General features: G+C 36.4%; 56 protein-coding genes and 1 riboswitch. Of the genes, 14 read left to right on the top strand and 42 right to left on the bottom strand.

The genetic code is table 11. The features are described 5' to 3' along the window. Window positions 1-75: 75 nt before the first annotated feature. On the top strand, window positions 76-378 hold the full coding sequence (locus O1A01_RS03970; RefSeq protein WP_066415026.1) for a DUF5634 family protein: 303 nt from the start codon (window positions 76-78) through the stop codon (window positions 376-378). A 467-nt stretch (window positions 379-845) separates the two neighbouring features. On the opposite strand, the gene O1A01_RS03965 is transcribed toward O1A01_RS03970, so the two are convergent. The 8 genes from O1A01_RS03965 to O1A01_RS03930 all read right to left on the bottom strand — a co-directional run bounded on the left by O1A01_RS03965 (window position 846) and on the right by O1A01_RS03930 (window position 7,801). After that, entirely contained in the window at window positions 846-1,130 is a 285-nt protein-coding gene (locus tag O1A01_RS03965; RefSeq protein WP_270065616.1) for a hypothetical protein, read from the bottom strand. A 90-nt stretch (window positions 1,131-1,220) separates the two neighbouring features. Then, window positions 1,221-2,279 (bottom strand): M42 family metallopeptidase, encoded by a 1,059-nt coding sequence (locus tag O1A01_RS03960; protein ID WP_270065615.1) that lies wholly within the window; start codon window positions 2,277-2,279, stop codon window positions 1,221-1,223. Between the two features lie 167 nt (window positions 2,280-2,446). Next, window positions 2,447-3,097 carry a TetR/AcrR family transcriptional regulator gene (locus O1A01_RS03955; protein WP_270065614.1) on the bottom strand — a complete coding sequence of 217 codons (651 nt, stop codon included), beginning with the start codon at window positions 3,095-3,097 and terminating at the stop codon, window positions 2,447-2,449. A gap of 74 nt (window positions 3,098-3,171) precedes the next feature. Further along, window positions 3,172-4,203 carry an ABC transporter permease gene (locus O1A01_RS03950; RefSeq protein ID WP_270065613.1) on the bottom strand — a complete coding sequence of 344 codons (1,032 nt, stop codon included), beginning with the start codon at window positions 4,201-4,203 and terminating at the stop codon, window positions 3,172-3,174. After that, entirely contained in the window at window positions 4,200-4,931 is a 732-nt protein-coding gene (locus O1A01_RS03945) for an ABC transporter ATP-binding protein (protein WP_270065612.1), read from the bottom strand. The genes O1A01_RS03950 and O1A01_RS03945 overlap by 4 nt, the downstream gene beginning before the upstream one ends. A 149-nt stretch (window positions 4,932-5,080) precedes the next feature. Continuing rightward, window positions 5,081-5,905, bottom strand: a complete 825-nt coding sequence (locus O1A01_RS03940) for an aldo/keto reductase (protein WP_270065611.1) — start codon at window positions 5,903-5,905, stop codon at window positions 5,081-5,083. Between the two features lie 161 nt (window positions 5,906-6,066). Further along, window positions 6,067-6,840, bottom strand: a complete 774-nt coding sequence (locus O1A01_RS03935; RefSeq protein ID WP_270065610.1) for an ABC transporter permease — start codon at window positions 6,838-6,840, stop codon at window positions 6,067-6,069. Continuing rightward, the gene (locus O1A01_RS03930; RefSeq protein ID WP_066415044.1) at window positions 6,827-7,801 is read right to left on the bottom strand and encodes an ABC transporter ATP-binding protein; all 975 of its coding nucleotides are present in this window, start codon (window positions 7,799-7,801) and stop codon (window positions 6,827-6,829) included. The genes O1A01_RS03935 and O1A01_RS03930 overlap by 14 nt, the downstream gene beginning before the upstream one ends. A 206-nt stretch (window positions 7,802-8,007) precedes the next feature. After that, window positions 8,008-8,151: riboswitch (cyclic di-AMP (ydaO/yuaA leader) on the top strand. Between the two features lie 75 nt (window positions 8,152-8,226). Between O1A01_RS03930 and O1A01_RS03925 the strand changes: the two genes are divergently transcribed. Next, window positions 8,227-8,883: a potassium channel family protein gene (locus O1A01_RS03925; protein ID WP_270065609.1), complete on the top strand. Its 657-nt coding sequence runs from the start codon at window positions 8,227-8,229 to the stop codon at window positions 8,881-8,883. 278 nt (window positions 8,884-9,161) lie between these two features. Here O1A01_RS03925 and O1A01_RS03920 read toward each other — a convergent pair whose 3' ends face one another. Further along, complete coding sequence (locus O1A01_RS03920) at window positions 9,162-10,454, bottom strand: voltage-gated chloride channel family protein (RefSeq protein ID WP_270065608.1); 1,293 nt, start codon at window positions 10,452-10,454, stop codon at window positions 9,162-9,164. 9 nt (window positions 10,455-10,463) lie between these two features. Then, window positions 10,464-11,051 (bottom strand): DUF421 domain-containing protein, encoded by a 588-nt coding sequence (locus tag O1A01_RS03915; RefSeq protein ID WP_270065607.1) that lies wholly within the window; start codon window positions 11,049-11,051, stop codon window positions 10,464-10,466. A gap of 166 nt (window positions 11,052-11,217) precedes the next feature. Here O1A01_RS03915 and O1A01_RS03910 point away from each other — a divergent pair, with 166 nt between their 5' ends. After that, a complete protein-coding gene (locus O1A01_RS03910) occupies window positions 11,218-11,508 on the top strand; it encodes a hypothetical protein (protein WP_270065606.1) in 291 nt (96 codons plus the stop codon). Between the two features lie 16 nt (window positions 11,509-11,524). On the opposite strand, the gene O1A01_RS03905 is transcribed toward O1A01_RS03910, so the two are convergent. Further along, window positions 11,525-12,616, bottom strand: coding sequence for a diguanylate cyclase (locus O1A01_RS03905; protein WP_270065605.1), 1,092 nt, complete (start codon window positions 12,614-12,616; stop codon window positions 11,525-11,527). A gap of 250 nt (window positions 12,617-12,866) precedes the next feature. On the opposite strand from O1A01_RS03905, the gene O1A01_RS03900 reads away from it, so the two are divergent. The 3 genes from O1A01_RS03900 to O1A01_RS03890 all read left to right on the top strand — a co-directional run bounded on the left by O1A01_RS03900 (window position 12,867) and on the right by O1A01_RS03890 (window position 14,969). Next, window positions 12,867-13,286, top strand: a complete 420-nt coding sequence (locus O1A01_RS03900) for an SRPBCC family protein (protein WP_270065604.1) — start codon at window positions 12,867-12,869, stop codon at window positions 13,284-13,286. Further along, window positions 13,287-13,646: an ArsR/SmtB family transcription factor gene (locus O1A01_RS03895; RefSeq protein WP_066415065.1), complete on the top strand. Its 360-nt coding sequence runs from the start codon at window positions 13,287-13,289 to the stop codon at window positions 13,644-13,646. Between the two features lie 309 nt (window positions 13,647-13,955). Beyond that, window positions 13,956-14,969 (top strand): DUF3231 family protein, encoded by a 1,014-nt coding sequence (locus O1A01_RS03890; RefSeq protein WP_270065603.1) that lies wholly within the window; start codon window positions 13,956-13,958, stop codon window positions 14,967-14,969. Between the two features lie 404 nt (window positions 14,970-15,373). On the opposite strand, the gene O1A01_RS03885 is transcribed toward O1A01_RS03890, so the two are convergent. Next, window positions 15,374-16,090 carry a DsbA family oxidoreductase gene (locus O1A01_RS03885; RefSeq protein WP_270065602.1) on the bottom strand — a complete coding sequence of 239 codons (717 nt, stop codon included), beginning with the start codon at window positions 16,088-16,090 and terminating at the stop codon, window positions 15,374-15,376. Window positions 16,091-16,227: 137 nt separating this feature from the next. Continuing rightward, on the bottom strand, window positions 16,228-17,988 hold the full coding sequence (ggt, locus tag O1A01_RS03880; RefSeq protein WP_270065601.1) for a gamma-glutamyltransferase: 1,761 nt from the start codon (window positions 17,986-17,988) through the stop codon (window positions 16,228-16,230). Between the two features lie 316 nt (window positions 17,989-18,304). Between ggt and O1A01_RS03875 the strand changes: the two genes are divergently transcribed. The 4 genes from O1A01_RS03875 (at window position 18,305) to O1A01_RS03860 (ending at window position 22,916) form a co-directional block, all read left to right on the top strand. After that, a complete protein-coding gene (locus tag O1A01_RS03875) occupies window positions 18,305-19,972 on the top strand; it encodes a ribonuclease J (RefSeq protein ID WP_066416382.1) in 1,668 nt (555 codons plus the stop codon). Between the two features lie 166 nt (window positions 19,973-20,138). Next, window positions 20,139-21,143 carry a TRAP transporter substrate-binding protein gene (locus O1A01_RS03870; protein WP_066416375.1) on the top strand — a complete coding sequence of 335 codons (1,005 nt, stop codon included), beginning with the start codon at window positions 20,139-20,141 and terminating at the stop codon, window positions 21,141-21,143. Next, a complete protein-coding gene (locus tag O1A01_RS03865; RefSeq protein WP_270065600.1) occupies window positions 21,136-21,621 on the top strand; it encodes a TRAP transporter small permease in 486 nt (161 codons plus the stop codon). Before O1A01_RS03870 ends, O1A01_RS03865 begins: the two co-directional genes overlap by 8 nt. Continuing rightward, entirely contained in the window at window positions 21,621-22,916 is a 1,296-nt protein-coding gene (locus O1A01_RS03860; RefSeq protein WP_066416372.1) for a TRAP transporter large permease, read from the top strand. Before O1A01_RS03865 ends, O1A01_RS03860 begins: the two co-directional genes overlap by 1 nt. A gap of 40 nt (window positions 22,917-22,956) precedes the next feature. Here O1A01_RS03860 and O1A01_RS03855 read toward each other — a convergent pair whose 3' ends face one another. From O1A01_RS03855 to O1A01_RS03830, 6 genes are all read right to left on the bottom strand, one after another. Then, a complete protein-coding gene (locus O1A01_RS03855) occupies window positions 22,957-24,072 on the bottom strand; it encodes a Ger(x)C family spore germination protein (RefSeq protein WP_270065599.1) in 1,116 nt (371 codons plus the stop codon). Beyond that, window positions 24,069-25,160 (bottom strand): GerAB/ArcD/ProY family transporter, encoded by a 1,092-nt coding sequence (locus tag O1A01_RS03850; protein WP_270065598.1) that lies wholly within the window; start codon window positions 25,158-25,160, stop codon window positions 24,069-24,071. Before O1A01_RS03850 ends, O1A01_RS03855 begins: the two co-directional genes overlap by 4 nt. Next, window positions 25,157-26,698, bottom strand: coding sequence for a spore germination protein (locus O1A01_RS03845; protein WP_066416361.1), 1,542 nt, complete (start codon window positions 26,696-26,698; stop codon window positions 25,157-25,159). Before O1A01_RS03845 ends, O1A01_RS03850 begins: the two co-directional genes overlap by 4 nt. A gap of 326 nt (window positions 26,699-27,024) precedes the next feature. After that, window positions 27,025-29,268, bottom strand: a complete 2,244-nt coding sequence (locus tag O1A01_RS03840) for an EAL domain-containing protein (RefSeq protein WP_270065597.1) — start codon at window positions 29,266-29,268, stop codon at window positions 27,025-27,027. 462 nt (window positions 29,269-29,730) lie between these two features. After that, entirely contained in the window at window positions 29,731-30,555 is an 825-nt protein-coding gene (locus O1A01_RS03835; RefSeq protein WP_066416360.1) for an EcsC family protein, read from the bottom strand. Window positions 30,556-30,598: 43 nt separating this feature from the next. Then, complete coding sequence (locus O1A01_RS03830) at window positions 30,599-31,654, bottom strand: flavin-containing monooxygenase (protein WP_270065596.1); 1,056 nt, start codon at window positions 31,652-31,654, stop codon at window positions 30,599-30,601. A gap of 210 nt (window positions 31,655-31,864) precedes the next feature. Here O1A01_RS03830 and O1A01_RS03825 point away from each other — a divergent pair, with 210 nt between their 5' ends. Beyond that, entirely contained in the window at window positions 31,865-31,981 is a 117-nt protein-coding gene (locus tag O1A01_RS03825) for a type II toxin-antitoxin system Phd/YefM family antitoxin (RefSeq protein WP_270065595.1), read from the top strand. Between the two features lie 369 nt (window positions 31,982-32,350). On the opposite strand, the gene O1A01_RS03820 is transcribed toward O1A01_RS03825, so the two are convergent. The 10 genes from O1A01_RS03820 to O1A01_RS03775 form a co-directional block, all read right to left on the bottom strand. Further along, a complete protein-coding gene (locus O1A01_RS03820) occupies window positions 32,351-33,094 on the bottom strand; it encodes an SDR family NAD(P)-dependent oxidoreductase (protein ID WP_270065594.1) in 744 nt (247 codons plus the stop codon). 254 nt (window positions 33,095-33,348) lie between these two features. After that, window positions 33,349-33,579, bottom strand: coding sequence for a hypothetical protein (locus O1A01_RS03815; RefSeq protein ID WP_066416343.1), 231 nt, complete (start codon window positions 33,577-33,579; stop codon window positions 33,349-33,351). A gap of 146 nt (window positions 33,580-33,725) precedes the next feature. Next, window positions 33,726-34,301, bottom strand: a complete 576-nt coding sequence (locus tag O1A01_RS03810; RefSeq protein WP_066416329.1) for a helix-turn-helix domain-containing protein — start codon at window positions 34,299-34,301, stop codon at window positions 33,726-33,728. A 484-nt stretch (window positions 34,302-34,785) separates the two neighbouring features. Next, window positions 34,786-35,382 (bottom strand): 50S ribosomal protein L25, encoded by a 597-nt coding sequence (locus O1A01_RS03805; RefSeq protein ID WP_066416327.1) that lies wholly within the window; start codon window positions 35,380-35,382, stop codon window positions 34,786-34,788. A 447-nt stretch (window positions 35,383-35,829) separates the two neighbouring features. Continuing rightward, window positions 35,830-37,803 carry a hypothetical protein gene (locus O1A01_RS03800; RefSeq protein WP_270065593.1) on the bottom strand — a complete coding sequence of 658 codons (1,974 nt, stop codon included), beginning with the start codon at window positions 37,801-37,803 and terminating at the stop codon, window positions 35,830-35,832. A 338-nt stretch (window positions 37,804-38,141) separates the two neighbouring features. Further along, entirely contained in the window at window positions 38,142-38,495 is a 354-nt protein-coding gene (locus tag O1A01_RS03795) for a hypothetical protein (RefSeq protein WP_066416325.1), read from the bottom strand. Beyond that, a complete protein-coding gene (locus O1A01_RS03790; protein ID WP_066416324.1) occupies window positions 38,492-39,187 on the bottom strand; it encodes an ABC transporter ATP-binding protein in 696 nt (231 codons plus the stop codon). Before O1A01_RS03790 ends, O1A01_RS03795 begins: the two co-directional genes overlap by 4 nt. 856 nt (window positions 39,188-40,043) lie before the next feature. Further along, the gene (locus tag O1A01_RS03785) at window positions 40,044-40,421 is read right to left on the bottom strand and encodes a lactococcin 972 family bacteriocin (RefSeq protein WP_066416321.1); all 378 of its coding nucleotides are present in this window, start codon (window positions 40,419-40,421) and stop codon (window positions 40,044-40,046) included. 432 nt (window positions 40,422-40,853) lie between these two features. Then, a complete protein-coding gene (locus O1A01_RS03780; protein ID WP_157076653.1) occupies window positions 40,854-41,006 on the bottom strand; it encodes a hypothetical protein in 153 nt (50 codons plus the stop codon). 190 nt (window positions 41,007-41,196) lie between these two features. After that, entirely contained in the window at window positions 41,197-42,162 is a 966-nt protein-coding gene (locus O1A01_RS03775) for a tRNA dihydrouridine synthase (RefSeq protein WP_270065592.1), read from the bottom strand. A 396-nt stretch (window positions 42,163-42,558) separates the two neighbouring features. Here O1A01_RS03775 and O1A01_RS03770 point away from each other — a divergent pair, with 396 nt between their 5' ends. Continuing rightward, window positions 42,559-43,401 (top strand): DUF1259 domain-containing protein, encoded by an 843-nt coding sequence (locus O1A01_RS03770; protein WP_270065591.1) that lies wholly within the window; start codon window positions 42,559-42,561, stop codon window positions 43,399-43,401. Window positions 43,402-43,433: 32 nt separating this feature from the next. On the opposite strand, the gene O1A01_RS03765 is transcribed toward O1A01_RS03770, so the two are convergent. After that, on the bottom strand, window positions 43,434-44,144 hold the full coding sequence (locus tag O1A01_RS03765; protein ID WP_270065590.1) for a DUF421 domain-containing protein: 711 nt from the start codon (window positions 44,142-44,144) through the stop codon (window positions 43,434-43,436). A 164-nt stretch (window positions 44,145-44,308) separates the two neighbouring features. On the opposite strand from O1A01_RS03765, the gene O1A01_RS03760 reads away from it, so the two are divergent. After that, window positions 44,309-45,313: a DUF3231 family protein gene (locus O1A01_RS03760; protein ID WP_270065589.1), complete on the top strand. Its 1,005-nt coding sequence runs from the start codon at window positions 44,309-44,311 to the stop codon at window positions 45,311-45,313. A gap of 282 nt (window positions 45,314-45,595) precedes the next feature. On the opposite strand, the gene O1A01_RS03755 is transcribed toward O1A01_RS03760, so the two are convergent. The 3 genes from O1A01_RS03755 to O1A01_RS03745 all read right to left on the bottom strand — a co-directional run bounded on the left by O1A01_RS03755 (window position 45,596) and on the right by O1A01_RS03745 (window position 48,608). Next, a complete protein-coding gene (locus tag O1A01_RS03755) occupies window positions 45,596-46,597 on the bottom strand; it encodes a 3'-5' exoribonuclease YhaM family protein (protein WP_066416312.1) in 1,002 nt (333 codons plus the stop codon). 489 nt (window positions 46,598-47,086) lie between these two features. Further along, a complete protein-coding gene (locus O1A01_RS03750) occupies window positions 47,087-47,488 on the bottom strand; it encodes a PH domain-containing protein (RefSeq protein ID WP_270065588.1) in 402 nt (133 codons plus the stop codon). A 481-nt stretch (window positions 47,489-47,969) separates the two neighbouring features. Then, complete coding sequence (locus O1A01_RS03745) at window positions 47,970-48,608, bottom strand: NAD(P)-dependent oxidoreductase (protein WP_066416305.1); 639 nt, start codon at window positions 48,606-48,608, stop codon at window positions 47,970-47,972. A 193-nt stretch (window positions 48,609-48,801) separates the two neighbouring features. On the opposite strand from O1A01_RS03745, the gene O1A01_RS03740 reads away from it, so the two are divergent. After that, window positions 48,802-49,239 carry an Rrf2 family transcriptional regulator gene (locus O1A01_RS03740; RefSeq protein WP_270065587.1) on the top strand — a complete coding sequence of 146 codons (438 nt, stop codon included), beginning with the start codon at window positions 48,802-48,804 and terminating at the stop codon, window positions 49,237-49,239. Window positions 49,240-49,296: 57 nt separating this feature from the next. Here O1A01_RS03740 and cyoE read toward each other — a convergent pair whose 3' ends face one another. From cyoE to O1A01_RS03695, 9 genes are all read right to left on the bottom strand, one after another. Next, on the bottom strand, window positions 49,297-50,208 hold the full coding sequence (gene cyoE, locus O1A01_RS03735; RefSeq protein WP_270066367.1) for a heme o synthase: 912 nt from the start codon (window positions 50,206-50,208) through the stop codon (window positions 49,297-49,299). 20 nt (window positions 50,209-50,228) lie between these two features. Further along, window positions 50,229-50,789: a hypothetical protein gene (locus tag O1A01_RS03730; RefSeq protein ID WP_270065586.1), complete on the bottom strand. Its 561-nt coding sequence runs from the start codon at window positions 50,787-50,789 to the stop codon at window positions 50,229-50,231. Beyond that, a complete protein-coding gene (locus tag O1A01_RS03725) occupies window positions 50,786-51,421 on the bottom strand; it encodes an SCO family protein (protein ID WP_270065585.1) in 636 nt (211 codons plus the stop codon). Before O1A01_RS03725 ends, O1A01_RS03730 begins: the two co-directional genes overlap by 4 nt. 94 nt (window positions 51,422-51,515) lie before the next feature. Further along, complete coding sequence (locus tag O1A01_RS03720; protein WP_270065584.1) at window positions 51,516-53,210, bottom strand: cbb3-type cytochrome c oxidase subunit I; 1,695 nt, start codon at window positions 53,208-53,210, stop codon at window positions 51,516-51,518. Between the two features lie 13 nt (window positions 53,211-53,223). Next, entirely contained in the window at window positions 53,224-53,685 is a 462-nt protein-coding gene (locus O1A01_RS03715; RefSeq protein WP_270065583.1) for a cytochrome c oxidase subunit II, read from the bottom strand. 13 nt (window positions 53,686-53,698) lie between these two features. Further along, on the bottom strand, window positions 53,699-53,866 hold the full coding sequence (locus tag O1A01_RS03710) for a hypothetical protein (protein ID WP_270065582.1): 168 nt from the start codon (window positions 53,864-53,866) through the stop codon (window positions 53,699-53,701). A 378-nt stretch (window positions 53,867-54,244) separates the two neighbouring features. Next, on the bottom strand, window positions 54,245-55,477 hold the full coding sequence (locus O1A01_RS03705) for a hypothetical protein (RefSeq protein ID WP_270065581.1): 1,233 nt from the start codon (window positions 55,475-55,477) through the stop codon (window positions 54,245-54,247). Then, window positions 55,467-55,976 carry an RNA polymerase sigma factor gene (locus O1A01_RS03700; protein ID WP_270065580.1) on the bottom strand — a complete coding sequence of 170 codons (510 nt, stop codon included), beginning with the start codon at window positions 55,974-55,976 and terminating at the stop codon, window positions 55,467-55,469. The genes O1A01_RS03705 and O1A01_RS03700 overlap by 11 nt, the downstream gene beginning before the upstream one ends. Window positions 55,977-56,212: 236 nt before the next feature. Further along, window positions 56,213-57,070 carry a malate synthase gene (locus O1A01_RS03695; RefSeq protein WP_270065579.1) on the bottom strand — a complete coding sequence of 286 codons (858 nt, stop codon included), beginning with the start codon at window positions 57,068-57,070 and terminating at the stop codon, window positions 56,213-56,215. Window positions 57,071-57,671 lie beyond the last annotated feature (601 nt).

Raw genomic sequence — 57,671 nt, 5'->3', positions numbered from 1 at the left:
ATTTCTCGCAGCCTTTGTTTAATTCCAGAAAACAAACACATATTAAAAATGATTCTAGGAAAAAGGAGAAATAGAATGGAATACTTATCTCGTAATGAAATATTAAATGAATTACAAACCTCTCTTCCAGAGTATATTGAGAAATTCGATTTAGATTCAATTGGAATTTTTGAGGAGCATGGAGAAGGGGATCGATACTATTTAGGCTATACAGTATCAAAAGATGAAAAGACATATCATATTCATCTTCCTTATACGAAAAGTGAGGAAGGTAGTTTAACCCCTTTAGGAAACGAATGGACTGTCGAGACAGACGAACCGAATAATGAAGATCGACGCGGCTTCGACAGTTTAGAAAGTGTTTTTGAACAAATATGAGGTGAAAAGAAGTTTGGGACAAAATTAAGATAATCATTATAAAAAACGAACTATCGCAGAATTAGCGGAGGAAATATACGTAGACTCCTCGAAAAATGCGTCCGCATTTTTCTTCGTGCGATGTTTCGCTGTCGAAGCCTTCCTTGTCCTGCGGGAGGTAAGGCATAGGTGAGACCCCGCAGTGCGAAGCACGAGGAGGCTCACCAGCATCGAAAAGCGCAGGCGGCTCGCTCTGGTCCAATCAAACTGGAGCTTTCCCGCAGGAGATAAAGGAATCACGACGAAACGATAGTTGAGTCGATGATGACTTATCGTACGGAGGGAAAGTGAAGTTTGAGCAGGACCAAGCCGCCGGAACTAGACAAGCCCGCGGAAAGCGAAGTATATTTCCGGAGCGGGTTATTTCCACTCTACTATTTGTTCGTTTTATACTTTGATAAAAATAGTTACGTCCCAACCTCCTATTTTTAATATGCTATTTTTCGCTGTTTTAAAACTGCTTTTAAAATTGGAATTGTTAATAGGAACATGCAGAGTACGACTGGACCACTAACTATATATCCTAAACTTGGTTGATAGCCGTGAATATAAAATATAAAGCTAGTGATTCCAATTAACACTAATAGAAATAATTCAAATAGTAGCGTCATAGCGATAAATAGTAGATAAGGAATGACAATTCGTTTGTCTGATATATGTTGTAATGTTAAGCCTTCCCAGCATAAGTCTGCAAATCTAGTTATTGTTTTCAAAAAAATCACCTCATTGAACATGCTTATAAATTAGTATGTCCAATGAGGTGAAAATATATCTTTTTCTAGTAGATTTTTTAATCTACTCTATTAAATTGTAAACTTGTAATGTTCTGTTGCCTTCATCTCTTTTATAAACGCTACTAATAAATCTTTTGTTGCTAGAAGGTCTCTCGTATCGATCACTTCTGTTGAGGAGTGGGCGTATCTAGAAGGAATAGATAGAACTCCTGTTGGGATACCTTGATGTGCAAGGCTTAATTCACCTGCGTCTGTACCAATACCAGGGAATACTTCTATTTGGTACGTGATGTTTTGTTTCTCGGCAATTTCTTGTAAATGATTTTTCACTTTTTTATTTGCTATTAGGCTAAAGTCAATCGCTTTAATACCTGTTCCAGCACCTAACGCTAACGTATTGTCCATCATTTCCTCAGGCGTGTCACTAACTGCAGTCGTATCTAGCGCAATGGCTACATCGGCATTTACTTGATGGCCTATTACTCTGGCACCTCTTAAACCGACTTCCTCTTGAACCGTAAATGCTCCTACAATTTCACCTGCAAAATCGCTCTTTTCTAATTCTTCTAGCGCTTGAATTAACACGGTACAACCTGCACGATCATCAAACGCTTTTCCAACTATTCGATTTTCTGTTAAGTAGTCAAAGTGAGGGTACCAAGTAATCGAGTCCCCTACTCTTATCCCTAATTCTGCTACTTCTTGTTTCGTACTAGCACCAACATCAATATACAGCTTTTGATGTGCTCGTACTTTTTTCGGATCATCGTATTTCATCATATGTGCAGATATCGTTCCAATAACACCTGACCTTAATCCTTTATATGTATTAATTTGAACTCGTTGTGATAGTAGAATACGATCATCATGCCCCCCTAATTTTTCAAAGCGGATAAGACCATTTTCCTCAACCTTTTTGACGATAAAGCCTACTTCATCCATATGAGCCGCTACTACGATTGTTGGTCCAGATTCAGTTCCTTTTTTACGGACAATTAAATTTCCTACCCCATCAACCTGTACCGAATCTACTTTACCTTTTAAACGGTTCGCAATGTACTTTGCTACATCTTCCTCAAAGCCGCAAGGACCATGGATAGAAGAAAGTTCTTTTAAAATATTTTCCAAATTAAGCACCCCCAAATCGTTGTATTTTTCATTATAGTACAAAAATTGTTTCGTGTCTCTAATTACTTTAACGCACTAAAATATTTTTTGTTCCTATAGGTTTTAGATTGTAACACATAAAAAAACTGACTTTCTAATTAAAAGTCAGTCCATTTTTTTTATTTCATTTATTCTCTTGGGGACACCCCATTTAAAATAAGTCGAATCGTTTGCTCTGTTTCTACTTCGTCATCCCAATTTATTTCAGGGAAAAGTAAGTTTCGAGCTATGAGATACCCGAATATGCTAGAAACCGTTACTCTTATGATTGTACTTGCTGGGAGATCCACTAGCTGCCCTTTCCCTTTGTAATGATCTACTAAGTCTTCAAATCGAGTATATATTTTACTTGCGATATGTTTTTTAAACATTTTTTGTAATTCTGGTTGAAACGGAATTTCTTGTATTAAAATACGGAATAGCAATAAGTTTCTTTCGATAAAAGAAATTCTATTTTGAAACATCGCCCTCAAAAAATCTTCAAATTGCTCATAATCTTGATCAAGTACTTTTTTCATATCGTTAATGACAAAAGGAGCGATAAACTTAGCAATCATCGGTTCTACTATCGAATATAGAAGGTCTTTTTTCGTTTTATAATGGCGGAAAATCGTCCCTTCTGCTACCCCTGCTCTTTTCGCAATTTCACTTGTCGACGTAGAAGCAAAGCCTTTTTCGGCAAAAGACTCTATAGCCGCAACGATAATTTTCTTTTGTTTATCCGTTAATTGATCATCGTTTTCAAATATTTCTTCTATTAAATTATTTTGGTCGTTCATTGGTTACTCCTTATTATTCAGAATCATTACCACTATTGTAATAGATTTGAGCCAATAGGTGAAATGAAGACCGTTTATATTTTTCGATATTTCCTTAATGCAACAATATTTAAAAGCATGAACATAACAGAAAAACCACAAAGTGCGAGTAGTTCTAAATATATTTCATTAATGCTATATCCTCTAACCATCACGTCTCGTAACGCTTCGGCAGCATAATATAAAGGTGTAAAAGGTGCAATCCAATTTAACCAGCTCGAAATGGTCTCTAAGTTAAATAGGCCCGAGAAGAAAATTTGCGGAACGACGATGATTGGAATAAATTGAATCATTTGTAGCTCGTTATTAGCAAAAGAAGATAATAATATTCCGAGAGAAAGAGCCGTTAAAGCAAGCACTAAAATAATAAGAAGTAAATGAATGAAAGCTCCTTCCATTAACATCCCCAACACATATATCGCATATGCTGCAATGACGGTCGACTGGATCATCGTAAAAATACCAAATCCGATAATATAGCCCGCTACAATTTCCCATTTTTTTAACGGACTAGCCATTAACCTCTCTAACGTACCTGTCGTTCTTTCTCTTAAAAAAGAAACACCTGCTATTAAAAACACAAAGAAAAATACGAAGAAACCTAGCAATACTGGTCCAAAGTAATCAAATTGTCCCATATGTGCCGATCCATGTACAAATTCAACCTCTAAACTAGCAATCTCGTTGTCGGTTGGTTGTAATTTTTTTAAGGCTTTTTCTATTTGTTTCATTGTGACTCCATTAATAGTTGGGTCACTACCCTCTAACACTACTGAAGGTTGAATATTTATAAAATGAATATAGCTATCTATTTCTCTATTAAGTAAATCTTCTTCCGCGGCTTCCAATGTTTCGTATGTTTGAACCGTTGCATTTTCAAATTGTAATGGTGAGTTCATAGCAGGGGGTACATTTATTAGTCCAATTTTCGGAACGTACTCATCCCCGTTAAATACTAAATGTAGCATCGTTAATACTAAAATCGGTGCGAATAGAAGTAATGCAATCGTTCGTTTATCGCGAATGATTTGCCGTAATATTCGTATCACTAACGCTCTCACCCTCATGAACGAGCACCTCCATATACTAAAAATGCTTCCTCGATTGATTTCGAATTAGTAAGTATTTTTAATTGTTCTGGCGTGTCGACCGCGATTAACAGACCATCTCGGAGCATGCCTAATCGGTCACATTTTTCTGCTTCATCCATGACGTGCGTCGTGACGATAATCGTTGTTCCTTGATCCTTTAGCATCTGAAATCCTTGCCAAATACTCTTTCGTAAGACAGGATCGATTCCGACAGTCGGCTCATCTAAAATTAGTATTTCTGGGCTGTGTAATAGGGCAATCGCTAACGAAAGTCTTCTTTTCATCCCTCCTGAAAAGCTAGAAATATTTTTTTTCGTATGATCGGTTAAGTCGACAATTTTTAATACCTCTTCCATACGGTGTTGTAGTCGGTTTCCTTTCAAACCATATAACGTTCCGAAAAACTCTAAGTTCTCTTTCGCTGTTAATTCTCCATACAAAGCGTCGGATTGTGCCATATATCCAATCCGTTCCATTAATTTAAGAGAAGGCATTTTTTCATGAAAAAGAAATACTTCTCCACTTGACGGAATTTCCAAGCCAACTAGTTGCTTAACTAGTGTCGTTTTGCCAGCACCTGAAGGTCCTAACAAACCAAAAATTTCACCTTTTTGAATTTGAAGTGAAATATCCTTTAGCACTGCCTGCTTACCGAACGCCATCGAGACATTTTCAATTTGCACAACACTTTCTTCCGTACTCATCCTATTCACCTCTGACTTTTTAAATAAAAGTGAGTAATCACTCATTATTTTCATCATAAACGTTTTTTCAATGTCTGTAAAGTGAGTAATCACTCATTTGTTGAAATGTAAAAAGGGGCAGAACAGTATCTGACCCTTTTTACTACTTTTTATCGAACATTCATTTCCTTCGGATGCTTCCCTCTACGTCTATCTTTATTGATTGCATTTATTTTTTCCATCTCATCTAAAGAAAGTTCAAAGTCAAACACGTTAAAGTTTTCTTCGATTCGAGAAGGCGTTACTGATTTAGGAATAACAATCGTGTTATTTTGCAAGTGCCAACGTAACACTACTTGAGCAGGAGACTTTTGATGTGCTTCGGCAATTTGCTGAACGACTTCATCTTTTAACACTTCTCCACCTTGCTCTAGTGGACTCCATGCTTCTACAAAAATATTATGTTTCGCACAAAAATCTTTTAATTCATTTTGTGAAAGGTATGGATGACACTCAATTTGATTTAAAACTGGTGTTACTTCACATTCGTTTAAAAGACGCTCTAAATGCTCAATTTCAAAGTTACAAACTCCAATTGCTTTCACACGTCCATCATGGTAAAGCTTCTCTAACGCTTTATATGTATCAACGTACTGATCAAATTGTGGTGTTGGCCAATGAATTAAGTATAAATCTACATAATCTAGACCTAATCTTTCTAAGCTTTCATCAAAAGCACGTAACGTATTTTCATATCCTTGATCACTGTTCCATACTTTTGTTGTAATAAATAACTCTTCACGAGGTACGGAAGATTCTTTTATCGCTTTCCCAACGCCTACTTCATTTTTATAAATCATAGCTGTATCAATCGATCGATACCCTACTTCAATCGCTTTTTTAACAGCAGCAGTTGCTTCATCATCCGCTACTTGCCAAACACCGAATCCAAGCTGAGGCATTTTCAAACCGTTGTTTAATGTAACATAATTCATCTCCGAATCCTCCTTAAATTATCTACTATTCGTTTTCATTCTCTATACAAAATGGAAAGAGAACGAAATACTAAAATATTTTACCATAAAAAAGTTCGGATGCCGAATGAAAATGATACCCGAGTGAAAAAATTGGATTCAGGTGGCGGGCTCACCTTTCGTTAATACTGCCCAAGTAATCCTTTTTTCATTGCTATTCTTTCACAACGATGAAACACGATGAGTCCGACAATGAAGTATACTAAAGAATTTGTAATTAAAACGGCATAATCAGTCCATAAAAATTCCGTTAACCCTCTATTTTCTAACATGACTGTTCGTACCATATCTACCCCTTTGACGAATGGAGCGAATGCTAAATATGGTGCTACAGATAATGGAACAAATACGAGAGCCATTAAAACAAATTGAAAGATTTGTAGGAACGCTTGAATTTGTTTCACAATAATTGCTAGGCCGGCAATCATAAAACTTACGCCAAACATACTAATCATCGTAATGAAAATAATCGGTATCGTTGTTAGTGGATTTAAATTTAACCATTGTCCAGATGTTAACATTGCCGCAAACAATAGGATAATCATAATGAACGATTGCAACACGAATTGCCCAATCATTCTTGTAAGCATGATTCTCCAAACACCCATAGGAGACATATATAACTGTTCAAGTGTACCTCTCATCGCCTCGGTAATAATGGCGTATCCGATAAAATTCATCGTCGTCATCGTCAAGCCCCAAAAAACAATACTAACGATAGAGTATTGAACGTTTGATTCAAAAGATGCTGGATCTCCTACAAACATCACTCCAAAAAATGCACCTAGAAAAATAATGTAAAATGTTAATAATAGGGCTATTGTATTCGGCAAATACCGCTTCAACTCGATATATTCTTTTTTCACATTGGAGGTAAGTACATTATACAATTGCATATTGCTTCTCCCCCTTCACGATTTGCAAAAATACTTGTTCGAAATCTATCGTTGTCCGGTCAATGCTTTCGACAAGTGTTGCTTCCATCTTAAAAATGTCGAACAGTTTATAAATATCTTCACTTCGCTCTAAATTTACATCTACAATCGCTTGAAGACTGTTTTCAGTGTAGGTGCTTAATGGAAAAGTCAGTAACAACTCTTCTTTTTGCCTACTATTAAGACGTTCACCTAGTTTAATAGAATATGCTTTCGTTTGAAACAAGTTAAGCAAGTTCTCCACTTTTTCATCCACAACGACTGTACCTTTATTAATAATAATCGTTCGATCACATAATTCTTGAACTACCGGCATATCGTGCGAGCTTATAATAATCGTTCGGTTTTCTTCTTTAACAATTTGCTTTAATATTTCGCGCAGCTCGTAACTAATTTCAACATCTAATCCTAATGTAGGCTCATCTAATAAAATTACTTCCGTATTCGCTAATAACGAAACGGCAATCGCAAGTTTTTGCTGCATTCCACGTGATAATCCTTGTACTAGTTCATTTTCCTTCTCTTTTAAGTGGAACTGCTCTAATAATTTGTCTACCTCTTCTATCACTTCTTTCCGTGACCGACCTCTATTACCTGCAAAATATTCTAAATTCTCTTTAACCGTTAAACGCCAGTATAAGTTTCGGTTTCCTTCTAGTACTGCACTAATATGGCGTAACGCTTTTAATCTTTTTTTATTTATATCTAATCCATTAATATGAATAGATCCCGCATCCGCCTGTAGCAATCCACATATCATCTTAATCGTCGATGTTTTTCCTGCACCATTCGGTCCTAACAATCCTAGTACTTCCCCACGATGAACATCAAATGAAACATTATTAACCGCTGTTACTATTTCTTTCGTTTTTCGTTTCGTATACTGCTTACTAACCCCGCGAACTTCAATTATTTTTTCCACTCCATCACCTCTAATGTAATTGTCTATATATTCATTGTATTCTTAAAAAACCTTTTAAAAAACTCTCTCCGGTTGTATATTAACTCCGTCTCTAGATGGAAAGAATAGTTAATGATTATTATTTGCTTTAAAAAATTTACAATTTTCTATTGACGGTGCCGTTTTTGAAGAGTACATTTATTAACAAATTAAATTATCTTTTTTTCAAAAACCTTATGTTGAATCTTATTGTAAGAGCGGGGGAACCAAATCGAAACGTTTATTCGTTTCTAGGGGTGTATCGTTATGAACGAAGAGGACTCTCATCCTCTAATCCGACAGCTAACCTCGTAAACAAATTGAGAGAAGGGTCTACTAAATTATGAGAGACCATTCTGCGGATCTGCCAAGGAATGGTCTTTTTATGTCAAAGTGAGGTAAAACAAATGAAAAAGCAATTTGCTGTTATCGGTCTAGGTCGTTTTGGTGGAAGTATAGTAGAGGAATTTTCTACACTTGGCGTAGAAGTGCTGGCGATTGATAAGGATGAAGAAAACGTAAGTAGAATTAGTGAATTTGCTACCCATTCCGTACAAGCAAATGCAACGGATGAAAACACATTAAAATCTTTAGGGCTTCGTAACTTTGACCACGCTATTGTTTCGATGGGAGAAGACATTGAATCAAGTGTGCTAACTAGTTTGATTTTAAAAGAAATTGGTGTAAAACAAGTTTGGGTTAAAGCGATTAATAAGTACCATAAAAAAGTGCTCGAGCAAATTGGAGTAGACCGTGTAATTCAACCAGAAAAAGATATGGCACGAAGAATCGCTCATCACGTCGTGTCTGATAAAATATTTGATTACATTGAACTATCGGATAATCATAGTATTGTAGAAATTCATGCATCAAAAAAAGTAAACAATAAAAGTATCATTGAACTAGATCTTCGGGCGAAATACGGTTGTAATTTAATCGGAATTCAACGTGACGGTGATATTATTGTAGCTCCATCTGCTGAAGAGATCATTAAAGAAGGTGACCTTTTAATTATGATCGGTAGAAACGAAGATATTCAACGGTTTGAAGAGGTTGGGGTTTAGAATAATGTTTTTATTTGCGGTAAACCCGGGTTATTTGTGTTAATACCGATGTTATTTGCGGTAATCCCGGGTTATTTGTGTTAACACCGATGTTATTTGCGGTAATTCCGGGTTATTTGCGATAACACCGGGCTTATTTGCGGTAATTCCGGGTTATTTGCGATAACACCGGGCTTATTTGCGATAATTACCTTTTGTTTGCGATAACACCGGGCTTATTTGCGGTAATCACACTTTTATTTGCGATACCCCCGGTTCTTTTGCGCCCTTCTTTTATTTCATTTTTTATGTCGTTTCTGTTTCTCCACATCCTCAATCGATAGACCGTCTTCAATATTGTATAGCCTACTTTTCGGTGCAAAGATTTTTTGCGATGGCCATAAGCCATGATGCCCAGAGAATATATAACTTACAAGACATGCAACGAAGAAAAATTCTATTCCCTTTCCGTCAAACATTTCAACCGCTAATAGGAATGCTGCAATTGGTGTATTCGCTCCACCACAAAAGGTAGCAATCATCCCTAACCCCGCTAGAAACGACAATGGTAAATGGATATATTCCGATAACGTATTCCCTAACGTAGCTCCCATGAAAAATAGAGGAATGGCTTCTCCACCTACAAAGCCTGTCCCCATCGTAATGGCAGTAAAAATTAATTTTGCTATAAAGGCAAATGGTGGTACATCCTCTTTAAACGACTGCTCTAACATATCCAAGCCTCGGCCATTATAATCTTGTGAACCGATTATTAAAAATAAAATGACAATGAGTACTCCACCAACGAACGCCCTTACCATATGATTCTTCTTCGTATATTTTTCGGAAATCCTTTGAATTCCGTGCCGTAATTGACTATACAAAACACTTAATAAACTAAAAATAATGGCTACTACTATTACTTTTCCATATGTTGCAAAAGACGATTCTGGTACCGTTTTTATAATAAACGTTTCGTGTTCTACTCCCCAGCCCTTTTCTGTAACATAGTGACCGACAAAGCTAGCTACTAAACAAGGCACTAACGCTTTATACTTCATTTTACCTAACGCTACCATTTCCATACCGAACACAGCGCCTGTTATCGGTGTCCCAAACGCTGCTCCAAAGCCAGCACTAATACCGCTCATGATCAAAATTTTTTTATCAAGAATGGAAACTTTAAAAAACTGGTTTACTGCTTGAGAAACACTTCCACCCATTTGAATAGCTGCCCCTTCACGTCCTGTCGATCCTCCTAATAGGACAGTTATAAACGTTCCTATGTAAACAAGCGGCCCCATCCTTTTAAGAACTTTCACTTTCCCATGCACACCTTCAATTACTAAATTGTTTCCTTTTGCAGAATTATTGCCAAAGCTTTTGCCAAAATTCGTATACATAAAGCCAATTACAATCCCACCTAGAGGAAGAAAAAAGATTAGCCATGAGTTGTTCTCTCGAGTCTCTCCTAACATATCATTGGTCGTTAACAGAAGCGCTGTTGTGGAACCAATGATCATGCCGATTATTGTTCCGAAAAATATCCATTTAAGTAATGTAGCCATTAAAGTTCTATAAGCAATATTCATTTGAATCCCTCATTTTAAATGTGTTGGGGGTTCATCTTTATGTATTTTGTTCTTCACTTCCGTAAAAAGATTATTAGTGCTATTTGTTATATTTTGTTCGTTTGCTTGGAAAAGGGCTAGTAACTTTTGAATATCTTCTTTCGTTGCATACTGTTTTTCCGGCTTTAACAAATAGCCAATTTGACCATTTGATTCAATCGTTGCCCATTGTAAGTCGCTGATGTTTTGCACTCCTTGCTGCCGCAATCTAACCTCTAACATGTCAACAGTTAACCGAATCTTCGCTAAGTTTTTATCAATAATGGTTCCATTTTCAACGACTATAATGGATTTCCCGTAAAAAAATGTTTCTAGTTTGTCAGACTTCAATACGATATATTCCACCACAATTAAAAAAAGGACTAGTAATAAAGTAATCAACATCGTAATCCATATACTTCTATCACCTACTGGCTGTATAATTAGTGACCCAACAGCTACCATTAAAACTGTTTGTGCGACAGTTAATTGTGAAATCGACTTTCTACCAGCTAAACGTAAAATTAAAATGCCGCCAAAAACAATAACAAATGATTTCCAAATAAAGTGCAAATCCAAAATAGGATCTTCCTTCCGTATGTAGCTTTTCTATTGTTTAGTATGGCTTATATCGAAAAGAATATTTGATTTCTAGGAGAAAATCGGTCCATGCCCGTAAGTTCTTTTTCAAATGTACTTTTCATACGTTTATACAAGGTTACTATTCTTTAAAGGAGAGTGCTTCATGAGTATACAAAACAAGGACTATCCGTTAACGAAGAACGAGTACTGGTTCTATCTAATTGGGTCCATTGTGCTAGCCTCTTGTATGCTTTTCACATTCATGCTCAGTAGTTTCTATTCTCCGTTAATACTTCTACAAATTCGTTTACTTATGATTGGAATTGGAATCATCTTTTATCTTACAGTGTATATTTTCTATAAACTAAAAATAAAAGTAACACAAGAAGAGCTAAAAGAAGAGATAAACGAAATTATCATCATCATTAACGGAAAAGAGATTGGGAGAGTTTAATCCCCCAATCTCTTTTTTAATCTGCAAAATATTGAACTTGATTTCTTCCATTTCTTTTCGATTCATACAGCGCTTCATCCGCTTCAGAAATGATATCGTATAAACTTTTTGATTCAGTAAACTTGGAAATGCCTAATGAGACCGTTATTTTCTTAATCGCCGTACTCTCTGTTATAAACTCTGTATTTTCAATTTCTTGGCGAAACGATTCTGCGAAATGCATGAGCTCCTCTTTAGCATCTGTTGCAAAGAAAATAATAAATTCTTCTCCTCCATACCTTCCGGCGAATACGTCATCTTTGTGATAGGAGGAAACTTTTTCCAACATAATATCGGCAAAGCCTTTTAAAATCATATCGCCACTCAAATGACCATATTCATCATTAACAGATTTAAAATGGTCAATGTCTAACATAATAATGTACCGATTTTTATTCATCTTCGTCTTGTACGCTTTTACTTTCTCCTCAAAATGTCGAATGTTATTTAAACCAGTTAACGGATCATGTTCTGCATAGAACGTAAGCCTTTCTCTTAAATAAAGCTCTTTTTCTGCATTTACGATAAAAAAGTGTAACGCGAAAGCCGTTGTAAGAAACGTCATCAATCGATACATAGACATTTCTGCGAAAACTTGTAAACCGTTAGGAACAAAAAAGATAATTGGTAAGTCTGATGCAAGCCAAGACAACGTAATAATTATTAGTAGTGTTAGAGACTTTAATTCTGTTTGCTTGAGCCATTTCATAAACAGAGAAATTAAAGTAGGAAACATCATTCCGAAAATAACTCCAGGAACCGCTCCTTGTCCTCCTATACCTAATCGCCATAAACTTACGATGACGAGCGCCGGAATTGCATGCTTCCATCCCCATTTATATGCTAAAAAAACGAGTGGTATAAACCGCATATCAAATTGAAAATCTCCGTAAACGATTGGTAAATAAAACAAAATAATAACAGCAATTGACGTAATTAGTATTAATGCAATAGAAAATAATATTTTGTTAAGAAATGCTTTCCTATTTACAATAACTAAATTTATTAGTAAATGCATTATGAAAATAATTGCTATATTGGATAACACAGATTGTACTGCTTCATGCATATTATTCACATCCTATTAAACATAGGTAATTTGTACCATATATAGTAGTACGCTAAATCTACCACATCCATTTTAAATTGTAAATAAAATGAAAAAAATGTCGTAAATAGTACAATATTGTAATTTTTGAAGCAATATACTAACGTAACTGTTCTAAATTTCAAGAGAGTTTGACGTGAAACCTATTGGTGTTATATGATATAAATAACACTTAATGGTGTTACTTTAAAGTTAAAGGAGTTTGTAAAACATGCAAAAAATCCAAGATATCGTGAAAACAGCAATTTTTGATGCCCCTATTCAAAAAGTTTGGGAAAAAGTCTCTTCTGCAGAAGGAATCAGTACTTGGTTTATGCCAAATGATTTTGAGCCTAGAGTCGGACATGTATTTCATATTCAATCTCCATTCGGACCATCCCCTTGTAAAGTGATAGAAGTGGAGGAGCCAAATAAAATTTCTTTCTCTTGGGATACGGATGGCTGGATTGTTACATTTCTATTAAAAGAAGTCGAAGAAAAAACGGAATTCACCTTAATACATAGTGGCTGGAAAACAGCTGATACAGTTATTACGAAGCCTAATGAAGATAGTGCCGTCATTCGCGATCGCATGAATAATGGATGGGAAGATATCGTACATGCTAAGTTAAGAAAGGTAGTCGAAGGATAAGTGGCAGCTGCTAAGCACGATGTATTTCAAGCAATTGCTGATCCAACTAGGAGAGACGTATTGCGTTTACTAGCTTACAATGAACTTCCTATTTCTGAAATTACATCGCATTTTCCAATAAGTCGAACTGCTGTCGTCAAGCATCTGCACATCCTTTCCGAAGCTAGCTTAGTAACGAGCAGAAAAGTTGGTAGGGAAAAACGATATACACTACAGCCAGAAACTTTAACGGAAGTGAATGAATGGCTCAGCTTTTTCGAGCAATTTTGGGATAATAAAATGTCCATTCTACAGCATCTAGTCGAGAATGAAGATACAGAAAATGAACCATTGTCCTTATTAAAGGAGCAAAAGAAGTGAATGAAGCAAGTGGGGAAATCAAATCATTTTTTCCACTTGTTTTTTTAATTGTTTTGAAAATAACTGCTACGGATCCTTGATTAAATTCGTTTACTTGCGGTAATCACTTTTTATTTGCAATATCACCAGAGTTATTTGCCGTAATCTCTGGTTTATTTGCGATTGCCACCCTGCGTTCCACGAAGCGTCCTCAGCCATAACTTTTTTAATCTGTAAATTTTGTAGAATAAAAGAAAGAATACCTCAAATAATAACCTCTATAAAAACTAATGGGAAAACATCGTTTAAACTAAATTTGGGGGATGTTACATGAAACGCTATAATCACAATGTCGAACTTACTTCTGCTGAAATGGCAAATTTGTGGACTCAATATATTAATGATTCGATGTCGGTATGTTTTCTTACCCATTCCGTCAAGGTGGCCAAAGATAAGGATATGAAAGAAGTACTCGAGTTTGCACTTCGTATCGCAGAAGACCATATTGAAAAGATTACGCATTTTTTTGAACAAGAGAATATCCCCATACCTAAAGGTTTTACGGTAGAGGAAGATGTTAATTTAGAAGCTCCAGCTCTATTTACCGATACGTTTATGATGGTGTATATGCACGTAATGACATTACTAGGTTTAACAGGTTACGCAGGAGCTGTTGCTACTTCAACACGTGCTGATCAGATTTCATATTTCATGCAATGTAATAAGGAAACAATGGAGTTATATAAACAAATTGTTGATGTAATGCTAGAAAAAGGTATTTATCGAAAGCCCCCACGAGTAAATGCACCTTCCGAAATTGATTTCATTGACCATCAAAATTATTTAACTGGATGGTTTGGCCATCATCGTCCTTTGAGTGTCGTGGAAATAAGTGGATTAAGCTACAATATGGTAAAAGTAATTATAAAAGTTGTTTTAGAAATTGGTTTTGCACAAGTATGTCAGTCGAAAGATGTAAAACAGTATTTCCTTAAAGGAAAAAAATTATGTGAAAAGCAATTTAGCATTTTAAGCTCAATCCTTTCAAAGGATGATTTAGCATCTCCTTCTTCATGGGTATCAGAAATAACAAGCTCCACTACTCCTCCATACTCAGACAAGCTGATGTTAAATCATATTGTTATTTTAGTTGCTGCTGCTATTGGCTATTTCGGAGCAGGGGCATCTGTTTCACAAAGAAGAGACCTTTCAGCGGAGTATACTCGTTTGATGGGACAAGTAGGCTTATATGCGGAAGATGGGGCCGAATTGCTAATCAAACATGGTTGGCTGGAACAACCGCCTCTTGCTGATGACCGTCAAAAGCTCATAAAGAAAAAGTAGTAGACTGTGGACAACAGCCTTTTTTCATTATTTTGTGGAAAAGTTTGTGGAAAGTTATCAGAATCCTTGGATAACTTCCATGAAGATTTCGTATTCCTTATATATTTTGTGGATAACTCTTGTTCACCATAATTTTTGCGGTTTGCTTTTTGCGCCAACTGGAAAGGCTTTTGAGCCAACCGAGATTGCTTTTTGCGCCAACCCGAATCACTTTTGTGCCAACCGAGATTGCTTTTTGCGCCAACCCGAATCACTTTTGTGCCAACCGAGATTACTTTTGCGCCAACCCGAATCACTTTTGCGCCAACCCAGGAAGGAAAGTAGGAAGCATCAGCATTAAATTTTTCATAAATAAAAAAACAAGGGGGAGACGGAACGAATCGTTTTCCCCACTTGCTTCATGTTTACTTTTCTGAAACTTCGCACCCATCGTCGGTGCAAGTAGCACCCGTAGTTGATTGTACTTGCTGTAATGGAGTAGCACCGTTCTCTTCTTCCCAAACTTTAGTTAATGTTTGCGTGAAGACTTCTAACGGTTGTGCGCCGGAAATAGCATACTTTCGATTAAATACGAAAAATGGTACTCCTTGCACGCCAAGCTGTTGACCTTCTACTTGGTCTTGACGCACTTCCTCTAAGTGAGCGTTACTAGAAAGAACTTGTTGCACTTCATCGCGGTCTAAGCCAACTTCTTCCGCTAATGAGATTAATGTTTCATTTGTCCCGAGGAATTGAGATTCAATGAAGTGAGCACTTAATAGTCGCTCTGTCAGTTCCGCAGCTTTTCCACGTTGCTCTGCAAATTTCACGAGACGGTGAGCATCTAACGTATTCACTTGTTTCATTGAATCAAAATTGTATGCTAATCCAACCGATGCTGCGCTCTGGATAACTTGTTCATTCATTGATTTCGCTTGCGCGATAGTAGCGCCCATTTTCTTCGCTAACATTTCATGAACGGATACATTAGGGTCACTTGGGAGATGAGGTTGTAACTCAAAGCTTTTAAATGTTACTTCCACCTTGTCTTTTTGTGGAAAAGTTTGTAGTGCTTGTTCTAAACGACGCTTTCCTATATAACAGAACGGACAAACATAATCTGACCATACTTCTATTTTCAAATTAACACACCACTTTTCTATATATTTATATAATTATCCTAACACTCGAGACATAAATTTACTAACAATTGAGCTTTTAATGACAACGCAAAAAAGCCCACTTAGACTCTTGTTCGTCTAAGTGGACAATCACTAGTTTATTTTCTACCTTTGCCTGGATGAGTATAACCTATCGACGCACCATCACGTCGAGCATCCGCGACACCAACATATTCTTCTTTTACATAATCAATGAAAATACTTTGTACATTTCCTATTAATTCAGAACTAGCTGGGAAACGATGTCCCATTTCGTTCAGGCTACTTATCGCTTCTTCTGGAATTCCCTCTTCCCAACGATAGCTATTAAGATTGTTCGTATAGATTCGTGGTTCAGCAATTGCCTCTTCTAATCCCATTTCGTAATTGATAATATTAAGTATAACTTGAAGCACCGAAGTAATAATAGTCGGGCCACCTGGTGAGCCAACGCTTAAAATCGGCTTCCCATCTTCAAAAACAATTGTTGGCGTCATGCTGCTTAACGGCCGTTTGTTCGGTTGCACTTCATTCGCCCCGCCAGGAACTGCATCAAAGTCAGTTAATTCATTATTCAACATTAGGCCGTACCCTGGTACCATAATGCCAGAGCCAAATACTTGCTCAATTGTTGTTGTGAAGGAAACAAAGTTGCCCCATTGATCCACAACTGTAAAGTGGGTAGTTTCCCCGATATCTTTATCATCATTTTGGTTTACCACTTCGTAATTTGGACTAACGTCTTCAAATCTCCATGGGTCACCAGCCTGAGGATTTCGGTTCACATTGTTGATGTCGATTAGTTCACTTCTCTCTAAAATATAATCAGGATGTAACAATCCAACCGTTGGTACTTCTACAAATTCTGGGTCTCCTGCATAAGCCGCGCGGTCAGCGTATGCTAAATGCATTACTTCCGCTAGTAAATGATACACTTCCTCTGATTGTCGGTCGTATTGCTCGATATCAAAATGATCTAATATTTTTAGCATTTGAAGTAGGAATATTCCGCCCGAGCTCGGTGGTGGCATACTTGCTATATCATACCCTTTGTATTCTCCCCAAACCGGTAAGTCTACCGTTACATCATAGTTTTGTAAATCTTCTAATACCATACTTCCACCAAATTGTTGTACTGTATTTGCTAGAGCTTCACCGATCTCTCCGTTATAAAAGACATCTGTTCCTTTTGCTCGAATGAGTCCGAGCGTTTTGGCAAGATCACGTTGAACTAACCACTCGCCTTCTTCTAACGGATTTCCATTAGGTAAAAATACATCTTTAGCTGCTGTTTGAGCTAATTTGTCTCTATTATTTTCAATTTGTAATGCAAGTTGTCGGTCAACTGAAAATCCGTGCTGTGCAAGCTGGAATGCTGGGGTAATTAATTGCTGAAAAGGAACGGATCCCCATCTTTCATGGGCTGCTTCTAACCCTTTCAAAGTTCCAGGTACACCAACAGAGTTTCCGTGACGAACTCTTTCTTGAAACGGAATGACAGTTCCATTTGGTCGTAAAAACATATCAGGAGTTGCTCCAGCTGGGGCACGCTCACGACTATTGATAATGATGGTTTCATCTTCCTCCGCATCGTACACCATCATAAATCCACCACCACCGATTCCAGACATCATCGGCTCTACTACATTTAAAGCTAGCTGAATGGCGATTGCAGCATCGATTGCGTTTCCACCCCTCTTTAAAATGTCAGCACCAACTTCGGATGCTAATGGATGGGAAGTTGAAACCATTCCATCCTTTCCAACTGCAACTTCATTCGTTGGATTCGCAGGTTTTTTCGCTAATCCAGCAGAAGGTAAAAGGGATACTAATAGTAATAAAACAGCAAATACAGAGAAAAACAAACGTAATTTTTTCAAAAAAACACTCCTTTAATATACTATTTTTATAACGCTAACACTCATCCAAATGAACACATTCCCATATGTAGTAAGCCTTAGCTGTACACCATTTCCCTCCTCTCTTTACACCTTACATAGTAAATTATAATGAATATTCAGAAATATTAAACAGGAATAAACTACTGAATTGGACAATTTCGGGGTCTATCTTCCTAATACTTATTCCGTAATTTACCTATTGCATGTCTTCTAGTGTTTTACTTTTTTTGAAAATATTTTTTCCATAAGGACATACTAAGGGGCAAGAATATACGCAAGGAGGAGCCAATTTAATATGAACGAAAATACTCTATCCATTTTTGCTTTAGGCGGAATGAATGAAATTGGCAAAAACATGTACGTTGTGCAGTACTCCGATGACATTATCGTCATTGACTGTGGTGGGAAATTTCCGGATGAAACGTTATTAGGTATCGATTTAATTATTCCGGATCTTACATACTTGGAAGAAAATAAAGACAAAATTAGAGCTTTAATCGTCACGCATGGACATGAAGATCATATTGGAGGGATTCCGTACTTTTTTAAAAAATTAAATGTTCCTGTTTATGCAACACGCTTCACATTAGGGTTAATTGAGTTAAAACTAGAGGAACATAGACTTCTTAGGGATACAGAGCTAGTGACAATCACTCCTGATTCTGAATTACAATTCGGTACTATCGGTGTTTCCTTTTTTAGAGTGAGTCATAGTATTCCTGATTGTTTAGGGATTGTTTTCCATACTCCGGAAGGAAATGTAGTCCATACAGGAGATTTTAAATTTGATTTAACTCCTGCTGATAATCAAAAAGTCGATATTAATAAAATGGCTCGTATTGGTGATAAGGGTGTTTTAGCTTTAATATCAGAAAGTACGAATGCAGAACGCCCTGGCCTAACTCCATCGGAACAAATGGTAGCAAGCCATATGAATGAGGCATTTATGAAAGCAACTGGGAAAATTTTTGTATCCACGTTCGCATCAAATGTTAGTCGTGTTCAGCAAGTAGTAGATGCTGCTAAAAACACAAATCGAAAGCTTGCCCTATTAGGAAGAAGTATGGTGAACGTTGTTTCTGTTGCGATGGAAAGAGGGTATTTAACAATTCCGGAAGGGATGTTAATGGATGCAAAAGAAGTGGAACAGTTACCTCCAGAAAAAGTAGCGATACTTTGTACTGGTAGTCAAGGTGAACCGAATGCTGCCCTTGCACGTTTAGCGACTGGAAATTACCGAGACGTTAATATTTATGCTGACGATACTATTATCTTTGCAGCATCCCCTATCCCTGGTAACGAAAAAGATGTCTCACGCGTCATCGATAACCTATTCAAATTAGGAGCACACGTTATTTATGGATCAGGAAGCTCAACAGGTATGCACGTTTCCGGACATGGCTACCAAGAAGATTTAAAATTAATGTTAACATTTATGAAACCTAAATATTTTATTCCAATTCATGGCGAATATCGAATGCTACACCACCACCGGTTATTAGCAGAATCGGTCGGCATTGAGCCTGGCAATACTTTTATTATGAAAAATGGAGAAGTGATGGATATTCAGCATGGAGTTGCACGCCAGACGAGAACGATTCCTGCTGGTGATACGTTCGTTGACGGAGTAGGTGTTGGAGATATCGGTTCTGTCGTATTACGTGATCGTAAGCAACTTTCTGAAGATGGAATGCTCATTACGGTTATTACACTAAGTAGATCAGAGCAAAAAATCATCTCTGGACCAGATACCATTACTCGCGGATTTGTGTTTGCAAAAGAATCAGATGCTCTCCTCAGGGAAGTGAACAAACTAGTAAAGCAAGCAGTAAATGACTTAGAAAATGAGGAAAGACGACAATGGAATATATTAAAACAATCGATAAAAAAATCTGTTGGTCAATTTTTATTTTCAAAAACAAAAAGAAAGCCAATGATTATCCCCATTATCATTGAAATTTAAACAATTAGAAGAGCAAACATCGTTTTGCTCCTCTAATTTCTATAAAAAAAATCTCCAAATACTTCTATTGACATATGATTACATAGCATGTAATTTAGAAAGTGCAAATTAGTTAATTCACTAAACAAACTAATTATTGGAATCGATTTCAGGAGGGGAATTCAACATGAAAAAGTCTTATTTTATTATCGTCTCTCTTCTTACAATGATAATGCTTACTGGTTGTTTAAATCTTAGTGGAGAAGAAGGCGTTTCTGAATTAAGAATCGCCCACAACCAAACGTTAGACCACCCCGTTCATTTATCATTAGTAGAATTCAGTAGACTTGTAGAAGAAAATTCTAACGGAAATATAAAAGTTAAAATCTTCCCTAATGCTCAATTAGGTAGTGAACGTGAAGTATTGGAACTAACACAGTCAGGAGCTGTTGATATAGCAAAAGTAAGCGCTAGCGCACTAGAAGGATTCGAACCAGATTATTCTATTTTCAGTCTCCCTTACCTTTTTGAAGACTATGAGCAATTCGAACAAGCTATGAACAACGAAACTATTACAGATCATCTATATTTCAAAACAGAAGATATCGGTATTATCGGCTTAACTTACTATAATGCAGGAGTTCGTAATCTTTATACGAAAGACCGTGAAGTGACGACGGTAGAAGATATGAAAGGTTTAAAAGTTAGAGTACAACCAAGTCAGACAAGCGTTGGTATGATTAATGCTTTAGGTGGTCTCCCTACAGCAATGGCTTATGGTGAAGTTTATACAGCACTACAAGCAGGAGTTATTGATGCTGCGGAGAATAATGAAACCGCATTAGTAGGTAACAACCATGGAGAAGTTGCCAAGTATTATATGTACACAGGTCATCAAATTGTACCAGATATGCTTATTATGAATGCGAACCGTTTTAATAATTTTTCTGAAGAAGAGAAACTAATCGTCCAAGAAGCAGCAAAAGCATCCACTGTTTATCATGAGGATGTTTGGGCTGAAACAATTGAACGTCAGACAGATATAGCGAAAAATGACATGGGTGTTCAATTTATCGAAGTAGATAAACAGTCCTTTATCGATGCTGTACAACCAATGCACAAAAAATATGCGGAAGCTGAGAAAACAAAGGATATTTATCACTTAATAAAGGAGAACATAGGCAATGACTAAACTAAAAAGTGCAATAGACAAAATTCTTATAACTGTTTCTTCTTCCTTATTAGTTATGATGGTTAGTTTGTCTATATGGCAAGTACTAGCAAGATACGTTTTTAATATATCTTCACCAGGTACAGAAGAGTTAACAAGACATTTACTCATCTGGTTCGGTCTTTTAACGGCAGCGTACGTATTTGGAGTAAAGAAACATATCGGAATTCTATTTTTCCGTGAAAAATTTAATCGGAAAGTGCAAAGAGCGTTTGAAAAAGTAAGCGATTTAATTATTTTAGGAATCGCCTCCATTCTCATGGTTTATGGCGGCTTAAAAATTGTCCTTCTAACGTCTGCACAAACGGCAGCAGCAACAGGGATTTCAATGGCATGGGTTTATGCTGCCCTACCGACAAGCGGCTTGTTTATCATTATTTACACAATTATAAGCTTAATGTCGAAGGATACTAAAGAGACAGAAGAGGTGAATGGCTAATGGAAGTGGTAGCAGGGATTATTTTATTCACAACATTCTTCTTGCTTTTAATTTTCGGAGCACCAATTGCAATTGCAATTATTTTAAGTTCAGTTATAACATTTTTAGCTGTGCTACCTTTTGATGTAGCAATCTTAACATCAGCACAGCGCATGGTAACAGGTATTGATAACTTTACAATGTTGGCGATCCCACTATTCGTTTTATCCGGAATCATTATGAACAATGGTGGAATTGCATTCAGGCTCGTTAACTTTGCTAAACTTCTAGTTGGAAAATTACCTGGTTCTTTAGCACATACGAACGTCGTTGGAAACATGTTATTCGGAGCAATCGCAGGTTCAAGTGTTGCCTCTGCTGCCGCAATGGGACGTATTATGACACCAATGCAAACAGCAAAGGGCTACAAAAGAACGTACTCTGCAGCAGTTAATATTGCTTCTGCACCAACTGGATTAATTATTCCGCCTAGTTCCGTTCTAATCGTATATTCTTTAGTAAGTGGTGGAACATCAGTAGCAGCTCTATTTATGGCTGGTTACATCCCTGGTATACTATGGGGAATAGCAGTTATGATTGTTGCTTATTTTATGGCGAAAAAAGAAAACTACCCTGTTTCTAACTTACCTTCTCTTAGAGATGCGTTATATATCGTTTGGAGTGCAATTCCAAGTTTATTACTAATTGTAATCGTTATCGGTGGAATTGTTGGCGGTATTTTTACAGCGACAGAAGGTGCTGCAGTAGCGGTACTTTACTCAGTCCTCCTATCTATGATCTATAAAGGACTAAAAATAAAAGATATACCTAGCATTTTTAAAGAAACAATTGAAATTACAGGGATGATTCTTTTCTTAATTACGGCTTCGGCCTTATTCTCCCTAGTAATGTCTTATATGGGCTTACCTGAAGCAATTAGTAAATCATTATTATCTATTACGGATAATCAAATTGGTATCATTCTTATTATGCTATTGATCATGATTTTAGTTGGAACATTCATGGATATTACTCCAGCAGTTCTTATTTTCACACCGATTTTCTTACCAGTTGCGACAAGCTTCGGTATGGACCCTGTCCACTTTGGTATGATCGTCTGTTTCGCGCTATGTATCGGTAACATGACACCACCAGTTGGAAGTGCTCTATTCGTAGGATGTAGCGTTGCAAACGTTAAAATTGAGGAAGTAATTAAAACATTACTCCCATACTTTGCAGCGGTCATTGTCGTACTAATATTAGTAGCGTTCATTCCACAATTGTCGTTATTTTTACCGAATTTATTTGGGCTATAATATAAAGGGAGTCAGAGCTAAAGCTTTGACTCCCTTTATATTACTTAACAGCACCCGGTGATTTTATTTCCACTTCTACCGAAACATTTATATTAGCTTCCGCAAGTGCCTCTCCCCAATTGTCTTCTACTTTTTTAAATTGTTCGTAATGATAAGCTCTTGCGTACAATCCAAGTCCAGTCGGATCAATTTTGTTTTCTTGGATTTTGTTTATAAGATCTTCGAATTGAGATTTTAATTCTTTTTCCATCATCTTCTTCAATTCATCTTCTTTCATTGAACCCGTTACAAATAATCTTTCTGCAATGCTTCCTCTCATTTTAATGTTAAAGTCGAAGGAAAATTTATCATCTTTATAACTTGATTTTACTTTTGTATTAATGTTACTAAACGCAATACTTATTTCGTTAAGATTAAAGATTCCACCGTCCTCTTCTACAGACGTGACCGGAAAAGTAAGCGTTAGTTCATGTTTTTGTTCTCCCTTTAGGACTAGAAGAAGTAAACTTTCATTAATAGATAAACTGTCTACATATTTTCCATCTCCATCTAACAATGTTAGTCCATTTAATCTTAAGTCATTGTCTTTTATTAATTCTGGAATAAAGGCGGTAAGCCCTTTTTCGTACATTTGCCGATGCAGCTCCTGAAAAGTAATAATAACATCAGTCGTTCGCATTGTATATTTATCAATAAGTCCCTTCAAATGTAAAGGTAGCGGTGGTTTATTATCCGGTTCGTAGAAAATAACGTCAGCTACTGGACCATCTACTACTATAACTCTTGTGTTAATAGAAAAGGTTGGATTTCTATATACAGTATCTAGCATTGAAAACCAATTGTCCTGTTCTAGAACTCGTTTACCAATTAAAAAAACTTGAATTTTAGCAGCAGTTACATCTCCTGTCGCTCTCACATTAAAAAGTTCCCTAGACTCTCTTATTGTTTTAGCCTTCACTTCATACGTTGCGATATTTTTCGGAGCGTCTTCTGAGAACACAGGGCTAGATTCGGATATGACTAAATTATTTTCCTCATCTATATCTACACCAAGTATTAAAGCAATTGTTAAATCTTCTATTGGAATAGGCCTTCCACAGCTAGATAGTAAAAGTATAACTACACTTACAAAAATGGTATGAAATATACGTTTCATTTTTTTATCCCCCTTTTTAGTACGCCATGCAACGAGACATACACCCATATGCATATAGGAAAAACAAACGCAAAAACAAAACTAACTACATTCATACCTTCTCGAAGTATCGCATTTCTCTCAACTGTAGGAGGAATTAACAGAACAATTAAAAACTGAAGTATTAAAAACAAGAGCAAATGTCTACTATGATCTTGTTTGCCAACTAACTGACTTGAACAATACACCGCAAAGAATATTAGGGGTAAAACGGTTGTTGAAATAACAAATATATAGTAGGAAAATATGATTATTTCCAGCCGTTCAACAAATGTAAATTCAATAATTTTTAAAATAACGATTGCTGGTTCATTAAAAACTGTTATTTCATCTGGACTAAAAAACAGATAAACTACTAACGTGATCATTAATAATGAAAGCATCGTTATCGTATTCGCAATAACGATACCGAGAGATGCTTTCTCCTTTTTGTGCAAAAATGGATATAGGAAAAAGGCAACTTCAAAACCTATAAAAGAAAAAATGGTTGTACGTATAGAAGAAACAATTGGCAACCACCCTTCCTTTACGACCGGAAGTAAATGAAGCCAGTTCGCATAGTTCAACGGAATAAGATAGGCAATCAGGATCCATATTGTTATGAAAAAAACCAACTCTGAATACCTACCTAACACCGTAATATTATTTTTTACAATTAGATAGGTAGGAAGGGATAACAGTAAAATAAAAATGTATAGTTCCGTACGAGGTAAAATCCACGCTTGAATAAAGATAGCTTCTCTAATAAAAATTAAATTACCTAATGCTGCAAAATATAAGGCAAACAGAATAGTGGCTGCCTTCCCTACCCATTTCCCAAAGTAATAGGTAACTAGATCTAGAATTGTCTCATCCGGTCTTTTTTTCATCACTTGTATAATGATTAAACTAACTGCTGACGGTAGAAGCCAAGAAAGGATAATTGTAATCCAACCATCTGTACCGGCTTTTTCCGCTAATTCACATGGTAGTGTTAATAGACCAACACCTACTTGTACACCGTGAATTAAAAAAATATATTGCATTAACGTTATTTTATTAGTTTTCATCCCTTTTCGTCACCCTTTGGACGATTTGAATTCGCTCTTCTATTTTGAACTGCTTGTGTACTTAAAGGCCGTTTTTCGACAGACCATACTGGGAAACGAATAAACACATCCTTTAAATCTTTAAAACGTAATGGTGCAATTGGGCTACTATAAGGAGTTCCTAATGATTCTAGCGAAATGAAATGTGCGATTAGTATCATTATCCCAGCAACAATTCCTACAAACCCAAATAACGTTGCAAGTATCATCATCGGAAATCGGACTATTCGAATCGCAGAGCTCATTTCATAGTTAGGGATAATAAAAGAAGCGATCGCTGTTATAGCTACAACAATAACCATGATGTTACTGACAACTCCTGCTTCTACTGCCGCTTGACCGATTACAATACCACCAACAATGCCAACTGTTTGTCCAATTTTAGCTGGCAAGCGAATCCCAGCTTCTCTTAGCATTTCTAAAGTAAATTCCATAATAAATGCTTCGAGATAAGGAGGAAAGGGAACTCTTTCTCTTGATACACCGATAGAAAATAGTAACTTCAACGGTATTACTTCAAAATGAAAGGAAATAATCGCTATATAAAATGCAGGTAGCAGGATTGCTATAAAGAAACCGAAATACCTCAACAATCGAACAAAAGAAGCTACAATCCAGCGAGAGCCATAGTCATCCATCGTTCTGAAAAATGAATCAAAGGTTGTTGGCCCGATGATAACATTCGGTGATCTGTCCACTACTGTCACGATTCTTCCTTGAAGAATTTCTGAGGCTGCAAAATCGGGACGTTCTGTTAACAATAATTGTGGAAAAGGAGAGTAGGAATTATCCTCAATGAATTCTGTAAGAACGCCAGAGTTTATAATACCATCCACATCAACTTTTTGGATGCGTGTCTCAAGCTCCTGCAACACCTCTGGATTAGCAACATCCTCTAAATACAGGATAGATACTTTTGATTTCCCTCGTTCCCCAACAGTTATTTCCTTTATCTTCAATTCGCGATTACGAATTTGTTTACGTATTAACCCAATATTATCAGCAATACTTTCCGTAAACCCAACATGTGCACCAGATAAGGTCGATTCAAGAGGCGAGTCTTCCAAAGACCTTTTAGGAAAATCAGGCGTACCGAAAATAAAAGCTTCTGAATATTCGTCTACAAATAAGACGCATTCGCCATTTAAAATGGCAGTTTCAATCTCCTGCCACTTCGTTACCTCTTTAATATGGCCAAGCGATACCTTTAAATCTGCTTCGTTATTTTCTTTATTTTCTTCAAATAACAGTGGGCTCAGCACATGATTATAAATTGTTTGACTATCTGTAATACCACTCAAATATATTAACGCAGCTTTACTATCTGTTTGTTTTATAACTATATGTCTAATAACGAGATCAGGGGTATCAGAAAAAATAGACTTAATTTCTGTAACATTGTCCATTAATTCAGAGCTAATTGATTTTTGAGTTTGAGAATTGTTATTCGTTTGTTGAGAGGAATTTTGCATTTTTTTATATTTCCGGAAAAAAATCATGAAAGAATTCCCACCTAATATATGATATTTTATTATGCATCTTTTAATGGAAAACCATTCATTTTTTTCCATGGGACAGAGGCGGGACAGAGGGACAGGTCCCGCGTCCACACATTTTTTGGAAATAGAGAAGCATCTTTATCCTTTTGGTAACTTGTAGAGATCCCGATCCATGTCGCGAGCACACAAAAAAGACACCCAATAACAGAGTGTCTCGAATACTTCATATACCCTTTATTATGATTGATCTTATAATAATCAGTACTCATAGAGGTCATGCTTGGAATTACCTTTCATCCTCACATTATACAGGCGATTACTCCAACCTATGACGCTTCATGAATATTAGTCATATAATCCTCAAATGCTCCTACCTTTAACGGTCTACTATAATAGTATCCTTGTCCAAGTATGCATCCATCTTTACTAAGTTCATCCACATGCTCTTTTAGTTCAATTCCTTCTGCAATAACGTTTAATCCTATGGAGTGTGCTAAGTTTATAATGGCTTTAGCAATTTCATTACTTGCTTTATTCGTATGAATATCCTTTATAAACGACTGGTCGATTTTTAATGTGTTAATTGGGAGTTCTTTAAGATAACTCAAAGAACTATAGCCTGTTCCAAAATCATCGACAGAAATATGGATACCTAGATTTTGAAGTTCTTTTAAAATAGAAATAGTACTTTTATCATTTGCTAATACACTTTCCGTTACCTCTAATTCCAGCCATTTTGTGTCTAATCGTGTTTCATGTAAAATTGTTTGAACCTTTTCTACAAAATGTACATCCTCCAACTGACGTACCGAAATATTTACGGATAGTATTAACGGTGGATACCCCTCGTCTCGCCATGCTAGTGCTTGCTTGCAACTTTCTCTAAGAATCCATTCTCCTAACGGAACGATTAATCCCGTCTCTTCTGCTAACGGTATAAATTTACCTGGTGAAATAACTCCTAAATCAGGATGCTTCCATCTTACTAGCGCTTCCATGCCAATTAACTCATTAGTAGACATGTTCATTTTCGGTTGATATTCTATGTAGAATTGTTCCTCTTTAATCCCTTGTCTTAATGCATTTTCAAGTATACGACGTTCTAAAGATTGTTGTTCCATCGTTTGATCATAAATCATAAAATCATTTTTACCGCGCTCTTTCACATAATACAATGCTGTGTCCGCACTCTTGATTAGATCTTCTGAAGATTCTCCGTGATCAGGATAGTGTGCAACACCAATACTGCAGGAAAGTGTATAGTCTTGACCAGATATGTTAATAGGTTTTTGAAACTGATTTAACATCCTTTGGACAATCGTAATTGCATCTTCTTCATCTTGCACGTCTTTTAACATGACGACAAATTCATCCCCACCTAATCTAGCCGCTATGTCTGTCGGACGAATAACAGATTGAATTCTTTTAGCAGCTTCTTTCAGTACAAGGTCACCTGCATCATGTCCCCATTGGTCATTAATCTGCTTAAAATTGTCCAGGTCTATAAAAAATACAGTAAGTTTAGACCTTGAAAATTTTCGATCCAAGACTGTACCACGAAGTTGATTAATAAACGAACGTCGGTTTGGAAGATGTGTCAAAGAATCATGAAATGCTAACTCATATATCGCTTTTCCTACTTCTTTTTGTTCACTAATATCACGCATCGAGATTAGTATATATCCGTTTTTCTTCATACTAATGATATTTGCCTCAACATCCACATAATTTCCTTTTTCATGAAGGAGTCTAAATTCACTTTTTAATGCCTTTTTTATCGTTCTACTAAAATACGTTTTAATCTCAGCTTCAACGATTTCTCGGTCATCCACGTGTATTTTCTCAAAAAAATTACTCTTTTGAAGTAATGAAAGGTCATAATTTAGCACCGTATTAAAAGATGGAGTAGCATACTGAATATCCCCGCCTTTATTAATAATCACAACAAGGTCTGTTAAGTTTTCAGCAATCATCCGGTAGATGTCATTGTTTCCTGTTACTTGGTTCAGATTTTCAACTAGATTTTTCTCTCTTGAGAATAAACTAGTTGGCTCGTTTAACTCTAATTCAACTATTATTTTCACTTCTTTACCGACTAGTACACCGCCAGTCTCTAGTGCTGCATTCCAAGTGAGGCCAAATTCTTCACGGTTAATGGTTGCTTCTGCTTCATAACCGTAAACCTCTATTCCACATTGGCTTATCGCTTTCCCTCCGAAGTTAACATCAAATGTTATTGGTTTCGTTATTGCTTTAATCGTTAAGTTACCGGTTACTTTATAACTATCACCATTTTTTATAATAGTATTAGATTCGAAGTCAATCGTTTCGTAATTTTCGATATCAAAGAAGTCCTCTGATTTTAAATGTTTATCACGTTCTTTGTTACGAGTGTTTATACTGTCCCCCTCAAAAGTGAACGCTATCTTTGCAGTTGTTAAATCCGAAATATCATCCGCTTCAATATCTGCAGTAAAAGAATCAAATTGACCTCTTACCTTTGATATCATCATATGGTTCACTTCAAATCCAACGGTGGAATGTGCTTCGTCTATCATCCATTTAGTCATACTCGTACTCTCCTTAAATCCAAAATATCTCGAATTAAAGATATTTAATTTAAGTATATTTTAACACTGGAAAAATAGTTTTCAAGTAATCAGCTCCGGGTGGGACAGAGGGACAGCGTTCCTCGTCCACACATTTTTTGGAAATTATTTTATAAAGTCAGTAAGGTGGTGCCTACCTCCTTACTGACTTTTTGTTAAATAAAACTCAATAACTAGCACAGACATATAAGTTCCCCATCCACATTTTTAATAGCTTTTAACACGCATCTTTTTCTGTCTCTATTCTTAGTTACTACCTATTCTTAAAACCTCCGAATCAAATAGATGCAAAGATTTACAATAAGGGCAATACTCTGGTTGTCTGTTAACCACTGTATAAAACAGTTCATCACAATCATCGCAATGCCATTTTTTTATTAGGTGTGGCTCCATTTCTTTCACTCCTTTAAGGAGACAACTATCTTAAATAACCTCACTATCTTTCGTTAACTGCTCCAGCTTTTCTTTTATTCGACGTTTCCTATACAACATTTTTCCGACTTCACCAATATCAGAGATGATCGATTTATTAATAAATGAACCAAAAATAATACCAGCAATCGGAATCATTTGAAATAATTTTTTCCATCCAAAGTTATCTCTGTATGTCATCATTACTTCACGCCAGCCTTGAATTTGAGAGATCGCATCATCCTTCGCTGCTACGTTAGGATCTGAATAAGCGGATAGTTCCTTCAAAACAGCTTCTTTTCCAACAATATCGGATGAAGCGAACTGAAGGCATTTCACAATGAAAATACGCTCCTCTTTCTCATTAGGATCATATCCGTATGTAATCGCGATGTCTTGTAGCGTTTTTAGCGACATCCCAATCAGAAGTGGAATATCTATCGCCAAAGTAAAAATACCACCAATTCCTGTTGTCGCTCCTTGTGTCATCGCTGTATTTTTTCTCGACTGAATCAATTGATCACTCACTTCATCCATGACGTTTATCGGTAATTGAGAAATATATTCGAGTGTTACCTCTTCACCCTCGACTCCGTTTTTTTCATACCTTTTAAAAATATGCTTTTTACTAGATAAATAGCTTCCACCTGTTTGTAAATAACTACCTAACTCATCTAGGGCTTGCCCTATTTTGTTGTGAATAAACTGTGGTGTCACACGGTCTAGGAGCTTAAATGGAAGACGACCAAGTCTTTCCCAAAACCATAGCCCCTTTTGTTTCTTCTCCCATTTCTCAATAACTTTTAATTCTTTTAAAAGCTGATCTTTTGTTTCCATACCGCTAACTCTCCTTTTCTGGCATCAGCATTAATTTCGGTCCTTAATTACTTCCTTGCAAACTAACAATAAACGAAACTAAATATTCAGCATCCCTTCCAACACCACAAATCAGTGCAGAACCACGCTGGTATTGCCAAGGTAAGCCTAAAAAATATAACCCTTTTACTTCCGTAACTCCTCTAGTATGGGTAGGTTTTTGCTCTACTGAAAGTACACCATCTATATGAATCCAATCATACGATGGAACAAAGCCCGTTGACCATATGATACTATCAAAAACTTCTTTACTATCATCTTCGAACAATACTTCATTGCCCGTTACTGAAACAACTTTCGGCTTTATAAGAACCTTTTTGTTTTTAAGCAATGTTTTTAATTCTTTCCCAAATATCGGATCACTCTGCTTTTGAAACCATTTCCCTTTCCATGTATCAACGCCAGCATAAAGTAACCCAAGCTTATCTAACAAACTAAAAATACTTTTTCCGAATAGGTGCAAAGGTAAAAATTTGAACGGATGTCCTATAGCTATTGTTACGTTCTTCTCCTTAGAAAGTTCCACCGCAATTTGTGCTCCAGAATTTCCACCGCCAACTACTAGCACCGAGTTTCCGGGAATGTTCTTTGGTGAACGGTATTGTGAAGAGTGGAGTTGGTAAAGCGGTTGGTTTTCACTGTTAGAGACTACGGGTATATACGATTTTTGGAAAGCACCTGTTGCGACGATCACTTGCTTACACCTTAAGACTCCATTATTCGTTTCAATATGAAAAGCACCATCTTGTTTCCTAAGCTTTTTCACTTCAGTATTTCCTTTTACCGGTAATTCAAAATGGTTTACATAGTTTTCTAAATATGTTGCCATATCTTCCTTCGTCGGGAAATCATTTTCCACTCCCTCCATCGCCAAACCTGGGAGACTACTATATTTTCTTGGAGTAAATAAAACTAAAGAATCATATCGCTGCCGCCACGAATCCCCTATTCGATCATTTTTATCTAGTAGAATAAAAGAAAACTGTTGTTGCTTTAAATAGTATCCCATCGCAAGACCCGCTTGACCGCCACCAATAATAACTACATCGTAATCGTTCATGTATATTGCCACCTCACCACATTCAAACATCCATTTGAATATTATTATATACGAAAAGGCAAAATTGGGACAGAGGGACAGGTTCCGGGTGGGACAGAGGGACAGGTTCCGCGTCCACACAATTTTTGGAAATTATTTATTTTTTGAAGCTGTTCAAAAGTACTCTCATTCGCCTTTTGCCAATTAGCTAAAAGGAGGTTGATGGTAAATGTGAAAGTTAATTCCACAGAACTGCAAAACAATTTTGGAAAATATTTAATGTTAGCTACTCAAGAGGATATTATTATTACGCGTAACGGAACAGAAATTGCTAAGCTTACTATATAGTACACCCATAATTATGAATTTGTTTATTACAATATAGAATCCAATAGAACAACCTATGCTCAAGAACAAAGGTTGAAAATGTAGGGTTACTTCCCCGTTTGTCACGGAACGTTCAATACCCATAAAAATTTTCCTGAATTGTCCGATAAATAATTTAAACATTAAAAAACCTAAGGAGCAGGTATTTAAAACTCTGCTTCTTAGGTATAGATTTTAAGTACTTTATTTTTCCATGTTAGCTACTAATCGACCAGTTTATATAGGTGGTCCTATGTTTATTTTAAGTTTTTATTGAACTTAAGGCACTAGTTAATGGAATAGGCAAACAATAATAACTTTTATTTTCCAATAATGAGTTATTTTCATCTATTATAAGTCAGAAATCATTCCGCCATCTACTACAAATTGAGCTCCAGTTGAATAGCTAGAATCATCAGAAGCTAGATACACAACTAAGTTAGACACTTCTACTACCTCTGCTCTTCTTCTTAGTGGAATATCTTGTTCAAGCTGTTTTAAATATTCTTCCACATCTGGTTGGTCAGCCATCGGTGTTTTAATGATTCCTGGATGTACGGAATTTACACGGATGTTATATTGACCAAGCTCAGTAGCTGCACCTTTCGTCATACCAGTTACAGCATGTTTAGAAGCACTATATGCAATAGCCGTTGGTGCGCTTACTAAACCATCTACAGATGAAATGTTAACAATAGAACCTACGCCAGCTTTTTTCATAGAAGGAAGTACTTTTTGCATTCCTAAAAATACACCAAGCTCGTCCACTTTGAATGTTAACTCGAAATCTTTTACAGTTAGTTCTTCTAATGTTTTGAAAATACCGATCCCTGCGTTGTTTACTAACACATTAATAGGACCAAATGTTTCTTCTGTTTTTGCTACAACTTCTATCCAGTTTTCTTCGTTAGATACATCTAATTTAAGAGCGATTGCATTTTCTCCTAATTCATCAGCTAGTGTTTGTGCACCTTCTAAGTTAAGGTCCGTAATCGCTACTTTCGCACCTTCCTCTACAAATTTACGAGCATGCATAGCACCCATACCTTGAGCTGCCCCTGTAATAATAGCTACTTTACCGTCTAATTTACCCATGATGTATTCCTCCAATTTTTTAAAAATTAAATTACTTTACATAACTATCGTACCCCTCGAAAAATTACTTTTCAAGAAAAATACCTCGAATTCGAGATATTTTATTTTAAACACCTCTTAAAACGTATAAAAGGTGTTTATATCATTACAAAAACATATATTATTTAATATACCTGGCTGAACTCACTAAGCTAATAATTCACACTACAAAGCTTTCAACTTACTAATATGTGTGTGCAATCCTGTCCCTGCAATCACTTAATTTGATTTTTCTTATCATACTCTTTCGTTACATCCCGAACATTATTAAATTTATTTCTCTTAGACGCCCTCTTGGGATCGAAAGGTATTATTTTTGAATCATTAATTTTCTTCTCTTCCTTTTGTTGTTGTTCGTATTGTGTATTTCCACTTCCCCATATCCTTTCATATACGTCTACGTAAAATTCATAATTCGCCTTAATAGCACGAATTAGTCGCTTCATAAAACTCCTCCTTTTATCCTCTAATATAAAATCATAAGACTAATACGTTCCAGTAACAGCATCTTAAAGGAAATTTTATAGCTTAAAAGAAATGGTTATAGGGCTTTCCTAATCTAACTGAGCTGCAACAAGGTTTATCTTTCTAATTACAAAATTTGATATGTAGCTTTTCTGTATAGATGGCCATCGACAACCATTTTTTTACCTTCAAACCTCTTTGTTAGTTCTCTTCCCTCTATTGTATTCTTAGTAACTTGAACTAATAATTGCTTATTAGTATCTTCCACGAGATAATACGATGACATGTCATTAAACGCATCAGCCGTATGTAAAACGCCTGGCTGGACGATAAAATCAACGACTTCTTGTGCAAAATTCAACTTTTTTCTTCTTATTAAAGGAAATATTGCTTTTGCTTGCTGATATTTTTCATGAACAACTGCATCATATTTCGAACGGCACTTTCCTTTAATTTGGTACGAATCGATGTTAATGTCTTCTTTAACTACAATTGTAGCGATGTCTTCCGGATCATTAATTAAAGAATCAATACTAACATCAAATAATTTTGCTAAGTATTGTAAATTTTGTATATCAGGCATTCCTTTATCATTTTCCCATTTTGTTATTGCCTGTCTCGACACACTTAATTTATGTGCTAACTGCTCCTGGGATAATTTAGCTCTTAATCTATAATCCTTAATTTTTTCACCTAATGTCATTGACTATTCCTCCTTATCGGTTGTTAAGCTAGTTATATCATTTAGGTCTTAAGAAACTCTAGAAACCTTTGTTTACATCTATGATACTTTCCGTAGCATACCTAATCTTTCCACAAGCTTACTAAGTTTTCCACTCGTTTACCTACAGCACTAATAATTTTTTATGTAAAAACATCGTCTTCAGTAAAAAACTTCCCACGAGTTAAAAACTCATGAGAAGCAAAATTTTTTCAGCAAAATGTTAGCTATTCACTCTCATCCTACTTAAAATCAGATTCATATTAGGGATAGAGTTAGAGGCAACTATTACACCAAATTCCCAAAAGATGAGAGTGGGTAATATTTTTCATATGGTGTGGAGAAAGTTGAAGGAAATTGCGGTTTAGCAATTCGCCAAATAAATGGCAAATAACCGTTTTTCTCGTATATCTTTGGCCTCAACATAATTAAATAAAGGTAAATTGATTCGTGTCACGCATTAAGGTCAAACACCTACTGCTTCACCTTCAGCCTCTTCTTCTTCACTTGTTTGAGCTTTCACATAATCAACCATTGCAACAGTTTCTTGGTCTTCATGCTTAAATGTACAGTTACTATAATCCTTTTTGATATCTCCTACTTTAACAGCACGACCAATATCAAAATCAGTGATATCGATTTGAATTTCATCTGGTAAATCTTTTGCCTTCGCTGTTACATCTAATTCATGAATAAATTGTTTAACGGTTCCACCAGATTTTTCTCCAATAGATGTTCCCGTTAATATTACACTAACTTTGGTATCGATTTCAGTATCCTTCTCTACTTGAAGAAAATCTACATGTAGGATTTCCCTCGTTACACTATCATTTTGATAGTCTCTTAAAATAACGTTTTTCACCTTACCATTAAGATTAAGTGGGAAAATACCATTTCTTCCAACTACCTTTAATGCTTTCAGTAACTCTGACTTGTTGATAGAAATAGATTTTGTTTTAACATCACTTCCATAAACAACTGCAGGAACTTCCCCATCATTTCTTAACTTCTTCAATGCCGATCTCTTAAAATTATTCCTTTCTTGGGCCACTAGTGCATTCATTATGCTTCCACCTTTCTAATAATATATGAGACTTCCACATACAATATATGTAAGAAATATAAATATTTTCTTACTACACTCTAGTATATCAACAAAATATATTTTTTCAAATTATCTGATTTTGGGACAGAGGGACAGGTTCCTTGTCCACGCATTTACTGTAATTTTTTCTATATTATGTATATAAATTTAATTAAATTGTTTTAGATTAATAATCTATTTTCTACACATTAAAAAGGTACCTACAAAATGATGTAGGTACCAAATACAATATATGTTCAAATAATCATATTCCCGTGGTATACCGTCAATCCAAACTATAGATTGCTCTTCATCAACTTTGAATACTAGTCTTCCTAATAGATTCCGAGTTTGACCCAATACCCTTCTAGCATCCCGCAAAGTATTTTCTTAGCTACACTGTTCCCTCATCCTACTCCGTAAAAATCAAATCCGACGTCTACTCACACCATTAAAACACCAACGCGTCGCAAACAGATGGCTCAGCGGCACTATAAGCAAACCATACGCGGCGGCTACAAGTACAGCTCCCATCGTACCAGGTTTTTGAAGTACAACAACAATCCCGACGATAATGATTCCAGCAAATAAATCTTTGACTATACGCCTCTGAAGAATGCTTATCCATGATTGACCTGCTAATCGCAACGGGAAATCGCGCTTCGATTGAAGGAGTGCTGTGATCAGTGCGCTAATTCCAGCTGCTACAGAGAAGGCAACAACTAGGGCAACTAGGGCAAGATTTAACAACCATACAACGTATGCGGCGAATTGCGCAAGGAGAATCCCTTCCTCTGCAATGTAAACAACCCTCAATTCACCTTTCATACCACTTTCTCGTAGTGACTGCACGTCGAGTCCGTGTCGTTCTAACAATTGTTGCGTAGCTGTCACACCGGAGAACACGACGTTACTAGTAGATGCCATTGATGTTAATGCCGAATCATTATATACGTTATAAATCGAGGGCACTACGACAACAAGCACATCTTCCGAAAAAAGAAGTCTTTCGCCACCTCCTCCCTGGGATACCGGTAGGCGAAACCCATCGGCAGGGCGTAGGAACCGGAACTGTGAAAACAATTCTTCGGAAACTCCATCTCTAGACAAGAAGTCTGCCTCTTCTCGAACCATTTGGAAAAGCTCTTTTGGAATATCTTCATGTGGGACCGAAGTTACAGTCGGTTGTGACACTCCCTTCGTCACTAGATCGAGCCAATTCTCATTCACAAAAGAGACGGAAGAGTACTCTCCAAAGTTGACCGACATTATCATTTCTTTTGTATAGGTATACGAAAAAGCAACTGCATCTAGTGATTCTGCATCTTTCACCAGCTCACCTATTTGTGGCTCCAAATTGTCCATTTCGTTAATTTCTGTGGCGAACACAATAGCAACTTGATCAGCTAGTTGCTTCCACTGCGCCATTTCCGCTGCCATTGCAGAAGAATGTTTGTAAGAAGACCAAGCAGGGCCGGCCGCTGACACCACCAGTAGAAATGTTAATGCCTGAATCACCATCGCTGCCGACCGCAGACTCTTAACAGCTGGTTGTCTTGTTGCAAGCATGGTGGCACTAGGCCAAGCCGTTGCTGACATAATAAGTGCTGCAAGAAGGGAAACTGTAATGACTGCCACTTGCAAGCTGAGAAGCACTTTGAGGAAGGTGCCAACATACAGCCAGCCATAAAACAGACCTACATATAATGCCGCAATTAACGATACAGCGCCCGCCGAAACGAACAGTGTGCCGCCGAATCCGGCCAAGTCCTGCATCTGTATCCTCACTGTAGGACATCCACCGAGTACTCGAAGAGCACGCCCTCGCGCCCTTAGGGACAACCAGAACAGCGCTAGTGCCATAATTAGCGCAAACGCTGCAATAACAGCAGCAGTAAAGCCTCTTTCTTGTACTACGAAAAAGAGACTATCCAAAATTGAGGCATCTCCGCGACCAACCTTTACGCCTGCACTTTTCAACGTATCTTCAAATTCTCTTAAGTTAGCATATTTTCCAGTTACTAGATAAAAACCATCAGGATATGAGTTGGAAAGTCTATCCTTGCCGACGATTTTCACTACACCATCTCCACCGAACCAACTAAATTCTTCGGGCAGTTCTCCTTCATTTAGGGCTACAAACATTTGTCCCTCACCGTCACTAGCTAGGTCCGGCGCGACCTTCACTAAACCAAGCTCCAAACTTGCATCCAGCTCCTCCAGCATTGCAAATGCTTCCGTAACAGAAAAATTAGATTCGCTAAAATTGATACTAAGTCTACTTTCGACGCCTATAGCCTGCGGAAAGTCTCGATCATATAGGTCCGTAATGATCACCGCTAATAGTGCTAGGAGACCAAACAACGCACTTGCGACAACCACTATAATACGCTTATACACAAGTTGCCCTCCAACATTTATTTTGAGTTAGTCGTGCTAATCCCCAGCGACCATAACCGGTAACAGCTAGACCTGAGGAAATCGCCTGGAATAGCAGGTTATGTTTTTCCATTCTACTTCATCCTCCTAATTCATTTGAATAATTTCGTCAACATTTTACTTTTCTATCGTTTTTATTCGCCTAGCTATTGTTCGCAAACGTTCTACATTCCGTGAATGCTATTCGCCCTAGGCGTAGTCTGTTATTGTTAGTTTTAACTTAAGAAAGTGGAAAGTAAGTAATAGTTTGTTAAAAGATAATACTAATTCCACTATATTAAGATTACTCAATATTTGAATTAGCGCTTCACAAGATGCACCGGAACCCCAAACCCTTCGCGGCGGCTAAGTAAGTCGGAAATGGCGTCACGCTCGGATTTCGTACTATAGCTCACTAGAACCAACCCTCGCTCTTGGTCATCATTACACGGTTTTCCTACTTCCACCGTAATACCATCTCCAAGTGCTTTAATTTCCTCTGCAAGACTTTCGTTGCTAGCAAGTGCCGAAGTAGCTTCTGCCGTGGTCGGCAATTGTTCACATGGCGGATGCGTATCCCTTGATACTGGGAACCATCCATTTAAAAGGGCAAAAGCTAGTACGACTAACAATAAGAAAACAACACCAATCATTATTTTTGAGCTTGATTTCATATGGCCCCTCCTATTCCCGCTTTTTCCCTCATTCCCGTGTGATAGGTCGAGTTCTTTAATCCGACCTCATGTTTAGCGTCACAAGCACTAATCATTTCAGAGTCGTGCGTCGACACAATAACCGTACTACCACGTGCAGCGAAGTCAGCAAACAAATCGATTACTTTTCCCCGGTTAGTGGCATCGAGCGAGGCAGTGGGCTCATCGACGAACAGAACAGAAGCGTCTTTATAAATGGCACGAGCTAGTGCAAGTCGCTGCTTCTCTCCACCGCTTAGATGGCCAGCCAGTTCATCCTCCCGACCTGGAAGACCCGTCTGCTCAAGTACCTGTGACAACCGTTCTTGATTTCCCTTCATTCGCCGGCCTAAGATGCTCGATTTCATTGTGACATTGAAAGCAACAGACTCTTCATCCATAATCCCGTAATCCTGGAGCACAAATGCCGCATGATCACGCCAAAATTTACGCCGTGCCTTAGTACTATAGTTTGTGACGTCCTTTCCATCTATCAGTATCTGTCCTTCATTTACAGGGAGCAACAGTCCAAGAGTGTGCAGGAGAGTGGTCTTGCCACATCCGCTTGGACCAACAAGAGCTGTCATATTCCCAGGCGAGCAACGAACATTCTCATCATTAAGAACTGTACGCCCTCCAATTGCTACTGATATACCTTTAGCTTGAATCAACATTTGAACCACCCATTACATTCGAATCTTGAAGAAAAAGCTAAACCTGCTTGTGCCATTTTACTTGTCCGAACCAAGGGATTACTCTTTCCTCCCCCAAAATAGTTGCTCATTTTTTTATTCCTCCCATTAATTTTTCCTATATAATTACCATTAAAGATAATGGATTGCCGTTCATCTAAGATGGCTTGTTGAAGTTTACTTTTGAACCGTGACAACGTGTCTCATCTTTGTTGGAGACATTCATTCTTTTAATTTCACAAGTACTTTTTCTCCCCTTTCATTTGCTTTACTATAAGTAATACCAATCTGCCGTACCGGGCAAAAATGATTAGGTTATCAAATAATGACCAGTACCTAATCAGACAAGCTGTATAGGATGTGTTGATCTTTTTGATCGCTCTTTGTGGTAACTTGATTATTTGTTCTCCTATTTTACTTATCTACAATATCAACAACTGAAAGTGAGAAAAAGTTACACTAATTTTAAATCTTTTTTGAAAAAATTTTATGTATGAGGTAAAAAGCTAGATGTAATTTGCTACTTAGGGAAAGAACCACTTCCGCACCGACATGGTAGGTTACGGTAAGACAGGCTTATACTTTAGTTGCTCCAACCTATGACCATGTATGTTATTAACTAAAAATTAGAGCAGAGAATGTAGATTTTAACTCTCTAGACACCAATTGTCTGCAGAAAGTCTCGATCAAATAGGTCGATTAATATAGGTGGATAGCTTGTCTCTATGCATTGCATGGACCACTTGCAAATGACAGCAACAATAAACCGCAAATAAAAAGCAGAACTTTCTAGTACTATCTGAAACTAAGTAAACTTAACCAAGCTGTATCTTCTAAATTAGTTTACTCGATAATAATAACGACCCTTAAGCCCTGGTGAGTTTATTGTTCCAATATAGGCATATGAGTACTGACCTGCACGAGTATCCAAGCTTCTATTAGTACTTACCACTTGACCATCAATAAGCCTCTGAACAGTTGAGCCGTGTACCTTTGAAGGATGGTTATACTGAGAACGGAGCCCAGCGTCCACGAATCCATATCTCCATGTTCCTCCCTCAGTTGGGTACTGATAGTGCCAACCTGGATTCACCCAAGCAAATGCAGGCATCGCTGTACCTCCAATAAAAGCAGCAGACAATGTCAACGCAGCTAACGTAAGTTTCAATTTACGAAATAACGGTTTCTTCTTTTCCCTTTTCAATTGATTTTGCATTTTCCATTCCTCCTCAACTTTCTAATGTTTTTTAATACTTACCCTTCAAGCGCTTTGTATAACTCACCTACCATGTCGATGCGGGAGGGATTCTTTACCCCTTCCACAAATTTATAATAGTCTAATAATTCCAATTATTCATGAGGTTATTTACTTATTTACAAATTAGTAACTTATTCCCAAATAAATAGCTATTTATTTTAATTTTGTAGGTAAATTATGGATTATTAATCTTTATAGTAAATTATTACCATAAACTTTTTCTCTAGATGTGGACAGAGGGACAGGTTCCGCGTCCACACATTTTTTGGAAATAAATTATTGCTATCATAAAAACACATAAAAAAGCCCAAGAACTGGATGTAACGACGTTCTTGGACACCACAATTATAAACTTAAAAGATTTATCTGTTATTCAAAAAGAGTATAAAATCATAATCCTCCACAACTAGACGGATTTTGATTTTCCTGTTTATTTTCCTTTTCATCATGTGAAACCGACTCTAACCCATAACCTGTTGAACTTATTTCTAACGTTTCATTATCTTTAATCGATTGCTGTAATTCATTATTTTCTTTTTCCATTACAATCCCCCAATTGACGTTGATTTTTTAATCGTGATTATAATTCGCAAAATTTCCTATTCACATACTAAAAATATTATCGCTTGGTAATTGGAGAAGTTCTATTTTCTCACCAAATTATAGCCTAGTTAAATTAAGAAAAGACCCTGCTAAACAGAGCCTTTAATAAAAACTATAAGATAGAATATTATTAATCATTTTCCAACACAAACTTATCAAGCATTGCACGCACTTCATCTGTTGACTCTGTGCTCATTAGCTGATTTCTTAGTTCACTCGCTCCTCGGAAACCTTTGACGTATATCTTAAAAAAGCGATGAAGAGTCTTGAATGAACGTAGTGTAACATCTGAATATTTATCATAAAGATCGAGGTGCAATCGTAAAAGATCAAGTAATTCCTTACTGCTATGCTCTTTCGGCTCTTTTTCAAAAGCAAATGGATTATGGAAAATTCCGCGACCAATCATAACCCCATCCACACCATATTGCTTCACAAGCTTCAAGCCCGTTTGGCGATCTGGTATATCTCCATTAATCGTCAATAGTGTATCTGGAGCAATCTCGTCACGAAGTTTCTTTATCTCAGGAATTAGCTCCCAATGGGCGTCAACTTTGCTCATTTCCTCTCTAGTACGCAGATGAATAGAAAGGTTCGCAATATCTTGTTTTAATATATGTGTCAGCCATTCGCGCCATTCGTCTATTTCCTTGAATCCAAGCCTTGTCTTAACACTAACAGGCAGTCCTCCTGCTTTTGCTGCTTGAATTAATTCTGCTGCAACTTCTGGACGAAGAATAAGGCCACTTCCCTTCCCATGCCGTGCCACGTTAGGTACAGGACATCCCATATTTATATCTATACCTTTAAACCCAAGCTCCGCCATTCCAATACTCATTTGGCGAAAGTATTCAGGCTTGTCTCCCCATATATGTGCTACAATCGGTTGTTCATCTTCTGTAAAAGTTAACCGACCACGTACACTTTGGATACCATCAGGGTGACAATAACTCTCGCTGTTTGTAAACTCTGTAAAAAACACATCCGGTTTTCCCGCTTCACTTACTACATGACGGAAAACAACATCGGTTACATCTTCCATTGGTGCTAATATAAAAAAAGGTCGTGGTAAATCACGCCAAAAGTTTTCTTTCATTCTATTCAAATCCTCTCATTATAGGATACTAGGCCATATTCGAAAATCTTCTATATATATCAAATGGTATTGTTTATTTTTCATTCACAATCTTCAAGTTAAAATCCACTCTGAAGAGCTCGTTGGATAGTAACAGGAAAAAGACCCCGAAAACGCAAAAATGTTTTTTCTGCGAATTTAGGGTCGTACTAATAAATGCTAGTATACATCTTCTATTACAAATCCGTCAATTACTCAACTTATTCCATGTGAAGGAGTGTATAAAAACATAGCAATATTTTTTTCCCTTTAATAGTCAACATTTTCACCCTATACAAAATCATGTAATGCAATACAAGTTACTAAACTATAACCCAATCCATAAGTTATATAAATGAATAATAAAGGGGAATGGTTATGCCGCAAAATGTCGATACAATTTGCCAACAGTTTGGTCAAATCTTCAAAGAAACTCCCAAAATTAACAACGGCGTTTGCTCTGTGGAAATAGAGCGAAATTTAAAGGTTACAATTCAAGATCGCCCTAGTCGTGGGGAGCTTCATGCAGAAGTATCGTTTGAATCGTTAGATCAAGAAGGTAATGCACTTAATCTTGGTGAAACAGTCATACTCGAAGAAGAAATACAGGCATTTACTAATAGTTTAAGTAGAAATGGTATAATCATCAGCGCCATTCATAATCATTGGCTATACACAGAGCCAACCATTCTTTATGTCCACTTTCAATCCGTGGAACCACCTTTAAACTTTGCTCGGAAAGTGGCAGAAGCATTTAAAGTTTTCAAAACTACAAATACCAATAGACAACTAGAAGACTATGGCGCTTTAGGGGCTTTGAACGCTCCTTCACTTACTTTACCTCAAATGTTGACTTACGCCCTTCAGGACGAATATTTAGCCCAAGCAAGATATAATAACATTATCGCAACCTTTGGCAACATAAGAACATTTGTACAAATTAAAGAGGCAGAAATGAGACATATAAGTGCCTTGTTACCACTTTTCGAACGTTATCAAGTTCCTTTACCTATAGATATTTCTCAATCCTTAGTTACTACTCCTGATAACTTAAAAGCTGCATATGCAGCAGGTGTTCAAGGAGAAATAGAAAACATATCAATGTACGACAAATTTTTAACAATGAACATTCCTACTGATGTAAGAAATGTCTTTACTCAACTACGTAATGCCTCGGTAAACCATTTAGCAGCATTTGAAAGAGGGCTTGCTAGAAAATAGTTTTCACTTCATGGGGCGATTGTTTCGTCCCTTCATTCTTTATCAATTGGCGAATGAATATAGTCCCTAAATGTATCAAAATACAAATTCCCATTAGCAGCCATAACTGCATAAACCACCTCTTTTTTTGTTAAATTACGCTTTTTCAATTCTGATTGTAGCCATGAAAACGATAAATTATTTTGTTCTAAATTCTCCTTGATTACTTCTCCATCCATAATAAGTTCTATCGGTAATTTCTGTTCTGGCTTTACTGCAAGCATCAAGTCCTGCCTTGTTACATTTCTAAATTGTGGCTTCTTTAATACTGTTAACGTTCCATTCGTCTCAACGATTGCAAATAGAACTTCTTCAATGTTAAAAACATCTCTTTCCCTTAATTGTTGATTTAAATAATCCAACGTATAACGCATTTTTTTCATGTTTCCTTCTAATACTTTTCCATTCTGTATCACAATTGTAGGATCACCAGCTAGAATCTTCCTACCTTTTCTATTTTTCAATGAAATTAGAGCCGTCAAAAAAATGATTGCCACATAGATCGTAAAAGCAATAATAGTATGATGCACTTTAATAGAAGTATTAAAGGCCAAATTTGCGGCGATGGCTCCTAACGTAATGGTTGCAACAAAATCAAACATTGTCATTTGTGAAATCGTTTGCTTACCTAATATTCTTGCTCCGATTAATAAAAGACTGAATGAAGTAATGGATCTCAAAATGACTTCAATATGTTCAGGCATTTTCTCACCTCAGTAAATCTAATCTAAATAAATTATCGCATTCTTTTTCTTTCCTAAAGTAAACGCAATGTTTACACCAAAATAAAACTCTCTCTTCTCACATTTTAAACTATGAATATCATAACTATTCTGAAATACGGAAATAATAATTGCGAGGTGAAGACATGGACACAGAAAAATTAAAACTTACATCTTCTGAAATAGGTTCCTTATGGGCGGAATATATTGACGGTACTGCGACAGATGTAGTGAATAGATATATGCACTCCATTATTGAAGATGAAGAAATAAAAGCGATTTTTAATGATGCCATTCAGACATTTGAAAAACAAAAGAAACAAATTAAAACGTTTATGGAGAATGAGGGATTTCCTGTTCCAATTGGATTTACTGAAACAGACCTGTATTCAGGAAAACCGAGATTGTTTACAGATGCTTTTTGCTTGAATTATTTACATATCATGACATTACATGGATTATTAGGGCATATTACTGCGTTCAGTATTTCTGTAAGAAAAGACTTAAGGGATTTTTACGATTCTTGCGATAATGATGCGAAAAATATGTATCATCGAACGATTGAGCTATTGCTTGAAAAAGGCCTTTTTCAGAGAGACCCGCTATTTTATCCACAAAACCAAACTCAATTTCTTTCAAGTAAAGATTTTATAGACGGTTTTATTGGTAAAGGTAGAAAACTTGCAGCGACAGAAATTATTAGTATTTCTTTTAACATTAAGAAAGGTATTCTAGCTAAAACCCTTTCCATTGCATTTAGCCAAGTGGCAGAATCGGAAGAAGTTAGAAAATTTTTAACCCACTCTGAGAAAACTGCTGATGGACAAATTAAAGCTTTAGCTAAATTAATGCAGGCAGATAATTTACCAGTTCCTAAATCGTTAGAAACAGAAGTTACAGTTTCGACGGACTCTCCATTTTCCGATAAATTATTAATGTATCACATAGGATTCTTGTTTCAGGCAGCACAAAATTATCATGGTGCAGGCCTTGCTTCATCGATGAGAGCAGATCTTGTGGCTACTTACGAATCCATCATTTTACAAAATCTAAAGGTAACAAAAAATTGGTTTGACATTATGGCGAAAAATAAATGGCTAGAACAACCCCCACTTGCACCAAATAGAACAGAAAGTGCAAAACAAAAATAAATGGGACAGAGGGACAGGTCCCTCGTCCACACAGTTATTGGAAGGAATTCAAGTTTATACCACAGATAGATTTCTATTTTTACCTGTAAATTAAAAAAGAGAAAAGAGTGGATATTCCCGCCTCTTTTCTCTATCATCTCCCGAAGCCCAACCAAAGTCAGAACTGTTTCATTTGGGTTTTTTACTAGTCATTTCAATCAATATTTGTATAGACGAATTTCAGTTCTCTTGCTCCACTTCTAATTCACAAACTTCCCACTCTTGCCAACTACCTTCCAGTATTCATTCCGAAACTGAACTTTTTAATGTACTTGGCTTATATATATTGCCAAGTCCCCAAACTTTTTGAACATCACCTTCCTGCATATCTTCTGTTGCCTTTGTTATCATATTGATTTTAGCGTCAATATTATCAATCATATGACAAAGGTGTGCTTCTAACGTAATAGGTTCAGCCGTACTTCCCCATCCGTTACTAAGAGGACCGTGATGACTTGATATAATGTTCATTAGTTCGTATACAATCGTAACTTCTTCTTTTGAAACCGTTCGTTCATTTCGTATCGACACTAACTTACGGTCTATCATTTGGTTAACTATTTGAATATGTCCTAGGAACTTTCCGTAAAGTGTATATTCTGGAGCAGTGAAATCACGAGACATCTCCACTATTTTCCCCATATCATGAAGTGTGAGGGCCGCATACATTTTACTGCGATCTATTACTTCACCATACTGATCGCAAATGCTTTTACATATACGAAGAAGTGATAGGGTATGATAGGCAAGTCCAGATCGAAAATTATGATGCATCTTCACTGCAGCGACATGAGTCATGAAGTATTTTTTATTCTCCTCAAACAATTGTAAAGTGATTTGATGCAAAATAGGAATTTTAATTTCATCTATAAACTCAAGTATTTCGTTTTCCATACTATCAATAGACTCTGGTGCCATTTCTATATAATCACTGATGTTCACTTCACCTTTATTAGGGACTCGGAATTCATTTATCGTCATTTGAGCCTTCCCATTATATTCCGACACATTACCGATTACATGTAAGACTGCACCGTTAGTGAAAATCGTTAACATCTCGTCCACTGTTCTTCCACCAAAACCATTGTTCCAAATCTTACATTCGATTACTTTATGCTTTTTCCCTATCGTCACGTCTAGATATGGATCCCCTTTTTTCGTTTTCTCTAACTTAACCGCTTTAATGAGAACTAAACCATCAAAGGAATTACCAGGGCTAACTTCTAACAAACATGTAACAGGCATTTTATGTCCTCCTAATAGAAGATAAATTATTACATAAGTTAATCTTTAAATTCAAACCTATTATTTCATTCTACATAAGTATATATCATAGTATTGGTTAGATAGGATAAATTTTAGTAATTATTGATTGCTATTATACTTTAATATGGCTTAATTGAACTCTCCACCCACTTACTGCCCTAATAGGCTGCTTTTAGAGGGAGCTTTCTTGCCTGTTTTAAATAAAGCATACTGGACCAACCTTTGAAACCTTATCCTTTAAACAAAAAATAGACCAATTAATTGCTAATTGGCCAATAATCATCATCATTACATACATACGGACAAGGGTTGTTTTGAATAAAACGTACTGCATTTAAACCAATCATTTGGGCAGCTAAAGACGTATTGCCATCTGGTAATATATCACATTTTAAGCGTGAATGACCTTCCCCTCGTTCACACTTAATCTAGTAAATGAACTTCATCATCTACGTGAATGTCCCCTTATTAATACCTTTCTGCCAACGCCAACAAATTCTTTTTATGATTAGATAACCCTACGCAAACATTATTCGGCTTAAATTGTATTTTGGAATCGTCTGAAAAAGTAACTTTTACTGTTGTTTTTAGCAAACCTCGTTTGAAAGAGATTTCCTTTACGTCCTGTAAATCTAATGGCAGGAAATTTCCAGTCATTTTTCCAGTAGTTCCATCCATTTCACAAATTAATATTCGTTTGTTTGTGAAAGCAACGATCATGTGTTTGTTCAGCAACATCGTAAATTCCTGAAACAACAAATAATTGGTGAGCGGAGCAAAACTCATCACATAGAAATACTGTTTTTCTACTTCACCAGGCTCCATTATTTCATCTAAAAATTGGTCCATATACTCGTTTCGATTAAACATAAGACATTCTTCTCCCCCAAAAATTGATATTATGTAAAATTATTTGTAATCATCCATAAACCACTTAATACCTCTTTAATTATTGCAAAAGGGTCCTATGAATGGCTAGGGACTTTTGTCATAATTATCCTTTTTCACTTGTTATTCACCAAACCACCTTACTCCGCTAACATAAGACTAGGCGCTTCATGATTTTCGGGATGGGACAGAGGGACAGGTTCCTCGTCCACACATTTATTGGAATTTTTTACATTTTTATTACAAAGAAACTACTAACTTATCCTCCTATTCTACTTTATAAACAACTGAACATAAAAATACCCAAGATTCAAATTCATTAAGAATCTTGGGTTTTTATTACATTGCTTTACCTTTTAAAAATACTGGAATTATTAAAAACATTAACTAATTAGCATTGGAAACCACTCCAAAAGTAGTCGTTACAAACCAAAAATTAAGCCCTCTTAAATCTCACCACTACTTATTCTGCTTCACCCACGACAGTAAAACGTTCGTTTATATGCTGTGGATTTTCAATTTCATCTAAAACTGCAATCGCATAATCCGCATAACTGATGTAGCTTTCACCCTTTGAATTGACAAGAAGATGATCTTTTCCAGACTGATAAGATCCAGTTCTTTTTCCTTCCGCATCAAATACGGCAGACGGACTGATAAATGTCCAAGTAATCCCTGTTGTTGTCTGCAATTCTTGTAAATTTCGCCCCTGACCTTTCGCCGTTGGTTTCACGAAATCTGGAAATTCAGGTGTATCAATTAACTGAACCGTTTTATTTTCATCCACATAAAGGCTTCCTGCACCACCGACAATGATTCCTCTTGTATCGGTTCCTTTTAAAGCTTCAATTAAAGCATGTCCAGCATCTACATGTGCTTGCTCTTCTCCAAGTGGAGCACCGAAAGCATTTACAACTACTTCAAACTGCTTTACATCTTCTTGTGTAAGATCAAAGATATTCTTCTCCATCACTTCTACATTCGTATCTTTTAGTTTTGACTTATCCCTTACAATAGCAGTTACTTGATGTCCTCGACTAACTGCTTCCTTCAAAACAAGACTGCCTACTTTCCCACTTGCACCAATAATTCCAATTTTCATTTTAAAGTCCTCCTATATAAAAATTTCACTTGTAATTAATTCGATTACCTGTAATCATTTTAGTTACAATTAAGTTAGATGTCAACAAAACCATTTTTATTTTTTTTACCCTTTTAAGTTATAATAGACTTGTAACCAATTGAATTACATGATGAATGTATCTCGTAAAAAAAAGTAAGGTGGGTGACTGAAAATGTCTATTAGTAGTAGATTTTCCGTCGGTATTCATATAATAACTTTAATTGAAATAAATAAAGATGGAGTTAATTCCTCTGAATTTATAGCACGAAGCGTAAACACGAACCCAGCTGTCATCAGGAAAATTATCGGGATGCTTAAAAAAGCGGGATTAGTTCAAGTACAACCTGGTATCGCAGGAGCAACACTCGCAAAAAATTTATCGGAGATCACATTACTTGACGTTTATAAAGCAGTTAATGTTGTTAAGGACAACGAACTATTTAGTATTCACGAAAATGTAAATCCTGATTGTGCCGTTGGAAGAAATATTCAAGGTGCGATTGAACCTCTCTTTTTCAGTGCACAACTAGCAATGGAGAAGGTTCTCGAAAATGTAACTATTGAAGATGTAGTGAAGGGTGTTATCGAAAAAGGAGAAATTAAACGATAAATGTAAGTAATATATGTAAAAAATGGTGGGACAGTGAACGCTGTCCCTGCCGTCCAATCAAAAAAATGTTACTACAATCATTAAGGTATATAAAATAGCAATATAATTGACTGAGTAAATAAAATTAATCCGGGCCCATTTCACGGTGTCTTTCATAAAAAAACCATACACACTAAAAAATAGCCAAAAAATATTAAACAGTGTGGCAATAGTAATAAAAGTCGGACCAAGTGAATTTAAGTAAAATGGTAGTGGCAACAAACAAACGATATAAAAAAGATTCTGCCACTTTGTATGATTAATTCCTCGCACAACAGGAAGTATCGCTACACCTGCTGCTTTATACTCATCTAATTTCTTAATAGCAATCGCAAACGTATGTGGCATTTGCCAAATAAATAGAATGAGAAATAGAATGATAGGTACTAAATGAAAGCTAGAATCTAACGCTGACCAACCAATTAACGGTGTAACTGCCCCGGAAACACTTCCGACGACGGTATTAAAAGCATATCTTCGCTTCGCCCACATCGTATACAAGAAAACATAAGTGAACCAGCCAATGAAGGTATAAATGACAGCTTCCATCGTTGTAAATAACAACAAGACAATCCCGACTACAGATAAGGCAATTCCTAACAACAGCACAAACTTTAACGACATCGTACCAGTAACAGTCGGACGATTTTTCGTCCTTTCCATCACAGAATCAATATCAGCATCGTACCAGTTGTTCAGTACTAAAGCACCACCCATCACCAATGTACTGCCAATTAGAGTTAGTAGAACAACACCTAAATGATCAAGGAAGGAAGCATTCGTGAAATACAACGCCAACCATAGACCAGTAAACACAGGCAAAACATTGGATAGTAGAACTAATCCTTTAAAAAGAGATTTTACATCAGTGACAAGATTCGTAACATGTGGTACGTCCAGTACTTTTCCTGTCTTTTCTTGAGATGCCATCATATGAAAACACCTCCTATCTATTCATATTTGGTTGGATCTACTGTAAAAACATAAATTAAATAAATGACTAAACAGATAGCTGTCGTAATGAAGCCCCAGCCGAGTGTTAATTGTTCTATGATGAGATAGTTGTTGCATAACTGATCTTCTGCCCATATATATAAAGCTCCCATCCCAAAATACTTAACCGTAAAAATAACGATAATAATATTTTTCCCAGCCTTACTTAGTTTTTTCCAGCTATCTCTAAGCGGAATCCCTGCTAAAAATGGTAAACTAATAAATTTCCAAGCTTGTATACTTTGTAAGGTCAACGCCTCGTCCATTGTTCGAGGGATCGTCCAATAAATAATAATAATCAAGAATAACGTAATTCCTGGTATCCCATTGTTATTCCATTTCCCCAAAAAACGAGGGTAACGCTTTAGAAGGATACCTCCCATTAAAAAACCTGAAATGACTAGTAACGGCATTTGCATATGCATATGGGTAATCATGATAGATTCTACTAAATTAGCAACAGGCGGCAAATTTAAGAAAATATATAATAATAGACCATATATAAATTGCGTCCTCATTCCCTCACCTGCTCGCCATTAAGAATACTTTCCACTTTTTCTACCGCTGCCTCGACTTCTGTAAAGTCCATCACTTCCACTAATTTTCCTTTTTTATCAACTAAGTAAAAGGCTGAATTATGGGTAAAGTTCCCTAATCCATCAGGAATGACAATGACCCCGAATTTCTCTAACAACGAGCTCAGTTCATCTTGGTCAACAATCCTTGCCATTCTCCACGTTTCTCCATCGGCACCGAAAGCGTTCTGATACCTTTCTAACGTAGCTGGGTCATCACGCTCTGGATCAAAACTTATACTTAAGAATACGATATCTTCTCCAATATATTTTTTCGGAAGTAATTTATATACTTGCCCCATATTAAATTCTAATTGCGGGCAAACCGTTGCACAACCTGTATAGATAAACGTAATAAAAACATACTTATTCTCAAACTCTGTAAAAGAATACTCTCTCCCTTTACTATCCTCTAAAATGACATCAGGAAAAGTAGGTTTTTCCTTAAGTAGTTGATTCACTCTAGCCGTCTCAGCCGTATATGCTGTAAACCCATCCGTCCCTATAAAAAACAAAATACAACCAAACAATAAAACGATTAGTAGTGAGATTATATTTTCCCGGTTTTTAAACATTGAGACCACCTCTCACATGATAGATTGAATGATTACTATAAGCATAAAGAGATAGCCCAGTCATCCGAGCTATCTCTTTTTTTAAAAAATAACTTTACCAAGTTTTGAATGGCGGTGAGCCTGGCGGTGCATTGACAATCATATCGATAAGTGGTGGGACATATGCCATTGCCACTAAGATTAACATGAGCACTACCCATATTCCCCAGCGCTCTGTAAAATATGGAGTTGGAGCTTCGTCTGGCTCTATATCCGCAATCGGGAATTCTGTTTTACCTTTTGGTGCAAAGAACATCATATGGAATACAGCATAAATTTGAAGAACACCCGCAATTGCTAATATTACAGCGCCGACACCAATGGCTGCCATGTATGGATCCCAACCTAATGAGGTGGAGAAATCACCATATGTTGTGAAAGATGTTCTTCTTGGAGAACCAAATAATCCAACAGCATGCATAGAAAATGCCATTATTGTCATACCAATCGTCCAAAGAATGGTTTGAATAACACCAACTTTATTCATCGCTGGAGTTAATACTCTCTTAAATACAAGCGGAACTAACCAGTAACTAATACCGAAGAATGTCATTACGACTGTCATTCCTAGTGTTAAATGGAAATGCCCTACAACCCACATCGTATTATGTGCAACTTGGTTTAATTGGTTCGTGCTTTGAACAATACCACCTGCTCCAGCTGGAATAAAGGCAGCCATTGCAATAAATGGAGCTAAGAAACGCACATCACCCCAAGGTAATTTTCTCAACCAACCGAGTGCTCCTTTTCCACCTTTTCTTCTACCAGTACGTTCAAATACTCTAAACATTGCATAAGCAGTCATTAAAGATGGGAATCCGATTGCTAAACTCATAAAAACGTGCATGTATTTAATGGACAACGAAATACCAGGGTCAATAATTTGATGGTGGAATCCACCAGTAATATTCATGATAACTAAAGCTATTACGACAACGCGTGTTAAATAGTCATTAAAGCGTGTTCCGCCAATAATCTTCGGTATAATAACATACCATGCAGAAACGGCTGTTAAATACCAAATGTTAACTGCTGTATGTCCAAAAGCCCAGAAGAGTGTACGAGAAACCATGACGTTTATGCCATCTACCCATCCTAGTGTCCAAGGTATAATCATAAAGATAACTTCCACTGCAACAAAAGCTGTTGCTCCTACTAACAGAACAAATACACCCGTCCCAAAGAACGCAAGAATAGGAAGATGCTGTCCTTTGTTATTTTTTCTCCAATTTGCCACATTAACAAATGCTCCAGCTGCAAGCATCCAAACACCTAACACAATAAATACGAGCCCAAAATAAAACATAGGGTGTGCCGCCATTGGTGGATAAAATGTGTACATAACAGATGCTTCATTCATTAACACAGGGATGACAACTAACACAAATCCAAAGATCTTCAACCCGAACCCTATCCATGCCATCTTTCTAACCTTTGGAAGAAGTCCTCCTAACGTATGTGAAAAACCTGCGTAAAAGTAACCAATCGTGATGAAGGATGACATGACGACAACTAAAAGCAATCCATGTGCTGTTAAGATTTGATAATAATTAAGCCATGTTGGTAGTTCAAGGACACCGGCTCTGTTTAAACCTTGTATTACTCCCATTAACCCACCTAGAAGTAATGCGATAAAACCAACTAATAAATAGGCTTTTGATATATTAGCATCCTGTGGATTTAAACCAAGAGCTTTATTGGCACTATCCCTAAATGCTGTACTATTTCTTTTTTCTGCAACTGCTCCCACGGAACTTCCCTCCTTATTTCACTGTTATAGTCGTACTCATAAATTGGTGACCTACACCGCAATATTCGTTACATATAACTAAATACTCACCTGGCTCATCAAATTTTTGTGATATTTTTTGGATATGGCCTGGCATAACCATTGCGTTAACGTTTGTATCGGCAATTTGAAATCCATGAACGACATCCTTTGATGTTAAAGTGAAATGCACGGTTGCACCTGCTGGAATTTCAACTTCCATCGGAGTAAAACTGAATAATTGCAACGTCATGACAAGTTCATATTCGTTTTCACCAATTTGCTTAAGCCCTGGTTCATTAAAAGGAGCTATTTCATCCACTTTCTGAGGGTCAATTGTTTCATTATGACTTGGCGGCCCCATTCCTAAAGCAAATGTTTGATAACCTGTTAGTAACATAAAAACCATAATCATTCCAAAACTTAATGTAAGCCATATCTTTTCATCAAGATGCATGCTTTTCCCCTCCTTATAATCGATCCATATATAGTCCGTATATAATAAAATAAGTAACCAATATAACTGCAAAAACTACTCCTACTGAAATCCATGTTCCAATCCTAGTTGAAGCTTGCTTGCTAACATGTTCATTTTCCAGATTCACTTCTTCTTGAGCCTTTAAATTTGAGGCTTTCATTAAGGACCCCCCCTTTTGTTTTCATACTTCAATCATAATTGGGAATTATTATCAGTGTAGTGATTCGAATCACAGCTGTAAAAAAATATAAATTGCCATGACACCAGTAATACCAAGGTTTTTCAACAGTTCCAAATGGAAAACACGTAAATACCCCTTCACGATTTGTTCACATTTTTCACGATTATCAACTATAGCCGCCTATTAAAGTGCGACAAGCATCACTGCGAACGATACGAAACCAACCTAAAAAGACGACTTTCATTCAAAATGAATGGTAGTCGTCTTTTAAATTTGTACTATAATAAGTTCTCAAATGGTGTTTTTCTTCTCAGTATTTATCTACCCTGTAATAAAAAAGAATTGCGCTTGAGCCTACTATTCATTTTGTTTCCTAACTACATGCTGTACCCATTCTGAATCATCCCAAATATTAGGCTTATCAATCGTTTCGTTTTCTCCACGCACTAGAAAATCATAACTATCTTTTGCACCAGTGTACCAATCAACGATTACTAACTTTCCGTTTACATTACGAACAAGAAACTCAGTAACTTCCGCGTAACTACCTATATCTTTAAAAATTTCTGCAGGTATTTTAAAATAGAGAAAGCCTCCATGCTCGTCATCCACATAGTCCACTTCCCAAGCTCCAATCTCCACATTGACCTCTTCGGTAATGTACACTTTACGTTCGGATTGAATTTTCTTTTCCGTGTACTGGATAAGATTTTCATTTTCCATAAAAGCACTCAATTCGATATCCGAGCCGCTCCAAATCGCACGATAATAATCGGTTAGTGCATTCACAACTATTTCATAAGCAGTCTCAGAATCTTGCATTGATAATTCCCTAGAATCCTCAGCTAAATATTCCGGAGAATCTTGTAATCCTTCTAGTTCCGTATGAGGTATTTTCTCCTTTCCATCCTCCGTCACGAACATCACTTCTACTTCTTCTATCGGGCTAACAGCATACCAAAACCTTTTGTCTCCTTCTATTGTAATTATTTTTGCTTGTACGTCGCCAGCATACACTTCTAGAATAGAAAGGTCATTTATTAGTCCTGAATAAATATATGGTATTGAGTTCATGCTTGACCAATTTACAGGAGAATCCCACTGAGCACCTCTTGTTTGAATCCACTCCCATTGATTAGTCTGTTTTTCAAAGTAGGCAATATAAATCGTTTCACTACTATTTTTATTTTCTGTAAAAATAGCAATAGCGTCATTACGATGAACCGCATTTAACTCTGAATGAATAAGAGAATACGAAAAGTCTTGTTCTCCCTTATTCATTTCCTTCATTTTTTGGTGAAAAAATTGTTCAAATGATTCTATATCAGCAACGTTTGCATTGTTTGATTCATTATGAAATGGAATAAAAACGACAATAAAGAGTATTAATGCGGCAATGCTTGCAAAACCAACGGATATCCTTTTCCATCTTTCCCTGCTCTTTTTCTTTCTTTTATAGCTATTGGAGAATTTCATCAAAGTTTCGTGTATTTGATCTTGTTTCTGTTCATCAAACTCGTGTTCATAGTCTGGTTTAGGAAGAGACTTCAGCTCATCAATTAATGGATTTTTCCATTCATTATCTTTCATATTTAATGTCCTCCCTCTTATCCTTTAAAGCTTTTAACGCCCGATGATACGTAATACGCACCTTATTTTCATTCCAGTTTAAAATGTCTGCTGTTTCTGGAACAGATAATTCTTTAAGCGCTCGGAGAATAATGACGTCTCGATAGTTAGACTTCAACGAATTAATTACTTTATATAAATCGCGATTATTTTCACTCCATTTAAGCATTAGTTCTGGCGTTGGCTCTTCTTTTTGTTCAAAACTCTTGAGCCCCAGCACCGTTTTCATTCTCGCCCGTTTTCTTCTTCTAATCTCATCGATGCCTACATTTCGTGCAATCGAGAATAACCACGTTTTCTCGCTAGACTTTGATTGATATGTATCGAAGCTTTTAATAGCACGAATGAACACTTCTTGAACTAAGTCATCTATATCTCCTGACCCGACATAATATAACAAGAAATGGTATATATCTTTGCTGTATTGATAGAACCATTCGGAAATTTTATCACTGTCCATCCATTTCTCCCCCAATGTTTTCATTCAGTAATTAGTCGTATTAATGGTGATAATTATTTCACTTTTCTCTAAATATTTTATAAAAAAGCTCGAACACAAGCTTCATTTAAAAATCTCTGTTTCTATCATACAGAAGAAGGTATAAAAAAAACGACTGTCACTTTAGAGTAACAATCGTTTTTATTCATACATTAACATTTTTCGCTTTTTGAAAAGTTCCTCCCCTATAAAAGGGCTTAAGCCAAATTACGCATTAACGCACCGTTAGGCTTTTGTAATTCTTGAGGTATTATTTGATTCATTCTACAAAAATGTTCGAAAAATTGTTGTGCCAGCTCTTGCTCCTGGTCACTTTTAAACGAAGCGATATCACGCAGAATTTGAGCCATCCACATATTATCAAAATAACGGTATTTACCGGTATTCCATGTCATTTTTTCGGGGGATTTTTCATTTACGTAATATTGCCAGAAAAGCAACTGATCAGATTCTTGTTCTGTAAGTTGGAGCTTGTATTTTGAATGAGCAGGAATATTTCCATCTTCACATAGCTTACCGATAAACTCTTCATTCACCATATAGACTCCTAAAATCCGTCTCTCTTTTTCTGGCATCCCGGAATCTATTGATGTTAACAGGACCGCACTATTTTGGTGTAAACGGATCGGTTTGTTTGGCTTTCCTTTGTTATTACCACTTTTTATTTCGCCTGAAAAAACTTTCCACTCTGTTAAAGAACTATTCTGTTCCTCATTGTCACACCAAAAAACCATTTGTGATTCGGGATGAAGTTTATGGTTCTTCATAAGCTTTTCATGTTCTAGGCGAAGTTCGTGTTTTTTTCGTTGAAGCTTTTTTTCCTCTTCCTTCTTCCACTCTTCTTCCTGTCGCGCCATTTCCCTTTTTTGTATAATTTCTTCAAGTGAATGAGCAACACTTTGATCATGTATTTTTAAGTGCTCTCCAAACACATCCGGGTACACAAACTTTTTACTCTCCGATGCGAAATGTATTTCAATAATAGAATCATTATGTTCAACTATACTCCCTGTGCCAAAACGCTTGTGTGTAACTTTCTTATTGATTAAATTCAATATTCTAGTCCTCCTTGTAAAATAAAAACTCGGTTACTATTAGTTAGAAAATTAATCATTTTATTTAACTAACTTACCTTTAAAGCTCAGACAACTGTTTGAATTTTTCATCGGTTTAAAAAGATATTAAAAAAACGCATCCATCACTCTGCCTGTAAAAAATTACAGAAGAATTCGGAATACGACTGAAAAAACCTTTGTAAGACTATTGTAACACTTTTCTTAAAAAAATACAAATTTCTTATTGACAACATATTTTATCCTGAGGTAAAATAGAAATTTTATTATTTCCATTTAATATTATTTATGAACAAAGGCTAGCCGCATATATAACCATTTCATTACCGGTGTGATATGGAAAAAGTGAAAAAGAAGTACTCCATACATATATAGTTGAAATATTGTTTTTTTCTTTGAAAAATAATAACTTTGTTCATATTTTGTATACCTAAAACAATGAAAGCCCTACCTCTCTTTCATCCTTACGGCTCCTTGTCCGTGCCAGTGTGAAACAGGTTACAAATTATAGTGATCTTCAAACGTTCGTAAAAGAAATATAAATAATCATAATGGATTAGATTTTCAGAAATGACAAAAGAGG

Origin of the sequence: Sutcliffiella sp. NC1 (genome assembly GCF_027594365.1) — a bacterium.
GTDB lineage: Bacteria > Bacillota > Bacilli > Bacillales > Bacillaceae_I > Sutcliffiella > Sutcliffiella cohnii.
This window is presented reverse-complemented; position numbering and strand designations above follow the sequence as displayed.

Excerpts from the sequence above, each read along its gene's own strand:
- O1A01_RS03970 (WP_066415026.1), top strand. The coding sequence starts at position 76 with ATGGAATACTTATCTCGTAATGAAATATTAAATGAATTACAAACCTCT.
- O1A01_RS03955 (WP_270065614.1), bottom strand. The coding sequence starts at position 3,097 with ATGAACGACCAAAATAATTTAATAGAAGAAATATTTGAAAACGATGAT.
- O1A01_RS03950 (WP_270065613.1), bottom strand. The coding sequence starts at position 4,203 with ATGAGGGTGAGAGCGTTAGTGATACGAATATTACGGCAAATCATTCGC.
- O1A01_RS03945 (WP_270065612.1), bottom strand. The coding sequence starts at position 4,931 with ATGAGTACGGAAGAAAGTGTTGTGCAAATTGAAAATGTCTCGATGGCG.
- O1A01_RS03940 (WP_270065611.1), bottom strand. The coding sequence starts at position 5,905 with ATGAATTATGTTACATTAAACAACGGTTTGAAAATGCCTCAGCTTGGA.
- O1A01_RS03935 (WP_270065610.1), bottom strand. The coding sequence starts at position 6,840 with ATGCAATTGTATAATGTACTTACCTCCAATGTGAAAAAAGAATATATC.
- O1A01_RS03925 (WP_270065609.1), top strand. The coding sequence starts at position 8,227 with ATGAAAAAGCAATTTGCTGTTATCGGTCTAGGTCGTTTTGGTGGAAGT.
- O1A01_RS03920 (WP_270065608.1), bottom strand. The coding sequence starts at position 10,454 with ATGAATATTGCTTATAGAACTTTAATGGCTACATTACTTAAATGGATA.
- O1A01_RS03910 (WP_270065606.1), top strand. The coding sequence starts at position 11,218 with ATGAGTATACAAAACAAGGACTATCCGTTAACGAAGAACGAGTACTGG.
- O1A01_RS03905 (WP_270065605.1), bottom strand. The coding sequence starts at position 12,616 with ATGCATGAAGCAGTACAATCTGTGTTATCCAATATAGCAATTATTTTC.
- O1A01_RS03900 (WP_270065604.1), top strand. The coding sequence starts at position 12,867 with ATGCAAAAAATCCAAGATATCGTGAAAACAGCAATTTTTGATGCCCCT.
- O1A01_RS03890 (WP_270065603.1), top strand. The coding sequence starts at position 13,956 with ATGAAACGCTATAATCACAATGTCGAACTTACTTCTGCTGAAATGGCA.
- O1A01_RS03875 (WP_066416382.1), top strand. The coding sequence starts at position 18,305 with ATGAACGAAAATACTCTATCCATTTTTGCTTTAGGCGGAATGAATGAA.
- O1A01_RS03870 (WP_066416375.1), top strand. The coding sequence starts at position 20,139 with ATGAAAAAGTCTTATTTTATTATCGTCTCTCTTCTTACAATGATAATG.
- O1A01_RS03865 (WP_270065600.1), top strand. The coding sequence starts at position 21,136 with ATGACTAAACTAAAAAGTGCAATAGACAAAATTCTTATAACTGTTTCT.
- O1A01_RS03860 (WP_066416372.1), top strand. The coding sequence starts at position 21,621 with ATGGAAGTGGTAGCAGGGATTATTTTATTCACAACATTCTTCTTGCTT.
- O1A01_RS03855 (WP_270065599.1), bottom strand. The coding sequence starts at position 24,072 with ATGAAACGTATATTTCATACCATTTTTGTAAGTGTAGTTATACTTTTA.
- O1A01_RS03850 (WP_270065598.1), bottom strand. The coding sequence starts at position 25,160 with ATGAAAACTAATAAAATAACGTTAATGCAATATATTTTTTTAATTCAC.
- O1A01_RS03845 (WP_066416361.1), bottom strand. The coding sequence starts at position 26,698 with ATGATTTTTTTCCGGAAATATAAAAAAATGCAAAATTCCTCTCAACAA.
- O1A01_RS03840 (WP_270065597.1), bottom strand. The coding sequence starts at position 29,268 with ATGACTAAATGGATGATAGACGAAGCACATTCCACCGTTGGATTTGAA.
- O1A01_RS03835 (WP_066416360.1), bottom strand. The coding sequence starts at position 30,555 with ATGGAAACAAAAGATCAGCTTTTAAAAGAATTAAAAGTTATTGAGAAA.
- O1A01_RS03830 (WP_270065596.1), bottom strand. The coding sequence starts at position 31,654 with ATGAACGATTACGATGTAGTTATTATTGGTGGCGGTCAAGCGGGTCTT.
- O1A01_RS03820 (WP_270065594.1), bottom strand. The coding sequence starts at position 33,094 with ATGGGTAAATTAGACGGTAAAGTAGCTATTATTACAGGGGCAGCTCAA.
- O1A01_RS03815 (WP_066416343.1), bottom strand. The coding sequence starts at position 33,579 with ATGAAGCGACTAATTCGTGCTATTAAGGCGAATTATGAATTTTACGTA.
- O1A01_RS03810 (WP_066416329.1), bottom strand. The coding sequence starts at position 34,301 with ATGACATTAGGTGAAAAAATTAAGGATTATAGATTAAGAGCTAAATTA.
- O1A01_RS03805 (WP_066416327.1), bottom strand. The coding sequence starts at position 35,382 with ATGAATGCACTAGTGGCCCAAGAAAGGAATAATTTTAAGAGATCGGCA.
- O1A01_RS03795 (WP_066416325.1), bottom strand. The coding sequence starts at position 38,495 with ATGAAATCAAGCTCAAAAATAATGATTGGTGTTGTTTTCTTATTGTTA.
- O1A01_RS03790 (WP_066416324.1), bottom strand. The coding sequence starts at position 39,187 with ATGTTGATTCAAGCTAAAGGTATATCAGTAGCAATTGGAGGGCGTACA.
- O1A01_RS03785 (WP_066416321.1), bottom strand. The coding sequence starts at position 40,421 with ATGCAAAATCAATTGAAAAGGGAAAAGAAGAAACCGTTATTTCGTAAA.
- O1A01_RS03780 (WP_157076653.1), bottom strand. The coding sequence starts at position 41,006 with ATGGAAAAAGAAAATAATGAATTACAGCAATCGATTAAAGATAATGAA.
- O1A01_RS03775 (WP_270065592.1), bottom strand. The coding sequence starts at position 42,162 with ATGAAAGAAAACTTTTGGCGTGATTTACCACGACCTTTTTTTATATTA.
- O1A01_RS03770 (WP_270065591.1), top strand. The coding sequence starts at position 42,559 with ATGCCGCAAAATGTCGATACAATTTGCCAACAGTTTGGTCAAATCTTC.
- O1A01_RS03765 (WP_270065590.1), bottom strand. The coding sequence starts at position 44,144 with ATGCCTGAACATATTGAAGTCATTTTGAGATCCATTACTTCATTCAGT.
- O1A01_RS03760 (WP_270065589.1), top strand. The coding sequence starts at position 44,309 with ATGGACACAGAAAAATTAAAACTTACATCTTCTGAAATAGGTTCCTTA.
- O1A01_RS03755 (WP_066416312.1), bottom strand. The coding sequence starts at position 46,597 with ATGCCTGTTACATGTTTGTTAGAAGTTAGCCCTGGTAATTCCTTTGAT.
- O1A01_RS03750 (WP_270065588.1), bottom strand. The coding sequence starts at position 47,488 with ATGTTTAATCGAAACGAGTATATGGACCAATTTTTAGATGAAATAATG.
- O1A01_RS03745 (WP_066416305.1), bottom strand. The coding sequence starts at position 48,608 with ATGAAAATTGGAATTATTGGTGCAAGTGGGAAAGTAGGCAGTCTTGTT.
- O1A01_RS03740 (WP_270065587.1), top strand. The coding sequence starts at position 48,802 with ATGTCTATTAGTAGTAGATTTTCCGTCGGTATTCATATAATAACTTTA.
- cyoE (WP_270066367.1), bottom strand. The coding sequence starts at position 50,208 with ATGGCATCTCAAGAAAAGACAGGAAAAGTACTGGACGTACCACATGTT.
- O1A01_RS03730 (WP_270065586.1), bottom strand. The coding sequence starts at position 50,789 with ATGAGGACGCAATTTATATATGGTCTATTATTATATATTTTCTTAAAT.
- O1A01_RS03725 (WP_270065585.1), bottom strand. The coding sequence starts at position 51,421 with ATGTTTAAAAACCGGGAAAATATAATCTCACTACTAATCGTTTTATTG.
- O1A01_RS03715 (WP_270065583.1), bottom strand. The coding sequence starts at position 53,685 with ATGCATCTTGATGAAAAGATATGGCTTACATTAAGTTTTGGAATGATT.
- O1A01_RS03710 (WP_270065582.1), bottom strand. The coding sequence starts at position 53,866 with ATGAAAGCCTCAAATTTAAAGGCTCAAGAAGAAGTGAATCTGGAAAAT.
- O1A01_RS03705 (WP_270065581.1), bottom strand. The coding sequence starts at position 55,477 with ATGAAAGATAATGAATGGAAAAATCCATTAATTGATGAGCTGAAGTCT.
- O1A01_RS03700 (WP_270065580.1), bottom strand. The coding sequence starts at position 55,976 with ATGGACAGTGATAAAATTTCCGAATGGTTCTATCAATACAGCAAAGAT.